Raw genomic sequence first — 57,671 nt, forward strand, 5'->3', positions numbered from 1 at the left:
GGGGCAAGCCCTGATTCGATTCTGTGTGAAACATATAAAATAGCTACATTGGTTTCCTGCCTGATCGTATTGATTAACTGAATCACCAAATCGACATTTTCATCATCCAGGCCTTCAACAGGTTCGTCCAGAATCAATAAAGGCGGATGTTTTAAAACCGCACGAACAATCAGTGCTACTCTTTGCTGGCCGATTGAAAGATCTATAAAACGTTTCTTTTTCAGGTGAGTCATTTCAATTGCTTCGAGCCATTGTGTCACAATTTGTTTTTGCAAAGTAGTAGGTTCTGTATACAATCCAATAGAATCAAAGAAACCTGATAGAATCATTTGTTCCAGCGTATGGCTTTTTTGGAACAAATCCATCATAGAAGTCGCATATAATCCGATTTGTTTTTTAATTTCCCAAACGCTTTCGCCGCTTCCTTTTTTTCTTCCAAATAAAAATAAATCCTGACCATATCCTTTCGGATTATCACCCGTAATCAAGGATAGGATAGTACTTTTTCCTGAGCCGTTAGGGCCAATTAACTGCCAGAATTCACCTTGTTTAATAGTCCAAGAAATATTGTTGAGAATTTTTCGGTCTTCATAACTTACCGAAACGTTTTGCATCCTTATCAATTCACTTTCGTGGAATGTGTTCACTTCCAGAGCTTTTGGAATGGAAGCCTTATTTAAAGTTTTAAAATGCCTTACCTCTTTTGAAATAGGGTATAAAGTAAACGAATTGTCTTTGATCCAAACTTTATTCTGTACAAAGTCCATCAAATCAACGGTACGATTTACTAATTGGATGATAGAAACAGTATCGGTAAGTTTTTCGAGAGAAATTGCCAAAGCCAGACGCGAAGCCTGATCTAAATGGTCAAAAGGATTATCGAAAATGATAAAATCCGGATTCTGGCTGATACAGTATTTCAAAAACTCTTTTTTGCGTTCGCCAGATGAAAAAGTACGCAATTGCCTGTGCGATTCCGGAGAAGCTTCAACAGATTCGTATTGGTATTCCCTTTCGATGAATTTTTCGATCGAAATATCTGAGAATAAAATTCCTTTTTGGTTATTAAAAACCGCTAATTCTTCTTTTGCTTCGCCGGAAAGCAGGGTGTCTATGAATTTCTTTTTATTAACCTGATTGGTTAAAAGAATGTCCCAATGTTGTTTTTGATGCATTATTTATTTCTTAAAAAGTATTCCTTTTCTTTAATTATTCAGATTATCGGATTACTTCATTTATTAATTGAATATTACGACAAGTATATAAATTGCCTGTAAATATTGAACTTAAAACTAAATAAAGAAGTTTTGAGTTTACAAATATACTTTATTGATCATCTGAAAACGGAAACTAATTTCATAAAAAAATCATTTTCAATGTAGAATCTTTTCATATGTATGCCAAATTTTACTTTTAATTGCTTTAAATGTAAAATGATATATAAAATTACAACCGGTTGTTTTTTATTTGTATTTTAGTAAAAAATTGTACTATTTTTTTGAATCAACTAATAATAAAAAACCGAAAAAACTGTAAAAAACTATTAACTATTATGAACATTAAACACAAAACATGCTTGAAAGTAATGTGCTTTGTATTTTTGGCAACATTAGGTTTACAAGGATTTACTGTCTCATCAGGAGGCAAAATTGATCCTAATGCTAAAAACGATACAGTAAGAAGCATCGAGTCTTACTTTAGTCCTGCAACAAAATCAAAAAAAACACCAGATTCTGAAGGATTTATTCAACGGTGGTTACTATTAGAACCAATTAATAAACCCAATCGCAGTAATACTGTCTTTACCGATAGTTACCTCAGGACCGCATTTTCTACTGAGTATTTTCCAAATCAGTTTACAGTTCTTCCTAAGAGTGGAGATAAGGTAAAAGTTGCGGATCAGGAGCTAAGATGGCATGCACTGGACAGTAAAAAATTCAATGTAAAATTATTTCGTTTCGCTTATGGATTAAAAAAAGAAATATACGGCGTTTTATTTTGGTCCGTAACAATAGTGAATAGCCCAAAGGAAATGAAAAATGTAAGAATGGCAGTAGGATCTAATTCAGCTTCAATGTGGTGGGTAAATGAAAAAGAAGCTGTACTGCTTTCAGGAGACAGACGTATGGTAATGGATGATTGTGTTTCGCCACGTTTAACACTCAACAAAGGGAAAAATATAATTCGGGGAGCAGTAATCAACGGGCCTGGTATGAGCGATTTTTGTGTTCGTTTCCTGGATGAAAAAGGGCAGCCAGTTAAGGATTTAACGATTACTCTCGAATAAATTAATCTCATTTGTATAAATTTTGAAATTATTATGAAAATAAGAAATAAAGTAATGGGTACAACTGCCCTTTTATCGATATGGCTGACTGGAACACTGAATGCACAGATAGGAAAACCATTTATACATGATCCTTCTACCATTATGGAATGTGAAGGAAAGTATTACACATTTGGCACTCGTGGAGGCGGATTAATATCTGAAGATGGCTGGACATGGAACGAAGGAGGTGTAAGGCCAGGAGGAGGAGCTGCCCCTGATGTCGTTAAAATTGGTGACCGCTATCTTATTGCCTACGGCTCAACCGGAGGTGGGCTTGGAGGCGGTCATGACGGACAAATAAATACGATGTGGAACAAGACTCTTGATCCAAATTCTCCAAACTTTAAATATTCAGAACCTATAGTGGTTGCTTCTTCCAGCAATATGGAAGATAATGATGCAATTGATCCGGGACTTCTTTTAGATCCTACGGATGGCAGATTATGGTGCTCTTACGGAACCTATTTTGGTTTTATCCGTCTTGTCGAGCTTGATCCTAAAACCGGAGCACGTGTAAAAGGCAACAAAGCGATAGATATTGCAATTGATTGTGAAGCAACTGATTTGATATACCGTGATGGATGGTATTATCTTCTTGGAACACACGGAACTTGCTGTGATGGTGCCAACTCGACTTATAATATTGTAGTGGGACGTTCTAAAAAAGTTACAGGTCCATACCTTGATAACATGGGCAGGGATATGTTAAAAGGAGGTGGTAAAATGGTAATTGCAGCAGGTGGAAGAGTTAACGGGCCAGGACACTTTGGACTTGTTGATCTTGGTGACGGAGTTCAAAAAATGTCTTGCCATTATGAAGCAGATCTGGATCAAAATGGACGCAGCGTATTGGGGATCCGTCCTTTATTATGGAAAAATGGATGGCCAGTAGCAGGAGATAATTTCAAAGAAGGGACTTATGAAATTGAATCGGAAAGAAGAGGATATGCTTTAGAATTAGCTGTAGATTTCGTTCGCATGCCAGGCAGGATGCGTCCTTGGGAGCATGACCCTAATGAGCCGGTAAAAGCTGTTCCTTCCCAGCAATTATCAGATGTAATGGATACCTGGCCGAAAGGAAATACCAATATTCGTATAGGAGATTATATGTTTCGTCCTCATCAAAAATGGACTATTACAGCAGCTCCAAATGCAGGAGGATATCTTGGAGCACCGTATTATAAAATAGTAATAGCAGGAACAGAACGTGCATTAGCAGCCACACAAGAGGGTGAATTAATAAGCGTTCCTAAATTTACAGGCGCGTCAGAACAATTATGGCGTATTGATCAATTAATTGACGGAACCTACAGGATAATGCCAAAAGTGGTTCCGAATTCTAATGAAAAATTAGCATTAGTTTCTTCTGGAGACAGTACACCAACACTTGCAAAATTTGATATGAATAGTGATAATTCTAAATGGAATTTTAGAGCACACTAAATATTTGTTCAATACAAAATGAAAGGCGTACTTAAAAATAGGTACGCCTTTCATTTTTTTGCTGATTAAGTAATTTAATTTTACTTTGTTACCATAGGTTTATTACTTCTAGACCATTCACTCCATGATCCTACGTAAAGGTGCGGAATTGGAATTCCGGCATAATCCATCGCTAATAGAGTGTGACAGGCCGTAACACCGGAACCGCAATGAACGATTACATTCTCCGGTTTCACTAAACCTAAAATTTCAGTATATTTTTTTGCCAGTTTTTCAGCAGAAAGATAAAAGCCGTTTTCGTCTAAGTTTTCGCTGAAAGGAACATTGATAGCACCAGGAATGTGACCAGCAATCAAATCTAGCGGTTCTGTAAGCCCCTCAAAACGATTTTTGTCCCTTACGTCAATGACAATATTTTCAGGGTTGTTACGGGCTTTATCTACTTCGTTAATATTGCTTAAAGCAAGTTGCCAGTCTGAAACCGGATATTTTTCAGCTGCATCAAAACTTTCTATTCCGGTGCTTAATGGAAAACCTTTATGGATTGCCACCTGATAACCTCCGTTTAAAACCTGTATTTTTTGGTGACCAACAGCTTTTAGCATCCACCAAAATCTTGACGCTGCGTTAGAACCGTTTTTATCGTCATAAACAATAACGTGACTTTGCGGTATAATACCAAGTTTAGACAGGACTTCTGAAAATTTTTCCAACGAAGGCAATGGATGTCTTCCGCCATTTGCAGGATTGCAGTCCACAGAAGCCAAATCACGGTTTAGATCTGCATAACGTGCACCTTTTAAATGTTCTTTTTTATAATTTTCCTCCATATTAAGTCCGGCTCTTGCATCAACCAATATAATTTCGGATGAATTTTCTAGCTGAAGTAATGCTTCGGGTTCGATTATAGGAGACCAATTTTGTGACATCTGAATTTGTTATAGATAATTAATCAGGTATTTTTTCGATCAGGATTTCATCACCGGATTTATCAAAATAGGTACAGGTCATTTCCATAATATCAACACGCCATTTTGCGATTCCGCATTGTCCTGAGTGATTGCAAAAAGTAATATAATCTGTCTGTCCATCCTGATGCGCTACCAGAAATTCTATAAAACGTTCTTTATTCGCTGTATTTTCAACTTTTATTTCAGCATATTTTTCTTCTGAGATGACAGAATAATTATTTACACCATAATATTCAACATGGCCATCATTAACAAACGTATCATACCCTTTTACGCCTAAAATAATTAAATCCTGTATATAATTTGGAAAATCGGCACCGCTTTTTACTTTGGCATGTGCCTCTTTTATTTGTTCGATTGTAAACATAAAATTTGATTTAAGGTTGTTATTGTTTCAAAAATACGATTAATGGTTTTATAAACTGATCAAAAGATTCAATATGTGGTAAATGTCCGGTATTGGCGATTTCTACAAGTTCCGAATTCGGAATTGCTTTTTGTGTTTTTTTACCCAATTCGACATAGTTGCCCATTTTTTTTCTCACTTCTTCCGAAACAAGCGGTTTACCTAAAGCAGTTTTATCCCTTGTTCCGATAATTAATAAAGTTGCGCTTTTGATGTTTTTAAATTCGTATAAAACCGGCTGTGTAAAAATCATATCGTACATAAGAGCAGAATTCCAGGCAACAATTTTGTAATTAGGATCAGAAGTCCAGCCAGCGCCTAATTCGGCCCACTTTTGGAAATCAGCATTCCATTTCCCATCATAATAATTCATCATTTGGTATTTTTTGATGGCTTCATAGTTTTGTTTTAATTCACTTTCGTACCACCAATCCACAGGTTTGTACGGTACGACTAATTTCCAGTCTTCTAAGCCAATCGGATTTTCCAAAACTAATTTCTCAACAGTTTCCGGATACATCAGTGTAAATCTTGTAGCTAACATTCCGCCCATAGAATGCCCTAAAACAGCTGTTTTTTTGATTCCCAAATGGTCTAAAATTTTTTTGGTGTTCTCGGCAAACTGCTGAAATGTATATTGGAAATTATCCGGTTTTGATGATTTTCCAAAACCAATCTGATCCGGCACAATAACCCTGAAGCCTTCTTTTACTAATGCTTTGATGGTAGTTTCCCAATAAGCTCCATTGAAATTTTTTCCGTGAAATAAGACAATGTTTCTATTATTGTAATTATTGGGTTTGATATCCATGTAAGCCATCTTTAAAAGCTGTCGCTGATTGCTTACTTCTAAAAAACGGACCGGAAATGGATATTCATAATTCGTTAAATTAATATCCAATCCTTTTATTTTTTCCTGCTGCGAAAAGCAAAAAAAAGGAAGTATGAGCAATATAATTTTTAGTTTTTTCATTTCAGCATGTTTTAACGGCGGTATTTATAAAATTAAAGCTTAGTATTTTAAAAGCAAAACGTAAAATCTTAAAGTTATCAGAAAATTAATTCTGTAAGAAAGATTTTTCTTTTTAAAAGCAAATGTGATAAGTAGTGAGCAGTTAAGCAGCATACAGGATGCAACAGGACAGACTCTCAACGGCTTCTAACTATATTAGGTATAACTATTTAACCAATTTAACCAATTATGAAAAAAATTACCTTAACGTTTAAGCATACGCTTAAAGTTTTTATGACTTGCGGATTAATTACTACAGCTATTAATTTAAATGCCCAGACACTGGCATTTCCGGAAGCTACAGGTTTTGGAAGATTTACCACAGGGGCAAGGGGAGCTGCAAATCCTCAAATTTATTTAGTAACCAATTTAAATGACAGCGGACCTGGGTCTTTTCGTGATGCAGTTAGTCAGGAAGGAAGGTTTGTTATTTTTAAAGTAGGGGGGATTATAAATGTAGCTTCTCCAATTGCTATTGCAAAAAACACCACTATTGCAGGCCAAACAGCAACAGGAGAGGGAATTGTGCTGTTAGGAGCAAAGGTTTCATTTACAGGAGCTAGCAATACGATTGCCCGTTATGTTCGTATTCGTTTTGGGGCAACCACTCAAAATCAGGATGCATCCGGGATATCAAATGGTGCCAATATAATTTTAGACCACATGAGTTTTACTTGGGGTACAGACGAAGTCTTTTCGGTGAATTGGGACGATAAAGGTACAAGTCCTGATAATATTACAATCCAGAATTCAATTATTGGTCAGGGAATGCACCGTCACAACCACTCAGCCGGAGGGCTAATGCAGCCATCTGAAGGGGGTAAAATCAGTCTCATTGGAAATTTGTATATCTGTAACAAAACCCGTAACAATAAAATAAAAAGAATTAATGAATTCGTAAATAACGTAGTTTACAACTGGGGTAATTATGGAAATACTTATGGACATTCCGAATCCGGAGAGGCTTACATTATGGGAGGAGATTCGGGAGGTAGATCAGATGTAAATATCATTAATAACTATTTTATTGGGGGACCGAATACGGGTACTTCAGTAACGACGCCCTTTAATAGAGGAAATGCGAATTTTAATTTATACGGTTCTGGAAATTATTTTGATAATAATAAAGATGGTGTACTAAACGGAACATTAGTTCCATACGACTTAACAGGCTATCCTACGGGAGATATATCCACTCTTTTATCAACGCCTTATGATTATCCCATGAAAAATACCACGTTGTCTGCTGAGGATGCTTACAATAAAATTGTGTCTGGTGTTGGAGCTTCGTATCCAAGACGTGATCAGGTCGATAATTTAATGATTTCAGATTTGATGTCTAAAGGAACAACTGCTACGTATGTGTATGTGCAAACTGATCTGACCAGTAAATTTGGTTTTATTAACGGAGGTGCAGGTCATGTTTATGGTGCTCCGGCTGCTTTGGATACAGATAATGACGGTATGCCGGATGCCTGGGAAGATGCTAACGGGTTAGATAAAAATACGGCTGATGCTTTGGCAGTGAGCACTACAAACGCTCCTTATCTGAATATCGAGGTGTATATTAACGGATTGACCAGCACAACGCCTTCAGATTTTATTATTCCGCCATCCAATGTGAATTTTACGAATGTGGTTTCTACTGAAGTTCCGCCATCGAGTTCTTTAAAAATCAACTGGATTGACGGTGCAACAAACGAAGACAATTATATCGTAGAGCGTTCAGATAACGGTACCGATTTTAATGTAATCGCAACTCTTGGAGCAAATGTTACAAGTTATAATGAGTCGGGTTTACTTCCAAATACGCAATATTATTATCGTGTTAAAGCAAAAAACAGCGCAGAATCATCAGTATATGAAACAGCTTCGGTAACTACACCGCCAATTCCGTCAGCTCCAGTTAAAGCATCTGCACCTAATCCGGCTACAGGACTTACTAACATTCAGCTGACAAGCGGGAATTTATTATTAAAATGGAGTGGAAGCACAAATACAACAACTTATACTGTTTATTTTGGTACAGATCCTTTAAATTTAGCTAAACTTGGTGATGTAGCTTATATTGCAACTCCATCTTATCAACTTACAGGATTAAGTCCGGCAGTAACTTATTATTGGAGAATTGATGCTTCTAATGCTAAAGGAACAATAACCGGCGATGTATGGAATTTCCGTGCGCTGACACCAGAACTTGTTGGTCATTGGCCGTTTAAAGAAACAGCCGGAGATGGTCAGCAAATAGCAGATATAACAAGTTATGCAAACGATGGCCAGTTAGATGCGGATTTCGATAATACTACTGTTCGTGTAGCAGGAAAAGAGAATAAAGCGATAGATTTTGCAACATTATTGCCAAATAAGCTTATGGTAAGCATTCCAAATCAGGATCATATATTTTTTGATAAAAATTCTTTTACTATATCATTCTGGATGAAGGCAGATGCTAGTTTAATACCGGCAGGCACAACGCTAAGTTCTTATATTTTGTGTAAAGGCTCGATGACAAAAAATGCCGTCACAGGTGCTACAGGAAAAAGATTTAATTTAGAAGTTAAAAGCAACCAGTTACGATTTGCTATAGATGATGATAAGAATAAAACAGAAATTAATACAGGAACGAATTCAGCACCTAACTATTTTAATGGAAGCTGGGTCAATGTGATTATTATGAGAGATGTTGCCGCATCTAAATTAAGAATATATACGAATGGTGTTTTTACTAATGAGAAAACTGATGCAACAGGAACAGCTGTAGGGATTGGAGAAGAAACAGATTTAGTAATTGGGAATATCGGGGCACTTGAGCTGTTTGCTAATACTACTCCGGCACCTTACAAAGGTTTATTTGATGAACTTAAAATATTTAATTATGCACTAACTGCAACACAGATAACGCAGTTGTATAATCAAACGTTATTGAGCAATGATAAGTTTACACAAAATAAAGTTAGTGGTATTGTATATCCAAATCCTGCAACAGAACAGATTTTTATCAGTATTCCAAATTATAAACAATCATATGTTACAGCAACTTTAAACGATGTAACAGGAAAAATTATTCTTAAGGAAAAAATTTCATCTGATGGGAATGGCGTTTTTAAGTTAAACATTGCAAATAAAAAAGTATCAGGACTTTATATTTTAAATGTTTCAGGAGAAAATTTAAACAGTAATTACAAAATTATGGCAGAATAAGAGCAGAATATTTGTCATAAAAAAAACCGTTACATTCATTTTGTAACGGTTTTTGTAATTTATAATGAATTGGATTTTTTTTAAAGTCCTACAAAATCATCACTTTTTGGAAAAATGCTCAATGCTTCGACAGCAATCTCTGGCGTTGGAGAAGCCAGTTTTCTAAGTTTTGTATCCATCCAGGCACCATCAACTGTAATAGTGGCACAAAGAGTATCATCTTCTCTGCGGAATTCGTGAATGATAGACCAGCGTGAAGCATCGGCCTTCATTTTGGATGTTTTGGTATGAATGAATATTTTATCCGAAAGTTTTAATTCTTTTCTGAAAACACATTCTTCCCTAAATAAAACAGGTCCAAAACTTTGTTCCTGCATTACTCTTAATGTTAAACCTAATTCGTTTAGGATTTCAATACGATGCTGTGCACCAAAATCGTAATAAGCACTGTGACGTACATGAAAATTAGGATCGAGATCTGACCAGCGAAAAGATATTTCTTTTATAAATGATGCCATTTTTTGTATTTTGTATATAAATTTAGGATACGAAATTACTAATATAATGAAACGGTTTTGTTGAAAGTTTATTACTTTGTACTTAAGAATTGTTATTTGTTGAGATTTCTATAATCGCTGATAAACTTCTGTCGGGATTAACTCTGTGAAACTTTTTGATAGCTTCCTGTGGGATGATTATTTTTCGTTTAATTTTTCTTTCGATTTCGGGTAATAGTTTATCATTTAAAAGGGTATTCATGCTTTTTTCAATATTTGGAAAATTTGGAGGACTGAGTATATTTTTCTTTTTAATATTGGCAAAATTCCCAGCATTAAAATTTGAAATTACTTCATTGGTATTTAAATTTATAAAAGTATTATTTAAAAAAATATTTGTCATTTTATCTCCAGTAATAATTACTGTTTGTTCAAATTGTAATCCAAATAACCATTCACAATAAGTAAATAGTCCAAATTGTATTTCATTTTTATATTTTTTAAATGTTCGCTTAAATATTCATGTTTTTCGGAGTAATAATTGGGATAATTTTCGCTATTAATTGTTTCATTTATTTGAGTAACTTTAAGGTTTAAAGAGTCTAAATTTTTCAAATATGCATTAATTATTCTTTCAGTTGGGTTTCCTGTTCCTGTTTCTAAAAATTTATATGCACCATAAAATAGGTCCTTTTTTTTAAAACTGTTGAATCAACAATTGGATTCCCCATCGCTTGTCTAGTTATCTTATATGGACCATCTATATTAAAAATCACCCCTATTTTCTTCTGTTCAAAATTTTGTGAATAGCTAAAATTAAAAAGTGCAATTATACTTATTAGAAAAAAGTTTTTTTTAGTTTCATTTTATTATTATTGAATCTGAATTGATAATAAATCATACCTTTTTATAAGCTGTAAGATAACTTTTAAATAGAATATTTTGACGAAGGTAATTTTTTTTAGTTATTTATATTGCTAATATTATTAACATCTACAGAAATATGAATCTTCTCATTTTACTATTCAGTTTTTCATAATTCAGAGCAAAGTAAACTCTGATCATGGACTTAACCAATTTACTTGTAAGCTTAAATATATCCTAGCCTGATAGAAGCGACATCCTTTTATGGCAGTGTTTGCTATAAAAGATATAGCATATAGCAGGAATCAGCTCCCGATATTGACAGTTAAAGTACTCATATTTCACAACTGTCAGGTTTGGAAAATGTCATGTTGGCAGATTTTTTTTGGCATGCCAATAGCAAACTGACAAATTATATTGGTTTTTTATCTTGGCACAAAGATTGACTTATGCCACATGAGTTTAAAAATTAAATCAAAAATTAAATATATAAAAAATGGGTAAAATAATCGGAATTGACTTAGGTACGACGAACTCTTGTGTTTCTGTAATGGAAGGTAACGAAGCAGTTGTTATCCCTAACGCAGAAGGAAAAAGAACTACTCCTTCTATCATCGCTTTTGTTGAAGGTGGAGAAATTAAAGTAGGGGATCCTGCAAAAAGACAAGCAGTAACGAATCCTACAAAAACGATTGCTTCTATTAAACGTTTTATGGGACACACTTTTGCTGAAACGGCTGAAGAAGCAAAAAGAGTTCCTTACAGTGTTGTAAAAGGTGACAACAATACACCACGTGTGGATATTGACGGGCGTTTATATACTGCTCAGGAGTTGTCTGCAATGACACTTCAAAAAATGAAAAAAACTGCTGAAGACTATTTAGGTCAAACAGTAACTGAAGCTGTTATTACAGTTCCTGCTTACTTTAACGATGCACAACGTCAGGCTACTAAAGAAGCCGGAGAAATTGCTGGTCTTAAAGTTATGCGTATCATCAACGAGCCAACTGCTGCTGCACTTGCTTACGGATTAGATAAAAAAGGTAAAGATCAAAAAATTGCTGTTTACGATTTAGGCGGAGGTACTTTTGATATCTCTGTTCTTGAATTAGGAGACGGTGTATTCGAAGTATTATCTACAAATGGTGATACTCACTTAGGTGGTGATGATTTTGACCAGGTTATTATTGACTGGTTAGCTGACGAATTCAAATCTGAAGAAGGTATTGATTTACGTTTAGACCCAATGTCATTACAGCGTTTGAAAGAAGCTGCTGAGAAAGCAAAAATTGAATTGTCTTCTTCTGCTGAAACTGAGGTAAACTTACCATACGTTACAGCTACTGCTTCAGGACCAAAACACTTAGTGAAAAAATTATCAAGAGCTAAATTTGAACAATTATCTGATTCTTTAGTAAAACGTTCTATGGAGCCAGTTGCTAAAGCATTGAAAGATGCAGGTTTATCTACATCTGATATCGACGAAGTAATCCTTGTTGGAGGTTCTACTCGTATGCCAAGAATCGCTGATGAAGTTGAGAAATTCTTCGGTAAAAAAGCATCTAAGGGTGTTAACCCTGATGAGGTTGTGGCTATTGGAGCTGCTATTCAGGGTGGAGTTTTATCTGGAGATGTAAAAGATGTGTTGTTACTTGACGTAACTCCATTAGCTTTAGGTATCGAAACTATGGGTGGTGTAATGACAACTCTTATCGATGCTAACACTACTATCCCAACTAAAAAATCTCAGGTATTCTCTACAGCTGCTGATTCTCAGCCATCTGTTGAAATCCATGTTTTACAAGGGGCAAGAGCAATGGCTGCTGATAACAAAACTATCGGTCGTTTCCACTTAGATGGTATTCCACCAGCACCAAGAGGAGTTCCTCAAATCGAAGTTTCTTTCGATATTGATGCTAACGGTATCATCAAAGTTTCTGCAACTGACAAAGGAACTGGAAAATCTCACGATATCCGTATCGAAGCTTCTTCTGGTTTAACAGCTGAAGAAATCGAAAAAATGAAAAAAGATGCTGAAGCTAACGCTGATGCTGACAGAATTGCAAAAGAAAGAGCTGAGAAATTGAACGAAGCTGACAGTACTATTTTCCAGACTGAATCTCAATTGAAAGAGTTAGGAGATAAAATCGCAGCTGACCACAAAACAGCTATCGAATATGCTTTAACTGAATTGAGAATGGCTCACCAGTCTCAGGATCTTGACGCAATCCAAAAAGGATTAGACAATGTAAATGCAGCATGGAAAACAGCTACAGAAGCAATGTACGCTCAGGGTGGTGATCAGGCAGGTCAACAAGCAGCTCCACAACAAGAGCAGTCTTCTGGAGATAACGTTGAAGACGTTGAATTCGAAGAGGTAAAATAATTACTGATTAATATCAGTCAATAATAAGTGCTAAGCCGCTGTAAACTAATGTTTATAGCGGTTTTTGTTTTTTATTCTTTTTTTGTTTCTTTTATTGAGGAATCTAAGTAATAAATTCATTATTACTCAAAAGGAGCTGTCCTGACTTGTGAGACAGCTCCTTTTTCATATTTTAGGTTGAAAAATATTTCTTAGCTGTATAAAATGCATTACAAAAAATTATTTTATATGCATTTTAGAAAAACAAATATTATTTAAAAATCATTGTGTCAGCTAAAAAGGCGACTTCCCCTGTTGTAATATCATGAGTTCCGCCGACAATTCCTATCTCTCCCTTTTCAATCATTTCCTTTAAGATGGGACTTCTTTCCATAATAGATTTAACGGTACGTTTCACATTGATTACCGATACGTTTTCTACAAAATCAGGATTTCCTGAATTGCGATTTTCTTTTGTCTGGGTTTCATCATCAACCGCTGGTCTTATTTTTGTTAGCAGTGCGGTTAAATTCCCCATTTCAACATGGTCGCAGGCACCTTTTACTGCCCCGCATTTTGTGTGGCCCAATACAACAATGATTTTTGACCCTGCAACCCTGCAGCCAAATTCCATGCTGCCTAAAATATCTTCATTGATGATATTTCCGGCAATACGCACACTGAAAATATCTCCAAGGCCCTGGTCAAAAATTAGTTCTGCCGAAGTTCTGCTGTCAATACAGCTCAGGATTACGGCAAAAGGATGCTGGCCGTCTGAAGTTTCATTGGCCTGCTGCAGAAGATTACGGTTTATTTTCAGGTTGCTTACAAACCTTTGGTTTCCTTCTTTTAGTAATTCTAAGGCTTTTGAAGGAGTAATCGCGGCCTGCATTTCTTTAGTTAATGTTTTCATTTTTGGTTGATTTAAGTTATGATAAATAAAATTTTTCCGGCTGTAGGGGCTGAGGAATATCTGTTTCTTTCAACAGGTCCTTGATATTTATTTCAATAGTTCTTGCAATAGCAGTTACCGCAGTATCTGTTGGGCGGTTTCTAAATGGATCCTGAAGGTGTGTGGCTGATTTTTCCAAAAGAAAAAATGTAGTGGATATTACTAACAGCAATGGAATCTCAAAATAACTTTCTATATCTCGTAACGCAATTGAAAGTGTGACAATAAAAATATAGATGAAGAAATGAAGAAAGATTCTGTAGGTTATAGGAAAAATAGTGCTCTTGATACGCTCAGCCATTCCCATATAATTTGAAAAATTAACCAAAGTGTTGTTTAATTGTACGTGAGAGAAGATTTCAAGTGATTTTTTCTCTCTCAATGCTGCTATCTGCAACGTATTTAGCTGCAGCAGTGCTAGTGGTTTATTGCTCTGTTTTTTTATTTCGGTTATATCTTCTTTAGTGATAAAACCCTCCAGATTTTCTATAGGGTCCAATCCACGCAGGTTTTGTCCAAGGCTGTAACACCATGCTATATGCCTAAATGCAATTTCTTTGATTTCTTCCTGGCTTTCTATTGAAACGAAAGATTGCAGCTGTAATACTAAACTTCGGCTGTCATTGACTATGCTTCCCCAGATTTTTCGGGCTTCCCACCAGCGGTCATAAGACTGGTTTAGCTTAAATGATAAAAGAACAGAAATAGCTGTCCCTATAAAAGCAGGAATGGTTATGGGCATTACAGGTATGAGATTTTCGAATTTGGCAGTAAGGAAATGAACCAATACTGCAATAATCATTACAAATAAAATTTCATATTTAACTTTGGAGAAAAGGTAAGAGACTGGTATTTTAGTATTTATCAGCATAAAATTGTTTATAGTGGTTTGGTTTAAAAATAACAAAACTATTTCAAATGATAGTAATACTATCTCAAATAATTGTTAAATAATTTCATGGGATATAGATACTATCAAGTAATAAATCTTTATTACATTTGCTAAAACAGTTATTAATATGGAATTTCAGGTAAAATTTGACATAAACGAAAAGATCTTCTTGAGAAATCCCGAAAGCAGTGAGGTAGGGAGGCTAATGGTAAAAAAGGCCATTGACCTTATTTTTGAGCTGGGTTTTGAACAGTTTACTTTCAAAAAGCTATCTATAGAAATAAATAGCACAGAGGCAACTATTTACAGGTACTTTGAAAACAAGCACAGGCTTCTGCTTTACATCCTTAATTGGTATTGGTCATATATGGAATTTTTAGTGATGTTCAAATTAGAAAACGTCACAGATAAAAAGGAAAGATTAAAAATAATTGTGAATCTTTTGACTCAGGAACCAACAGAGAGTATCAATCAATTTGACTACAACAAAAAGCTGCTTAATCAAATCGTAATTGCAGAAAGCAGTAAAGTATATTTGGTAAAAGAAGTTGCAGAAATCAATAAGAATGAGGTGTTTAAACCATATAAAGATCTCTGTGGGAAAATAGCTGAGGTAATTTCTGAATATAACCCAAAATATAAATACCCGCGCTCTTTAAGTACAACGCTGATTGAAACTTCGCATCATCAGCAATATTTTAGTATTAATTTACCTAAACTTACTGATGTGTCATCAAAAAATAATTTGGGTTTTACCAGCCATTTTATTGAAGATTTTTTGTTTAAAATTTTAGATTAGTGATTTTATAGCTTACTTATTTTAAAGACTTTTTTGTAGGGCACAAAACCGGATTTGACAAAACAGATCCGGTTTTTTATGATTTAATTTTATGAAACAACGTGAATTATTGTTTTACTAAAAAAGTATTTATTTTTTATAAAGTGTTTTTTTTGAATTGCCAACAATATCTTCATATCAAACTGACAATTGTCATTTCTTATACCGATTCTTTTTCGTAATATTACTATTGTAAAATTTCATGAATGAGAAAGATAAAATACAAACAGGGACGAAAGCTGCAACATATTACTTTAGAGTATACTGGGACTCACAAAGATCATGAAACAGAGATGCAACTTTTTGTATATGACGATTCAGATATTATTGAATATGAAAAGTTTACCGTTTTAGCCCTAAATTCCTGCTTTGATTATACTAAAAATAACTGGCTCAATATTCATGGATTAAACGATATTGATCTTATTAAAACAATCGGCGATCATTTTAAGCTGGACGATTTTTTACTTGCCGATATTTTAAATACTACAAAACGAACAAAACTTGAAGAACAGCGTGATGTTTTATTTTTTAACATTAAATCGCTTTTGCCTTCAGAATATTCAGATGGACTTAAAGTAGAACAGCTTAGTTTTATTCTAAAAGACGGAATGCTCATTTCGTTTCAGGAAAAACGAAGCGACTTCTTTACACATATCCGGGAACGTATTCGCACACATGCTGGAATTGTAAGAACCAAAAAGGTAGATTATCTGCTTTATTTGTTATTGGATGCCGTAATGGAAAATTTTTATATTACGATAGAAGATGAAGAGAATAATATCGAAGAACTAATAGATTTAACCAAAAAAGGGGCAGATCCGGTTATTTTAGAGAAAATCGAAAACCATCGTGATAATTTTAATTTTTTGAAACGCTCTATTTTACCGCTTCGGGATTCTTTGTATTATCTGAAAACAATTAAAGATGATGATGAAACGAATGGTCTTATTCAAAAAGAGACTTTTAATTTCTTTGTAAGACTGCATCAAAAAAGCCTTGAACTTTTGGAACAGATAGAATCGGATATGAGCTCTTTGGAAAGCGCCTCAAATTTTTATTTTTCGGAACAAAGCCGTAAAATGAATGAAATCATGAAAACCCTCACCATCATTTCGGCAGTTTTTATTCCGCTTACTTTTATTGTTGGGGTATATGGGATGAACTTTGATAATATGCCCGAATTACATGCCCAAAACGGTTACTTTATTGTTATGGGAATCATGTTTTTACTAGTTATCGCCCTGATTATCTATTTTAAGAAAAGACGTTGGTTTTAAAGATTCAGTATTAAAATAATTCGAATACATTAGATTCAAAATATAAATTATGAGTAAAGCCATATACATTGCCACAAGCGACCAGAACAGCGGAAAATCAATCATAACACTCGGCCTGATGAGTATTTTAATTGGGAAAACGGCTAAAGTGGGCTATTTCAGACCCATTATTGAAGATTTTGTTGATGGAGAACAGGACAATCACATTGAAACCGTTCTTTCGTATTTTAATCTTGATATCAAATTTGAAGACGCTTATGCTATTACAAAGAGCAAACTGATCAAGAAAAAAAATAAAGGAAAAATTGGAGAAGTCCTGGATCTGATCATTGAAAAATATAAAAAACTCGAAGAACGTTTTGACTTTGTTTTGGTTGAAGGAACCAGTTTTACGGGTGAAGGAACTTCTATAGAATTAGATCTGAATGTTTTAATTGCCAAGAACCTTGGAATTCCTACGATTATAATTGGCTCGGGAGTTGGTAAAACATTAGAAGAATTACTAGATAGCTTATATCTGGTTTATGATTCTTTTAAAGTAAAAGAAGTTGAGGTTTTATCAGTATTTGCTAATAAAGTGCAGCCTGAAAATATTGAACTGGTTACCAAGAGTCTCCAGAAAACACTCCCATCGAACGTTCTGATCAATACGATTCCGTTGATTTCAAGTTTGAACAATCCAACAATGCAGGAAATTGTCAATGAGCTGGATGCTAAGGTTTTATTTGGGGAAAACTATCTTAATAATGAAATTGGTCATTTTAGCGTTGGTGCTATGCAGTTGCATAATTATCTTGTTCATCTGCATGATAATGCCCTTGTTATTACGCCAGGAGATCGTTCTGATATTATTTTGGGTGCGCTGCAGGCCAATGAATCAGCAAATTACCCTACTATTTCGGGAATTATCCTGACCGGAAACATCCTTCCGGAAGAAAGTATTTTAAAATTAATTGAAGGACTTTCTGCAATCGTTCCTATTATTGCGGTTGATGGCGGAACGTATCATATTACAAATAAAATTGGTGCGATTCGATCTGAAATTTACGCAAACAACACCCATAAAATTGAAACCTCCATTACAACATTCGAAAAATATGTTGACAATGATGCTTTATCCGAAAGATTAATCACTTTTGTGCCTGAAGGAATGACACCAAAAATGTTTCAGTACAATATGGTTAAAAGAGCGAAACAGCATCGTAAACACATTGTACTTCCGGAAGGGAATGATGACAGGATTATTATTGCCGCTTCAAGATTATTGGATATGGATGTTGTTGATATTTCAGTCATCGGAGATAAAAAACAAATTGAAAACAAAGTAACAGAACTAGGTTTAACGTTTGATTTTTCGAAAGTAAAGATCATAAATCCAATAGAATCTGAGTTTTATGAAGAGTATGCCAATACGTACTATGAGCTTAGAAAAGCCAAAAATGTGAGTATCACAATGGCAAGGGACCTAATGGAAGATGTTTCGTATTTTGGAACGATGATGGTTTATAAAGGACATGCTGACGGAATGGTCTCAGGAGCGGCGCATACGACTCAGCACACCATTTTACCGGCATTGCAATTCATTAAAACGAAACCAAATTCATCTGTAGTTTCATCAGTATTTTTTATGTGTTTGGAAGACAGGGTTTCAGTTTTTGGAGATTGTGCCATCAATCCTAATCCAACCGCTGAACAATTGGCAGAAATTGCAATTTCATCAGCAGATTCAAGTTCAGCTTTCGGAATTGAACCCAAAATTGCGATGCTTTCGTACTCTTCAGGTTCGTCAGGAAAAGGCGATGAAGTAGAGAAAGTTCGTACTGCGACCGAAATTGTAAAACAAAAACGTCCTGATTTAAAAATTGAAGGGCCAATTCAGTATGACGCTGCTGTGGATCGTGCAGTAGGAAAAAGTAAAATGCCGGATTCAGAAGTAGCAGGACAGGCGAGTGTACTTATTTTTCCGGATTTAAATACTGGAAATAATACGTATAAAGCGGTTCAAAGAGAAACCGGGGCTTTGGCAATTGGACCAATGCTTCAGGGATTAAACAAACCTGTAAACGATTTGAGCCGTGGCTGTACTGTTGATGATATTATAAATACAGTGGTTATTACGGCAATTCAGGCGCAGGGATTGTAATTTTAAGTTAAAAGTTAGAAGTAAACTGTTATACGTTTTTTACGTTTTGCAATAAATAGATATAGAATCAAAAAAAAAATGAAAATATTAATAATAAACTCAGGAAGTTCATCAATTAAGTATCAGTTAATGGTTATGCCGGAAAACGAAGTAATTTGTTCAGGGATGATTGACAGGATTGGACTTGAAACTTCTAATATCAGTTTTAAAACTGCTGAAAATGCAATACAAGAAATAGTATCAGTACCAACACATAAAGTCGGGTTGCAAAAGGTTGCCGAAATGCTGTTGGATACTGAAAAAGGAGTGATTAAATCGACTTCAGAAATTTCTGCCGTTGGACATCGCGTTGTACATGGGGGAAGTTATTTTTCGGATACAACTATTATAACTGATGAGGTGAAAGAAAAAATAAAAGAGCTTTCTGAATTGGCGCCCCTGCACAATCCAGCTCATTTGGTTGGAATAAATGTTGCTGAAGAAATCTTTTCAGAAGCCAGTCAGGTAGCTGTTTTTGATACAGCTTTTCATCAGACGATTCCGGTTGAGGCTTATAAATATGCAATTCCGAATTATCTTTTAACAGAGAATAAAGTGCGTGTTTATGGTTTTCACGGCACAAGCCACAAGTATGTTTCTGAAAAAGCCGTCGACTATTTAGAGAGCAATTCCAAAATAATTACCATTCATTTAGGCAATGGCTGTAGTATGGCTGCGATAAAAGATGGCAAAAGTATCGATACTACAATGGGTTTTTCACCAGCCAATGGTTTGATAATGGGAACCCGTGCCGGTGATATTGATCAGTCGGTTATTTTTTATCTGATAAAAAACCTGGGCTACACAGCTGATGAAGTGAATGCCATTTTACTAAAACAAAGCGGAATGCTTGGGCTGACGGGTTACAGTGATTTGCGTGATATTGAATCAGAAGCTGAAAAAGGAAATAAAGACTGCCAATTGGCTTTATTAATGAATGCATATCGAATTAAAAAAACAATCGGGGCTTACACAGCAGTATTAAATGGTTTAGATGCCATTGTTTTTACAGCCGGAATTGGCGAAAACTCTTCACATATCCGAAAACTGGTTTGTGCTGATATGGATTATTTCGGAATTGAAATTGACGACGAAAAAAATCAAATCCGTTCCAGGGAAATAAGAGAAATCAATAAAGCTAATTCAAGAGCAAAGATTTTGGTAGTTCCTACAGATGAGGAATTTGAAATTGCCAGTCAGGTATATCATTTAATACAGAATTAGCTACGATTTTAAAATGACAAATTTTATGACAGTATTGTAAATTAAATATATAAAGCTCCTCTATACCGGGAGCTTTTTTATGCTCAAAATTTAAATATTTGTGAGTATATTTGAGGTTAAATCTGAATATTTTGAAATCGATACTCTTAAAATTACTGTTCTTCTTTTTCATTACCGCTCAAATTCAATCGCAAGAATTACTTCCATTCGTAGAAAATTATACTAAATCCAATTATCAGGGTGACAATCAGATCTGGAATGTCGTTCAGGGTAAAGATAACGCTATGTATTTTGCCAATAATCATTATTTATTGCGATATGATGGTGTTATCTGGGAAAAATATACGCTGCCAAACAAAACAATCATTCGTTCTATAATGATTGAGGGTGATAAAATTTATTCAGGTTCTTATAAGGAATTTGGTTACTGGTACAGAAAGGAAGGCAAGATGCATTATGTTTCCATTACTAAAAATCTGCGTTTATTCGACGAAAAGGATAATGAAGAAATCTGGAAAATTTTCAAATTTAATGGTTCGATATATTTTCAATCTTTCAACGATGTTTTTATTTATAATGGAAAACAGATCAGAAGAATCAGATTTCCATTTTTGATTTCTTACTGTTTTGTAGTTGATAAGAATCTGTATGTGGCTTCGGTAGAAAAAGGTGTTTTTAAAATGGACGACAGCAAAATTGCTAATCCAAAAGGTTGGGATGCTCTTAAGAACTGTGTTGTTCATGCAATGGAAAAATATCATAAGAAGACCTATATTTTTACTCAGAAAAAAGGAATTTTTATAGTTGAAAACGGAGTTTTAAAGCCCTGGAATAATTCATTTAATGAAGTTTTAAAAACGGCTACAATTAACGTAGCCAAGTTTATAAAAAATGATAAATTAGTTTTGGGTACAGGCAACAAAGGTGTTTTTATTTATGATTTTAAAACTGACAGCTATAAAAATATTGATCGGAACAATGTATTGATGAATAATTCTGTCTTAAGTATTGGATTTGATAAGGAAAATGATTTATGGCTAGGTCTGGATAACGGTATAGCACACGTTGAAGTAAATTCTCCAGTATCAATTTTTTATGACAATTCAGGAATTTTAGGTTCGGTATATTCCGTTGCAACTACCAATAAAGGCTATTTAATAGCTTCTAATCATGGTGTTTTTGAATTTGATTCCGGTAAATTTAAAATGATCCCAAACACTCAGGGACAAGCATGGAATATTACTAAAAATGGCAATAAATATATCATAGGCCATAATGACGGTACTTTTTGTTATGAAAACGGTTCTTTAGTTAAAACAAATAATGTAAGCGGTGGCTGGAATTTATCGAAAAGCAGCATTAATAATACATGCTTTCAATCGACATATAGTGGGATTATGGCATACGATGATATTTCAAAACTGGCTGAATACAAAAAAATTGATGGTATTTCAAAACCAATAAAATATGTGTCCCAAAACAAAAAAAATGAAATTTTTGCTGCTGATAATTACCGGGGTTTATATCGTGTTTTGTATAGCGATAAGTACCAGACCCGGAAGGTTGAAAATATTACACAAAAGAGTAACATAGAAAATGATTTTGGGGTAAAAATTTTTGAATTTAGAAACGAAATTCTTTTTCTAATCAATAATTTATGGTACACCTACAATTCGATTACCAATAAACTTGAGGAAAACGAATTGTTTAATGACAATTTTAAAAATATTTCAGATGTTGTAGCAATCGATGAAAATCATTTTATGGTCCTTCAGGATGGAATTTTATATCATATTTATGCTTCCGGAAATAAATTTGTGTGGAATATCATTCAAGAAAAATATTATAAAGGAAAGCTGATTAATGACAATTTGAGAATTTTCAAGACTCAAAACCATTATTTGCTTAATCTTGATGACGGATTTATTTCCCTTCAGTTAAAATATAGTAACAATCAAAATACGAATCTCAAAATTGAAGCTTTTAATGAAGGAGTCCTGCTTCCAGAGGATTCTAAAATTAAATATAATACAGAAGTTAAAATTAATGTTATATCAGGAATTTATGGTGCAAGCAAGCCTAATTTGTTTTACACAATAAATAACAGCAAGGATTTTTTTCCTATTTATGAAGGACATATTTTAATTAACAACTTAAGCAGCGGATTTCATTCTGTTAGTGTTTATAAACATGACGGTGTTCACTATGACAAGATTTGCAATTTTGATTTTAAAGTAGCTCAGCCATGGTATTTTTCTGTGTGGATGATTCTTCTGTATTTATTATTAGTGAGTGCAATGTTGTTTTTGTATTACAAATGGAATAAGCTTCGCTATATTCAAAAATTGAAATTACAGGCTGAAGAATTAAAACACCAGCGTGAAATTCTGGAAATGGAATTAAAAGCTGAAAACGAATTGAATATTCAGGAATACGAGAAACATATCCTTGAACTTGAACTTCAAACCAAATCGTCTGAAGTAGCTGGAAAATCGTTGTCAATAGCCAAACAAAGTGAAATGATTGAAAACATTCAGAGTATCTTAGATTCAGAGAAAGATTTTAATAAGCTTAGGAGTGAGATTAAAAAAGCGATCAAGATCAATGAAGTCAATAAACACGAATGGGAAACCTTTGAAACCAATCTGAATCAGATTCACAACGAATTTATAACTACTCTTTCAAAGAAGTTCCCTAAACTTACTCCAAAAGATATTAAACTATGTGTATATCTTAAAATGAACCTTTCTTCAAAAGAAATAGCACCGTTAATGAATATTTCGTTTAGAGGTGTTGAACTACATAGATATCGCTTAAGAAAGAAATTAAATCTTACTCAGGAAGAAAATCTTTCGAAATTTTTACTAAATATCTAATTTGTGCTATTGAATTTTGAATATATTTTATTTTTTTATTATGCTTTTTGTCTTATTCCAATACATCATTACTACATCATAGTGTTATATATAAAAAACTTACGTAAATAATAAAATGTTTATTATTAGGTGTTTAAGTGTTTTTTTTAGCATATTGATGTAGCTGTGTAGTGGTAGAGATTGATGTACTACAACGTTGTAATTGTTTAACTTGGCTCTACTAACTTAAACGATTAGAAACTCTATGAAAAATTTTATTTTTAGCTTTTTTGTCTTATTGCTTTTGCCTGCATATATGTCAGGGCAAACAATTACAGGAAAAGTAGTAGATAGTAGTGGAATGGGAGTTCCTGGAGCTATAATTTCGGCTTCGGAATCAAAAGCATCTGCTGAGACTGATTTTGATGGTAATTTTACCATAAATGCCAAAGAAGGCGAAGTCATTAAAATCTCAATGCTTGGTTTTGAAGCTGTGTCTGTACCTGCAACTACAGTTCCAATGGAAATAAAACTGAAAGAATCCGAAGATACTGCCTTAAAAGAAGTAGTAGTAATAGGATATGGAACCAGAAAGAAAATTGATAATACTTCTGCTGTAACCTCAATTAAATCTGAGGAAATTACCAAGATGAAAGTAATTAATGCATCACAGGCCATACAAGGTAAAGCTGCCGGTGTACAAGTTTCAACTTCTGATGCACCTGGAAGTACACCTTCAGTTTTAATCAGGGGAGCCGGTACAGCATTAGGAGGAAGAAATCCTTTATATGTTGTGGATGGTATGCCAACTGAGAATATCAATAATATTAATGCTAATGATATTACATCTTATGAAGTTCTTAAAGATGCTTCCTCATTAGCTATTTATGGAACCCGAGGTGCTAATGGTGTAATTATGATTACAACAAAATCAGGAAAGGGTAAACTTACTGTAGATGTTGAAAGTTTTGCAGGTTTTAGGAGTCCATTGAAAAAAGTAAAAATGGCAAATAGCGAGGAGTTTGTTCGTTATAGTAATGTTGCTTATAGTAACGCTTATCCACAAGGAAGGTTTTCTGCCAATCAGCCTTATGATACCAATTGGTTTGATGAAATTACCAGAACAGGATTTTATACCCAAAACAATATTTCTATTTCAGGTTCTTCAGAAAATATAAAATATTTTTTTAGTGCTGGTAATTACGAAGAAAAAGGAATTTTAAAAGGATCTGATTATGGCCGCACCACTTTCAGAAGTAATAATGAGTTCAGGATTTCAGATAAACTTAACATTACTCAAAACTTTAGTGTGAGTAGCATAAAAAACAGACCAGTTCCTTTGAGTGCTTTTACTAATGCTTACAGACAGTCTCCATTGGTTCCTGTACGTTATGAAAACGGAAAATATGGTGTACCGTTTGTTTTAAATGGAGTTGTAGCCCCAACCGGAGAATCTTTTAACAATGTTGGTAATGCCGTATCGCAGTTAGATTATACAAATGAGCAGCAAAATAGCGTTATTTTACAGGGAGGGTTGAAATTAGATTATGAAATTTTAAAATCATTAAAATTTACATCGCAATTTAATGGAGAATTTTATACCTACAAACAGTATAACTATGTTGATAATTTAGCTTTATGGCTCGCGGCAGATCCTGGAAGAGTAGCATCAGGCTACGATACAAAAAGTTTAAATACAAATACTTTAACAAGAGGCAGAGATCAATATTTTAATTGGAATTTGTCCAACTACTTAACTTATAATAAAGTTTTTGCAGAAATTCATGATGTTGAAGTTACTGCAGGTATTGAATCGAATGTACAGGGTACAAGAGAGAAATTGACAATTGACAGAAAAAATGTAAATTCAAATGCTGATTATTGGTCTCTAAAAGATATTAATGTTGCAAGTACAGTGACGGGATATAAAGATGAAGCTTTAAATCAAAGAAGGCTTGCCTCATATTTTGCCCGTTTTCAGTACAAATTGATGGACAAATATTTGCTTACCGGAACTGTTAGACGAGACGGATCATCTCAATTTGCGGATGATAAACGTTGGGGAACATTTCCATCGGTTGGTTTAGGCTGGATTGTATCAAAAGAAAGCTTTTTAAGTAATATAGAGCCGATTAACTTATTGAAAATAAGAGGTTCGTGGGGTAGACTAGGAAATCAAAATGTACCGTTGAATACGCAGACTTTTACTTCCGGCGTAGATGTACCAGGGCTTGGTTCAGGTACCACGATCAATTCGCAGGTTGATCCTAATTTATCATGGGAAATTGTAGAAGAACTTTCAGCTGGTTTTGATTTTGAGTTATTCAGCAATAAATTGAAAGGTTCATTTGATTTATATGATAAGAAAACAACCAACACAATTTTAAATGTAAAACCTTACGGGACATCAGGAATTACACTTGCAACACCGGCACATGTTGGAGAGGTATCAAATAAAGGTTATGAAATTGCATTACGTTGGGATGATAAAATAAACGATAATTTAAGTTATTGGGTTGGAGGAAACTTTTCTCATAACAAAAATGAACTGTCGAGTCTTAAAAATGTTCAGATATCACCAATTATTGGTGGAAGTTTAGGAAATGGACAGAATACAAAAATACTTGATAATACTTCAGTAGGACAGCCTTTAGGAAGTTTTTATATGTATGAATTTGCCGGAATTGATCCCGCAAACGGTAACATGCTCTATTATACGGCAAGTGGTGATAAAGTAATTCAGACAGCATTGAATGAGAGAACTGATAAAAAGTATGTTGGTTCGCTTTTACCTACTTCTACCTATGGAATTACTTTAGGTTTAAATTATAAAAATGTTGATTTTTCTGTTGATGGTTATGGAACAGGAGGAGCAAAAGTATATAATGGTAAAAAGGCACAGCGTTTTGGAGGTGAAAATATTGAAGCTTCAGTAGCAAATGATTTTTGGACACCAACCAATACGACAGCTTCCAATCCAAAACCTTCAAATGTAACACCTTATGTTTCTACTTTTTTCTTAGAATCAGCAGATTTTTTTAGAATCAATAACATTACTCTAGGATATAAGCTACCATTAAAAGATGATCAGTTTTTTAGCTTTTGCCGAATTTATATCAATGCTATCAATCCGTTTATTTCTCAAAAATTCTCAGGTTTTTCGCCCGATATAACAAGCGATGGAAAATTAGTAGAAGGTACTCAGGGAGTTGAATTAGACGCTTATCCATCATTGAGGTCATTTATAATAGGTGCTAATTTTAAATTTTAATATCATGAAAAAAATATATATATCAATGTTTGTGCTATCCGGATTATTTTTTTCTGGATGTGCAGATGAATTTTTAGAAGTAAACCCTACTGAATCTGTACCGGCTGATGTTGAACTGATAAATAATGATGAAGGGGCTAAAGGACTTGTAACAGCAATTTATAATCAATTTTTAGGTTGGGAAATGTCATCTTTTGCCTGGAATGCTGTTACCAGTATCATTTCAGATGATGCAGACAAAGGCTCTGATCCGGGAGATGCGGGTACTGATAAGGATATAATTGACAATTTAACCTATAATGCTTCAACTCCCTCATTTCAATCTATATGGGATGCTAATTATGCAGGAATAAACAGATGTAATCAGGCTTTGGATCTCCTTCCTAAACTTGATAAAGCAACATCGGCTCTAAAAACAAGGCTAGAGGGAGAAACAAAATTTATGAGAGCTTTTATGTATTTTACTTTGGTAAAAGGATATGGGGCTGTTCCAATTATTGATCATTTGCCACTTCCAGCATCAGAAGAAGACAGGATCATGCAGCTCACCCGCAAGTCTCCTGCAGAAGTTTATGCTTTTATTGAAAAGGATTTAAATGATGCTATAATGAATTTGCCAGATAAATCAGCTTATGGGGCAGATGATAAAACAAGAGTTTCCAAGGGGTCTGCTTATGCTTTGCTGGCAAAAGTAAACCTATACCAGAAAAACTGGCAAAAAGTAATTGACAATTGTGATAAAGTAACCGGATATGATTTAGTTGACGATTATGCTTATCAATTCAAAAAAGAAGGGGAATTTGGTATTGAATCTATTTTTGAAATCAACGGAATTGGTTCAACTTCAAGTCCTGGTTTCGGAATCGGAAACTATTCAGTTTCTCAGGCGCCACGTGGATCCGGAGGCTGGGGCTGGGGTTTTAATACGCCAACTCAGGGTTTAGCAGATGCATATGAACCGGGAGATGTAAGAAAAGCAGCTACTATTATTTTCAGGGGATCGGTTTTGTATGACGGAACAGAAGTACCGGAGTCAGTTGCAAATCCGATGTACAACTATAAAGCGTACTCATCAGATTTTTCTAATCAGGAATTTACAGATACGAATCTTAGATATTTAAGATACGCAGAAGTATTACTAATGAAAGCGGAAGCTTTAAATGAACTGGGACAGACTTCCCTTGCTATTCCTCTATTAAATAAGGTGAGACTCAGAGCAAATTTAGGAGAAACGCCTGCATTAACACAAACTGATGTAAGAAAAGCAATCTGGAAAGAAAGAAGAGTCGAACTGGCTTTCGAACATGACAGATGGTTTGATCTTATCAGAACCGGTCAGGCTAAAGATGCGATGGCTGCAGATGGAAAAACTTTTATAGTTGGAAAACATGAATTATGGCCTATTCCAACGTCTTTTCTTAGAGAAGCAGGAACACTTTCTCAGCAAAACCCTGGAGGTTATTAATTAAATTTTCAGAATCACTCCTGTCTTAACCTTAAAGGGTTAGGAGTGATTATATAACAATTTCAAAATTTTTATAATGATTAGAATTTCAGTTTTATTTTTAGCGTTTACTTTTTTCAGTTGTGGATCGAATCCTGATAAATCAAAAGAAAATGTACAAGAAAATACTTCTGACACTGTTAGGTTAACTGATGAGCAGCTTTTGGATGCCGTTCAAAAACAAACATTCAAATATTTCTGGGATTATGCTGAGCCGAATTCAGGATTAGCACGGGAGCGTTACCATCCAGACGGAAATTATCCTGAAAACGATTCAAATATTGTGACCACAGGCGGTTCCGGATTTGGACTAATGGCTATTGTTTCAGGGATATCTCAAGGTTATATTACCAAAGAGCAAGGTGTCGAAAGACTGAACAAAATTGCAGATTTTCTAGGTAAAGCAGATCGTTTTCACGGAGCCTGGTCTCACTGGATTGATGGAAATACAGGAAAAGTAAAACCTTTTGGAACCAAAGATAATGGAGGCGACCTGGTTGAAACTTCATTTTTAGCTGCAGGGATGATCACTGTTCGTGAATATCTTAAAGATGGTTCTGAAAAAGAAAAAGCAGTTGCTCAAAAATACGATGCTCTTTGGAAAGGGATTGACTGGAAATGGTACACTAATAATAAAAATGTGTTGTACTGGCACTGGTCGCCAAACTATAATTGGGAGATGAATTTTCCTCTGGAGGGTTACAATGAATGCCTTATCACTTATGTGCTGGCAGCCTCTTCACAAACCCATTCCATTGATGCAAAAGCATATCATGAAGGCTGGGCTAGAAGCGGTGGAATCGTTTCATCGAAAAAAAAATATAATCTTCCTTTAATCTTAAAGCATAACGGTGCTGAAGAGTTTGGAGGGCCATTATTCTGGGCTCATTATTCTTATGTTGGTTTAGATCCAAATCAATTAAGTGATCAATATGCTAATTATTGGGATTTAAATGTAAATCAGACCAAAATAAATTATGAGTATTGTATCGAAAATCCCAATAAGGTTGCTGGGTATGGAACTGATTATTGGGGACTTACAGCATCCTATTCCAGAAATCCAGACGGTTCTGTTGGTTACAATGCTCATATGCCAAGTAACGATCAGGGGGTTATTTCGCCTACAGCAGCAATAAGCTCTATTGTTTATACTCCAAAAGAATCAATTGCTTTTATAAGAAATCTGTATGAAAATCATAAAGATCAGACCTGGGGTAATGCTGGCTTTTATGATGCACTGAGTTTAGGAAACAAATGGGTTGCAAAACGTTATTTGGCAATTGACCAGGGACCAGAAGTTGTAATGATCGAAAATTACAGAACCGGGCTTTTATGGAAGTTATTCATGAATGCACCAGAAACTAGAAAAGGTTTACAGAAATTAGGTTTTCATTCAACGAAATACGGTTTTTAGTAAATCAGCGTAAAAAAATATAAATACCACATTTATAAAATCGCCATTGTTCTGAACCAAAATAAGAATAAACAATGGCGATTACATAAAAGAAGAACATTATCTAATATGAAATGAGCATTACAGTAAATTGGTTTCAAACACCAATGGAAATATGCGAATTACATATGACAGATAAAAATCAATAAATATCTTCATATGAAAAAGAAATTAATCATACTCTTTTTAGGCTGTACTGTTTTGGGTTATGCCCAAAAAAAGAATACTAAAAATGCATTAAAAATTAAACCAAAGTCGGAGTTTGTGGCAGAGTTAATGTCAAAAATGACTTTAGAAGAAAAGATAGGTCAGTTAAACTTACCAACTTCAGGCGACATTACAACAGGACAGGGAAACAGTTCGAATGTTGCAAAAAATATCGCCGAAGGTAAAGTAGGTGGTTTGTTCAATATAAAATCGGTTCAGAAAATTAAAGAAGTTCAGAAAATTGCGGTCGAAAAAAGCCGATTGAAAATTCCGCTGCTTTTTGGTATGGATGTGATTCACGGTTACGAAACAACATTCCCGATTCCGCTTGGTTTATCCTGTACCTGGGATATGAAGCTAATCGAGAGAAGCGCGCAGATTGCTGCGCAGGAAGCAAGTGCTGATGGTATCAACTGGACATTTTCTCCTATGGTTGACATTTCGCGGGATCCTCGTTGGGGAAGGATTTCCGAAGGTTCAGGAGAAGATCCGTATTTAGGGAGCCAGATTGCAAAAGCAATGGTGAACGGATACCAGCAGCACGATCTTTCTAAAAACAATTCCATTTTAGCCTGCGTTAAACATTTTGCTTTATACGGCGCTCCGGAAGCAGGTCGTGATTACAATACGGTTGATATGAGTCATATCCGAATGTTTAATGATTATTTTCCGCCTTACAAAGCGGCGATTGATGCCGGAGTAGGCTCGGTTATGGCATCTTTCAACGAAGTTGATGGAATTCCGGCAACTGGAAACAAATGGTTAATGACAGATGTTTTGAGAAAACAATGGGGGTTCAAAGGATTTGTAGTAACAGATTATACCGGTATTCCTGAAATGATCGAACACGGTATGGGAAATCTTCAGGATGTTTCTGCCTTAGCATTAAATGCCGGAGTTGAAATGGATATGGTTGGAGAAGGTTTTTTAGGAACTTTGAAAAAATCTTTAGATGAAGGAAAAGTAAAAATTGAAACAATAGACAATGCTGTAAGATTAATTTTAGAAGCCAAATACGATTTAGGATTATTCCACGATCCGTATAAATATTGCGACCCGAAAAGAGCCAAAACAGAAATCTTTACGACAGCTAGCCGAAAAGAAGCCCGTGAGATTGCAGCACAGTCATTGGTTTTATTAAAAAATCAAAATCAGGTTTTGCCTCTTAAAAAATCAGGAACTATTGCCCTTATCGGACCATTGGCAGATGCCAGAAACAATATGTCAGGGACCTGGAGTGTGGCAACAGTTGGTGAGAAATGTATCTCATTGCTGCAGGGAATTCAGGATGTAGGCGGAAAATCGGTAAAAGTACTTTACGCTAAAGGAAGCAATTTAGATTATGATGAGACCTTCGAAACCAATGCCACTATGTTTGGCAAAACCTTAAATCGTGATCCTCGTCCTAAAGAAGAATTAATTGCAGAAGCTTTAAAAGTGGCGGAGCAATCCGATGTAATTGTGGCTGCTTTAGGAGAATCTGCCGAAATGAGCGGAGAATCCAGCAGTCGTACCAATTTAGAAATTCCGCAGGCGCAGAAAGATTTGCTGAATGCTTTGCTAAAAACCGGAAAACCTGTCGTATTGGTTTTGTTTGACGGACGTCCTTTGGTCTTAAATGATGAAAACGCAACGGTTCCGGCAATTTTAAATGTTTGGTTTGCCGGAAGTGAAGCAGGTCATGCTATTGCAGATGTTTTATTTGGAGATGTAAATCCTTCCGGAAAATTGACTACAACTTTCCCAAGAAGCGTGGGTCAGGTACCAATTTATTACGCACACAAAAACACAGGAAGACCACTTTCTAATACAGAAGGAAAGTTTGAGAAGTTCAGATCAAATTATATTGACGAAAGAAATGAACCTTTATTCGCATTCGGATTTGGGTTAAGCTACACTACTTTCGAATATTCAAATCTGAAAATTTCTGCTGATAAAATGAATTTTAGCGAAAAACTAAAAGTAACGGTTGATGTAACAAATACCGGCGATTTTGACGGAAAAGAAACGGTTCAGTTATACATTAGGGATTTGGTTGGTTCGGTAACAAGACCGGTTAAAGAACTAAAAGGTTTCCAAAAAATAACACTTAAAAAAGGAGAAAAACAAACAGTAAGTTTTGACATTACTGTTGAGGATTTAAAATTTTATAACTCTGATCTACAATTCGTAGCAGAGCCCGGACAGTTTGATGTTTTCGTAGGAGGAAATTCGGCTGCAGACAAGAAAGTTAGTTTTGAGTTAACTAAATAGTTGGTTTGTTATTAGTAATTGCCCTTCGTACTGGTTATACGAAGGGCTTTTTTTTAAATTTAAATGAAACACAAATAGTTTAAGTCTGTCATTCTGTAGGAATCTAGAAACATTGTTCCCTAAAAACTGAAATTTACATGAAAAGACAAGATTGCCATTTTTCAATTGCATTCGTCTGTTTATAAAATACAAAATGATGAAAATAATTTATTCAATTCTATCTTTACTGTTGCTGATTGGTTTTAATTTTAAGACATCTGCACAAAATAAACCTGGTAAAACAGAATGGTTTGATCCTGCCAGGTCTGCAACAACCTATTGTAACCCAATAAATATTGGTTATAATTATACAACACACAATCACAACGGAATTCCGGAATCCCGTCGTTCCAGTGCTGATCCGGTAATTATTACATACAAAGGCGATTATTATTTATTTGCAACGAATCAGGCGGGTTTCTTTTGGAGTAAAGACATGTCCGACTGGAATTTTGTTTACGGAAGTTTCCAGAGACAGCCGGGCGATGATGATCAGTGCGCTCCGGCAGCATGGGTGGTAAATGACACTTTGTTTTACGTAGGTTCTACCTGGAAAAGAGATCATCCTGTTTGGAAAACAGCCGATCCAAAATCGGGAAGATGGACACGTCACGTAGATAAAGCAATGTTGCCAACCTGGGATCCTGCGATTTTTCAGGATGATGATAAAAAGGTATACATGTATTACGGTTCAAGCGGAAAACTACCTCTCGTAGGCGTTGAGGTTGATTATAAAACATGGCTTCCCAAAGGTAATCAGGCTGATTATGCAACATTATACAAAGCGACAGAGGTTGAAGATATTCAAAAACCGTATGGTCAGATTAAAGAAGTGGCAATTCTTGATCCATCAGCTCATGGCTGGGAACGTTTTGGCCCTAACAACGACATGGAACCTGCACCCTGGGGAAATTTTATTGAAGGGGCGTGGATGACCAAACACAACGGAAAATATTATATGCAATATGGCGCACCGGCCACTGAATTTAAAGGCTATGCCAATGGCGTTCACGTAGGGGATCATCCGTTAGGGCCTTTTACATATCAAAAACACAATCCAATGTCGTATAAACCGGGCGGATTTGTAATTGGTGCCGGACACGGAAATACCTTTGCAGACAATTACGGAAATTACTGGAATACCGGAACCTGTAAAATCTCCATAAAAGACCGTTTTGAGCGCCGTATCGACATGTTTCCTGCCGGATTTGATAAAGATGATGTGATGTATTCAATCACAGCGTATGGAGATTTCCCGATAGTGCTTCCAACTAGTCAGCGTGATCAGACAAAAGGCGCTTCATCAGGATGGATGCTGCTTTCGTACAAAAAGCCTGTAACGGTTTCCTCTTCGGAAGAATGTATGGAAGTCGAAACGCACCGAATGGACAATGGCGGAAAAAAAGTCTATGAGAAGTTCTGTTACGGACCTGAAAATTTAACGGATGAAAACATCCAGACCTATTGGTCGGCTAAAACCAGTAATTCTGGAGAATGGCTTCAAATGGATTTAGGAAGACCAATGGAAATAACGGCTTTGCAGATTAATTACGCAGATCATAAAGCAACGCAGTTCAATAAAGCAATGGATATTTATTATCAATATAAAATCTTCATGTCGGATGATGCTGTAAACTGGACTTTGGTTGTAGATAAATCCAAAAATGATAAAGATGCGCCTCATGATTATGTTGAACTCACAAAATCAATTAAGGCACGTTACATTAAAATGGAAAACATTCACAACGCTTCCGGATTGTTTGCTATTTCAGATTTCAGGGTTTTTGGTGATGGATTAGCAGCAAAACCCAAAGCGGTTGCTTCTTTTAAAGTAAACAGAAACAAATCAGATTCAAGAAATGCGATGATTTCATGGAAAAAACAAAATGATGCAATTGGATATAACATTTATTACGGAATTGCTCCAGATAAGTTATACAACAGCATTATGGTTTATGGAGATAGTTCATATGACTTCAGAGGTTTGGATAAAGACACAAAATATTATTTTACCATTGAAGCCTTTAATGAAAACGGAATTGGTTCAAAAAATAAGATTATCGAAGTGAAATAATCTTTATTTAATGAATTTATAAAAGCTCTGACTGCAAATTTAAGAATTTGTAAATCAGAATTTTTTTTGTGAAAAGGCTGAGAAGAAAATCTGACAGGTTTAGATAAATTTTGTTTCTTTGTGAAAGAAGTAACAAATAAAATCATCCCAAAATACATAGTATAAACATGAAAAAAACTCTTCTGCCTGTTTTGATTTTAAGCGGTTTGATGGCTTTTGCCCAATCAAACGAAGAAAAGAACATTAAACTATTTTACAAAAAAGCCTTAACCGATTCTAAATGTTATACCTGGTTAGAGTATTTGTCCAACGATATCGGAGCTCGTCTGTCAGGTTCTCAAAATGCCCAATTGGCGGTTAATTATACCAAAACACAATTAGAAAGTTTAGGCCTTGACAAAGTATATTTGCAGGAAGTGATGGTGCCGCATTGGGTGCGTGGCGAAAAAGAAACCGCTTTTATATTAGACGGAAAAGTAAAAAAAACAGTGCCAATTTGTGCTTTGGGAGATTCTGTTGCAACTCCAAAAACAGGATTAACTGCTGAAGTGATCGAAGTACAGGGAATCGAAGAATTAAAAACGTTAGGCGATAAAGTAAAAGGCAAAATTGTGTTTTTTAACAGACCAATGAATCCTGAAAACATAGAAACCTTTATATCTTACGGGGCTTGTGTCGATCAAAGATTTGCCGGTGCAAAAGAAGCAGCTAAACTTGGGGCAGTAGGAACTATTGTTCGTTCGATGAATTTGCGTTTAGATGATTTTCCGCATACAGGAGTTCAGAGTTATGGCGATTTGCCAAAGGAACAATATATTCCGACAGCGGCAATCAGTACCAATGGGGCTGAATTATTAAGTGCTACTTTAAAAAGTAATCCTGCTTTAAAATTTTATTTCAAACAATCCTGTGAAACCTTGCCGGATGTGTTGTCGTACAACGTAATTGGAGAATTGACAGGAACGGTAACTCCTGAAAATATCATGGTTGTGGGCGGGCATTTGGATTCCTGGGATTTAGCAGACGGATCTCACGATGATGGGGCAGGAGTGGTACAAAGTATGGAAGTGGTTCGTATTCTTAAAAGTTTCAATTATAAACCTAAAAATACGATTCGTGTCGTATTATTTATGAACGAAGAAAACGGCGGAAAAGGCGGCGCCAAATACGAAGAAGTTTCAAAGCAAAAGAACGAAAACCATATTTTTGCTTTAGAAAGCGATTCTGGCGGATTCACACCAAGAGGTTTTTCAATTGAAGCTGATGATGCCAATTTGAAAAAGATACAAGGCTTTAAAGATTATTTTGAGCCTTACTTAGTGCATAGTTTCACCATTGGTCACGCAGGTTCAGACATTAGTCATTTAAAATCAAAAGCAATTGTTAAAGCAGGTTTAAAACCGGATTCACAACGTTATTTTGATTACCACCATGCTGCAAACGATAAATTTGATGCCATCAACAAAAGAGAACTGGAACTGGGTGCAGCGACTATGACTACGTTGCTTTATTTGATTGATCAGAGTGGGATTGTTCTTCCTGGGGCTAATTGATTTTAGTAATGAACTAGTTATTACATCTTATCTAATGCTCGTTTGCATGCAAACGAGAATCAGTTGTAATTGCTTACATATGGAGAGGACGGTAATGAAAAGTAAAAAATCTGCTAAATATTTAATATAAACAAATGAATAACAAAGAACAAATTGAAATTCCGTTAAGCAAAACCAAAATGATTTTTGCTTTTACAGGTTCACTTATTTTTGTCGGACTTGGAATTTGGTTTTTAGTAAATCAATCAAAAATTGGCACTCCAATTTTATACAATCAGAGAACGATTTTTGGAATTGCTTCTATTCTATTCTTTGGACTTGTGGTGATTACAATTTTACGCAAGTTTTTAGACCAAAAAGCTGGACTAATGATTAATCCAAAAGGAATTGTTGACAACTCAAGTGGTCTTTCAGTAGGAATGATTCTTTGGACAGATATTCAGGAAATCACTGTTTTACAAGTCAGGAATCAAAAATTTTTGGTGATTATAGTTAAAAATCCACAGGAATATATAGATAAAATGTCTAACTCAATAAAAAGAAACGTAATGAAGATAAACTACAAGTCTTACGGTTCACCCATTAGTATTTCTGCAAACGCTTTGCAAACGGATTTTAACAAATTACATAAATTAATTTTAGAAAAAATGAGTCACTATAAATCGTAAGAGAAAAATAAATTAAGAAATTGAATTTTATTCAATAGCGGTTTTCAATTAATCTTAATAATAATAATGCAATTTTTACTGTTTCTGCATTCACCATAAATTCAAATACCTTCTTATTTATATTTGTAATAATCACTATTTCATCGCAACAACATAATACAAATACCCAATAGGAATATTACTCAACAACAACAAAATCTTAACCGCTACATCTTTCCGTTCCTCATATAATTTTACAAAACGGTCAACCAGATGAAACACCATGATTCCGTTTAGGAGCAAAGCCGAGATAACAAACGGAAAAGCAAATACCAGAACATTTGAGTTTTTGTTGGTAAACATATAAAACGCAAATAAAACAGTACTAATTATAAATGTCCCAATTACCAATTCAATAGTCTGGGTTTCTTCTGAAAGTTTTTTATGGATCGTTTGCATAATTTTAAATATTAAAAATATGTTGAATAGTTTTAACAGGTACTAAAAGCATATTTGAAAAATTGAGGTAATAAAACGGATGTGCTTTTTTGCCTCTTCTGTATTGTTCAAGAAAATACTTGATTTGTTTGGGGTAGAAGGGAGTTCCTGAAAAGATGACTAAAAACAAATACAAACTTCTCTTTCCGTTTCCCAAAAGGTAATACTGCATCCCGATTTCATCAACAACTGAAATTCCGGTATTGGTCAGAACATGAATGACATCATGATCTTCTAATTTCGGCTGCATATCAAAATGATTTTCATTCAGAAACTTTCCTAATCCAAATCCTAAAGTGCCTTCCGGATAGTTCAGTAACGTTACTTTGTCAACTTCCCAGGGTTTGTTTCTTTTAAGGAATTTTTGATAAGGCACTTTTGTACATTCATAAAGTTTTTCGATTAGTTTATCTTTCATGATTTTTATTTTTAAAAGTTCTTTGAATTTCAAAGTTTATGTATAAAGTTAATTTTATGCTTGATTAAAAAGTAGTGATTTTAGGTTTAGTCTCTGGGCAGCTTTTCGTAGGGTAAAGTTTGAATTTGGTACTACATAAAACACCTTAAGTTTAAGTAAGAGTAAGACCACTTAAATGAAGCCCGTATTATAGGCAGTGGTTTCTGCTTTCAATTATGTTCCATGTTGCTCAACATTCACTACTTTACCATGTATAAATTCAATTTCAAGCACGTCTGGGTCCATGGTGAAAAAACCGGGTCTAAACCCTAAATAGTAACTCCAATTGTTCGATTCTCTAGTATTATCTTCATTACCGAGTAATTGTTGTACTTCAGTTTTCGTCTTACCAATGAGCATTTCGCTATCGATAATGTCTTCTGAAAGCTCGTAACGCTTTTCTTTATCGTTAAACCATTTTTCTTTGTCAAAGTCATGATCTGGATGGTAACTCATACTCAAAACCCAAAGTATGATAAGACTAGCATAAATTACTGGTGTCGAGACAATTGTTGCTGTCCACGTAACAAGTTTTCGTGTCTTATCCACCTTTATAAATTTTTTTAGTAGCCATCTCCAAAAGAAAAATGTCGGAATGCCCAGTAGGAGCAAAATGAAATAAACTTCAATGCTCATTCCAAAAAATGTTGGTATATAAAGTAGTGTATTCATTTTAGCTTTTCCTATTATCAGTTATAATTTTCTTTATTTTCTCGCCTCTAATTAAAAGTACTTTGAAATACAAAGTAAATAATAAAAAAAATAGCTGCCAAATAAAATTATAGTTATTTTCACTATAGAATAATACTCATTTTTTTTAATAAAAAGTTAAACGTTGTTATTTATATTTGTCCGAAATATAAATTGGGATTAGTAAGTAAATTGAGAATTAAAATATGAAGAAATTATTTGTTGCAGTATTGTTATTTTTTTCTGTGATTGGAGTTAAAGCACAGGTTGTAGGTCTTGAAGTGGGAGATATAGCTCCAGAAATTGATCTTCCGGATGCAAAAGGAGAAAAGGTAGCCCTTTCATCTTTAAGAGGAGGACTAGTATTAGTTGACTTTTGGGCTTCATGGTGCGGTCCTTGTATCAAAGAGCAGCCTGAATTATTAAAATTATACAATACATATTCCGGGAAATTAGATATTTACGGCGTTTCCTTAGATACAAAAAAGCCAGTTTGGACAGGAGTGATAACCAAACTAAAACTTCCATGGACACAGGTAAGTGATTTAAAATACTGGAGTTCTGCAGCAGCAACAGATTATATGGTACAAGCGTTGCCATTCAATGTTTTAGTAGATAAAAACGGAATTATTCTGGCTAAAAATATCCATGGTAATAAGCTAAATGAACTGGTAAATGAATTGTTGACGAAATAATTACTTGTAGAAATTGTGCAGATTAGTTTGAATAAATTGATCTGCACAAATTTAATTTTCCTTAATATATTTTGCTACATCCACCATAGGTGCAACCCAAATATCTTTTTTTCTTTTCTTTAAATATTCCAGTAATTTTCGGTGTTCTTCCAAATCGATATTCAAAGGATGTTCACCGCCTACACCGTGAAACAGAAAAACGATAAAAGAACCTTTTTTCTCCGCTTCTTCAACCTGAGCAATCATTTGTTCAGCCGTACTTCCGTTTTCGAAAAAGGAATTCACATTAGAAAAATCAACTTCTTTTTTGTTTAAATAACCGGGTGAAACGCCTCTTGCAGCAACAAAATCATTCTTTAAAAAATTGTAATACAAAGTATCTTTAATCGTGAAATCGCCACACGGATAAGCAAACGTACGCTCGTTTTTACCGTCAATAGCTTTTAGCAAAGTGTTTGTAACCCGGGTTTCGTTAACTGCCCTTGCAACAGTGTATTTCGACAAATCAGTTTCAGATGTTACAAATTCCCTTCCCGGCATATTTCCGTTGCATGGATGGTTTAAAGTATGATTCCCAAGTTCATGTCCTTGTTTGGCAGCGGCTCTCCATTCTTCGATTCTCTGGGAAACAACAGGCGAGGAACCTATCAGATAGAAAGTTCCTTTAAACTGATACGAATTAAGCATCGGGATAACTTTGTCAAGATGAATATTTAACGCATCATCATACGTTAGTACAACAGCACATTTTTTACCATTCCAGTTTCTGTTTTGTTCCTGGGCAAAAATGACGACTGAAAACAGAAAAAAAATCATAGAAACTTTTATGTTTTCGAAGTTTCTGTTTAATAGTTTATAAAAAATTATGGTCATGTCAGTATAGTTATTTAATAGTTTTCAATAGTTCTGATCTGAAATATATGAAAAAACTTAAGAAAAATATAAAAAAACAGGGTTTAATTTCTTCGGTTTTTGGAAGATTACTTCAAATAGAAAATAGCTATCTTTACACTCATTTATTATTTATTTCATGGAAGAAAATAAACATGTAACGATATATGATATTGCTAAAAAATTAAATTTGGCAACTTCAACAATTTCCAGGGCTTTACAGGACCATCATACGATTAGTGATAAAACAATAAAAAAAGTAAAAAAGACTGCAGAAGAAATGGGGTTTGTACCCAATACTTTAGCAGCTGGCTTACGCGGCAATAAAACCAAAACCATAGGCGTTTTAATTCCGACAGTTACCCAGCCTTTTTTATCTTCATTAATCAGCGGTATCGAAATTGCGGCTCAAAAAGCGGGTTATACCGTAATCATTATGCAGTCGCATGATTCTTCTGAAGAAGAAGTCAATATGGCTAAGTCTTTGTACAGCAATCGTGTAAGCGGTGTTATTTGTTCATTGGCTATGGAAACCAGGGATACTTCACATTTTTTGCAATTTTCGAACAATAATATTCCCTTAGTGTTTGTGGACAGGGTTCCAAAAGATTTTAATACTTTCAGGGTTATTATCGATAATTATTCTGCGGGTTATAAAGCGACCAAGCATCTCATAGAACAAGGCTGCCTCCGTATTGCGCATTTAACAGCAGGATCTGAATTTGGTAATTTATATAATGAAAGAAGAAGAGGTTACATTGAAGCTTTAAAAGATCATAATTTGCCTGTGGATGAAGAACTGATTGTGAATTTAAAATCAGTTACTTATGAAGAAGGAGTAATGGCAAGTAATAAATTGTTTGATTTAAATCCAATTCCCGATGGTATATTTGCGGCTGGGGATATTATTGCAGTAAGTGCTGTCCAGACGGCCAAAAAGAGGGGGATTAAAGTTCCGGAAGATATTGCTGTTATTGGCTTTAACAATGACCCTATTTCTCAAATTATTGATCCGCCTTTATCAACGATAACGCATCCTGCTGAAAAAATGGGCAAGGCAGCGGCTGATATTATTATTAAAAATCTAAAAAAAGCAAAGGGCGATGAGGTTAAGGAAATTACTTTTTTAAATACTGAGGTTTTGGCAAGGGAGTCTTCGGCTAGGAGGTAGTTATCGGGAATTTATTTTTGAGGAAATATTATTTTCAAACAATTCCAATGCTTTTCAGGTTCTTCAGAAATTATATGTGCAATATGTGTTGAATCAAAAATTTTTACTTTATTTCTTAACGCAAATTCTGTAGCAGGGGTTGTAAAGCCATTGTGGCTAAAAACTATTAAATGCACCGCATTATGTCGTATGGTTAAATAATCCAGCTCATCAAATCTTATAAATAACGAATCTCCTACAAGTTTTCTTATAACAGGTGTGTCGATTGAAGTTGTAAAATATTTGGTTTGAACCAATAAGTAAATTTTTTCATTAAATACTAAATTCGCAACATTATCTTTCAAATCGGAGAAGTAACTTCCTAAAATATCAATTCCTTTATCGCCTGATGATTTGGTTGATATACATTGAATACCTAAATCTTCAAGGAAAGCCTTACAAAATAATTCATAAGCTACACCTTTATTATATTGTAATTCAATTGAATTAATGAAAGAAATTACTTCACTATATTTAATATCAACCGCAGAATTATTGTGTTTTTTTTGAATGTAAAATCCATCAACTTCATCAAAAAGTTCAATTTTATTAAAATTGTTATTAATTAATAATGTTGATTGTAGAGTTCTTATAAGCTTCTCATAAGAGTTAGTATTTGGATCTCCTAATTCATCTAAAAGTAAATCTCGGTCTATTATTAATTGAGTACTGTGGTATATTTTTTCAACAATTAAATCATCAACACGCTTTTTACCATCCCATGATGTAGATATAATTATATTGATTATTGACTTAACTTCAAGAATAGTCATTATGAATTGATACTTTTAATCTGCTTTGAAGTTTTTTCCTCAATAGAATTTAATTTCGTAACTAAGTCAGTTGCCCAATCAGCCATATTTGGAAATGATGAAATTTGTTTTAAAATATCATCTAATATTTTATTCCACTGTTCTTTATCTGAAATATCAGTTTTTTTCATTTTAGACATCAAGGTGATTTCGTCATTCAAGATCTCATTCTTAATCTCATTAAATTCTTCGGAGGAAGATGTTTCTTTTACTATTTCAAAAATTATATCACGAAATTGTTTTGTATTTAAGCTATTTCGAAGAGCTTGCTTAATTAATGCAGGTATATCTTCTAAAATTTCAATATAATATTCTTCATCATTTTCAATAAATTCATTGGTTTCAGGATCTAAGCCTATAATTGAACGAATCTTTGAATTTTTATCAAAAGCCTCAAGATATCCCCAATTCTCCTCTGGGATAGGTTCTGAAACCTCTGAAATCTTATTGAATATTAGATACCTGACTATTGATTCCCTTACTTCTTTTACTCCAATACCTAATTCATTTGAAATCTGTTTATAAATCTCTGTTGGTCTACTAATATCCTTGATATCATTATAAAGAGCTAACAAGTGTTTAGCTTTAGAAATAGGACTCCATTCTTTTACAACTGTGACATTAGCAATACCTTGAGTGATTCTCACTTGTTTCCTAAAATCTTCTATGGATTCATTTTCTTCTTGTTCAGCTATGAGAACAGGAATTACTGTGTCTTTGGTATAGTCTTTAACAGCACCTGACTTTAAACATGCTAATCTCGTATTCCCTTCAATAGCAACATATTCAAAAGAACCTTCGTTTTTTAGGATGTCTGAATATTCATGTGTTTCAATTTTTTGAATAACTATTCTATTTACCCATTTGATATCTTCTTGTAAACTTCGTAATAATTCTTTAGAAGATTTAGATTCAAGCATTTCTTTTACAAGTTGACTTTGGGTAATGTTTTTTGCTTTAACGAAACGTGGATTAAATTGGTCAATCATTATTGCACTTAATGCAACGTCAACTGGTTTAAGTATCATAATAAAGGAATTTAAGAGTTGTAAATGTATAAAATGTTTTGCATAAACAATTACAAAAATTGGACAAGAACTTGCTGGTAAGAATTTTTTATTATGTTGTATTACTAGATTAAAACTAAAAGATAATTTTTCTTGTATAACTGAAACTTACAATTTTTTTATCTTATTAAAAATAACAATTATTTCAATTTAGAATCAATTTTAGAAATCTTAAAATTCTTAGATTTAATTATCCTTCCATTATCAGTAATCATCACCGAGCTGTAATCTGGAAATTTTTGAAGTAACAGCATACCTTCGTCTTTACCCAAAACCATTATAGAAGTGCTTAATCCATTTGCAGTTTCGGCATTGGGACCAAAAACAGTAACACTGCACAAACCAGTTGCCGGATATCCTGTTGCCGGATTGATGATGTGTGAATATCGTTTACCATTAAAAACTACATATTTTTCATAATTGCCTGATGTGGTTACAGCACCGTTATTCAAAGGAAAAACAGCCAAAATTTTTTCAGGTTTAAATGGGTTCGTAATTCCGATTTTCCAGTCTTCTCCGTTGGGTTGCTTTCCCCAGGTGCTCATGTCACCGGATCCGTTAATGATTCCGGCTTTTATGCCTTTATCGATCATCATGCTCCGGCATTTATCTGTTGCGTATCCCTCTCCCAAAGCACCAAAGCCAATTTTCATTCCTTTTAGTTTAAGGAAAATGGTTGAGTTTACACTGTCTAAAACAATATTTTTATAACCCACTTTCTCTACTGATTTTTTGATCGCTTCCGCCGAAGGCATTTCGGTCATGGATCCGTCAAATTTCCAAACACGGTCTAGGGCAGCAAAACTCACATCAAATGCTCCATTGGTTTTTTTAGATAACTCGATTGCTCTCTGCGTCAATTCAAAAACCTCCTGATCTACTTTTACGGGTTTGATTCCGGCATTTTGATTCACTTCTGAAACTTGTGAGTCCGGTTTCCAGTCTGAAATAAGGTTTTCAATGCGGCTGATTTCTGCTATAACTTCATTAATATTTTGTTCTGCTGTCAGAGAATCATGAGCGACAATGCTAATATCAAAACGGCCACCCATTAGCAAAGTCGTTCTTTTACGCAACACCTGCGAATTCCCCGAAATACTTAATGTAAGGATAAAAAGAAGCAATATTTTATAATGACATGATTTCATTTGATATAAAAATTATTAATAACAATCAGTTAATAATTGTCCGTTTTTCTTATAATCGTAAAGATTTTTAATGCTGTTCACTAAACATATTTCATTCAGAATTTCTTCAACGTCTTTTTGCATGGCTAGAGAACCGCAAATCATGATGAAGCCGCCTTGCTTTAATAAATCAACAAAAAAGGCTGCATCACGTTTTATTAAATCCATTACGTAAATATGTTCGGCTTCACGCGAAAGAGCCAGATGAAAATTCGTAAGTTTTTGTTTGCGAATCATTTCATCTGCAAACTTTTTATAACCTGAAACGGTTTCAGTTTCAATTCTGAAGCCAGAGTATAAAAGAGTTTCCGTTTTTTTCTTGTTTTGCTCGATCATTCCAAGAAAAGGAGCAATTCCGGTTCCGTTAGAGATCAGGGCTACTTTTGGAGCTTTGTCTGGAAAATGAAAAGCTTTATTGTTTATGATTCGGGCTTTGAGGGTATTTCCTATTTCAAGATTATTTAAAAATCCAGAACCTAATCCGTGAGGATGCAGTTTGACAACCAACTGAATGTTTCCCGAGTGATTTCCGATAGAGTAGAGGCGTTCGCGCGAATTATTGGCAGGATAAATAGCCAGTAGATCTCCTGAGCTGAATTTTGTGCGCATATTGGCACGTAAGGTTAAGATAAAAGTATGTTCGGTCTCAGAAATTTCAGTTTTGTCTAAAACCATTAGTTTTTGCAGTCCTTTGGGAACATGATTGTATAAAGATGGAGTAACAGCTAACGGAATTCCGGTTTTTTTGCTCCACAATTTTACCCAGTTTACAAACTCAACAGCCGATTTATCATTAACGGTCTGCAGTTCCAGAAAACGTTCTGCCCAGTTTTGGTTTTCTAAAAGCTGATCGATTTCGACTGCAAACTGGCAAAAATCAGGATAGGATTCTGAACCAAAGCCTACTACTGAAAAATTGATTTTTTGGTGTTGATGCTGCTTGTGCAAAAGCAATTTAAACTGCGTTCCGTTTGATGGGGCATCACCTAAACCGTGTGTTGAAGAAAATATAATAATATGCTCTGCTTTTGGATAAACAGAAAATTTGTTCAATTCCGATATAAAAGCTTTGTGTCCCTGATCGGTTAATTGCTTCAGAATTGCATTGGCAAACCTGAAAGTACTTCCGTTTTCAGAACCTACTAAAAGGACGATACTGCTTTCATTGGCTTTAAATTTATTTTTTATTCGGCTTGATCGTCGTTTTAAAGTAATTGCAAATCCCGAATAAATAAAGAAAAGGATATTGACACAGGCTAAAGCCAAAATGATAGCCCATACTGCATTTATTCTTCCTGTATGAAGATCAAGACTCAACGCAGATAACTGAACGGTATTAGGGAAGCGTTTTTCTGAAACAACAGCTCCCGTAATCTGATTTACTTCGATTTCACGGTCTTTTAATTCAATGATGTAATACTCCTCCGGATCATCCGTAAAAGGGAATTCTATTTTTTTTATATCAGAAAGAAAGGTATTTTTGAATATGGAAGTTTTTTTCGCTTCTTCTGATAGTTTCGTTTTTACTGGCTTTGCCTTTTCATCACCCATAAAAAAGTTGAATCTTTCAAGTGACAAATAGGTTCCCGTAAGTGCAATAATCAAAATCGGAATCAAAGCCAGTCGTCCTAAAACGACATGGTAGTACTGTGCAAAATATTCTTTAATGACTTTAGAAAAGAAATTTCGGATTCCGCGCTGTCTTTTTAAGACAAGTACGAAACCCGAAATTGATATAAGTAATAGGCAAAAAGAGATTACACCCACAAAAAAACGCCCTGTTTCATGGAAAAACAAAGAGCGGTGAAGGCTTGTAATCCATTGAATGAATTCACTTTTTTTCTCAGGTTTTCCTAATATTTTACTGGTTTTCGGATTAATATAAGCATTGATGTCATCTCCGTTCGCATCAATTGCCTGCAGGGTTACAAACTGATTATAATCGATATTAATTTCTGTAATTTCCGGGTACGCTTTTTTTAGCACTGGCAGTGTTTGCCCTAAAGTTATCTGGTTAAAATTGGCTGCTTTGTAAGGCAGTGTTTTTTCCTGGGCTGCATCAATCGCCAGAATAATTCCGGTTACCGAAGCCAAAATTAAAAAAACAGAAGAAAATAGCGCCAGGGAAAGGTGTGCGTAACGCCAGAAAGATAGAGTCATTGCGTGTTTAGAAAAGTAATTCGGATTATATTTTGTTCAGCCTTACGTATCTGATGTAACCTTTGCCCTCTGTTTTTGCTGCAAGTCCTTCAGTGGTAAGCGGGATTTCAAGATCGTTTACGTAATATTTCTGATCTTCAACGGCCGATTCAAAACGTAATTTATAACCTTTGTTGATTTTGGAATCTTCAATTTCTATAGAAGTAATGCTACGGTCTCCACCCGTAACAGAAGCACCGGTTTTGGCGCTTATATCTTCAGTTTTTTTAGTATGAAATTTGTTCCATTCTTTCAATGATTTATACCATTTTTTATCGTCACCCATTACATAAAGCGTTTTTTCATACTCTCCTTTGGCATTGATAAGCGAAACTACGATGTAAGCCCCTTCACCCATGTAGTTTGACATTTGAAGCATACATTTATATTTTGAGGCCTGTGCATTTATAGTAAAAGAAACAAAACATACAAGGGCGCCAGTAAGAGCAGTTTTAATAATAGATTTCATTTGAAATTGATTTGTTTTTTATTGGAAATTTGAAAAAATTGAAATTGTATTAGGTTACTTTAAAAATTCAACCGAAATATTACTTTTTGCAAGTGACTCATTTTCCTTTGCCAGGGCATAGGCACTTTCGTCAAATTCAGTGATAATTTCTTTTTTAGCACCAATAGACAAAAGATATTTCAGTATTGTATCATCTTTGGCAACCATTGCAGCTTTATGCAAAGCTGTTAAACCGTCTTTGTTTTTGGCATTGATGTCGATGTTTAAATCAGCTATTTTTTTCAGCAGGGCTAAATCATTTTTGATAACAGCTAAATGGTATAATGTATTTCCGTCTTTTTGAGGAGTGGCTAAATTTAATCCCTTATCCTGTAGTAATTTTGCCTTGGCTGCAAAAGGATCTTGTTTTGCATTAGCACCTTCCTGACCACGTCCCGTCATTTGCGGGCGATACGACTGAACCAGATAGACGCCTAAATTATTACCGTCTTTATCTTTTACATTTACATCTGCACCTTTGGCTAACAGCAAACTTACAGCTTCTGGAGTTCCATATTTTAATGCATTTGTCAAAGCAGATTCGCCTTTTAAATTTTGAAGGTTTACATTTTTTGCTATAGGAAGCAAAAGTTCCAAAGCCGAAGTTTCTCTTGCAGAAGCAGCAGCCATTAATGGCGTATTACCTTCTTTATCTGCTTTGTTCGGATCAACACCTTTACTTATGAAATAGTTGATAATTTCTGTCTGGTTTGGTTTACCTGCCAAAAGATGTAAAACATTTTGTCCTGATTTATTAAGAAGTGCAGTCGGCTTAATTTTTACTTCTTCAACCAGATATTTGTAAGTTTCGATTGTATTGGTCTCTCTTCGGCTTCCCTGTGCAGCTGTAAAAAGTGCATCATCATTTGGCTTAACCCCTTTTTCTAGAAGTTTTTTCAAAAGCGCAATATTTCCGGATCTGGCAGCATATGTGAAAGCTGTATTACCATCATTATCGACATCTTTTAAGGACATTCCTTTTGTAGCAAAATATTCAGCAGCTTTTAATTCTTTATCAGATGAAATAGCCAATAATAATAGGTTAGCACCATTTTGATATTTTTTCTTAGGGTCTATTCCAGCTTTAAAAAAAGCCTCATAAATTTCAGGATTGCTTTGGCCGCTGCTGGCTGCTGCCGTTACAGGGAATGCACCGTGGCTGTCTTCTAAGTTCACATCAGATCCTTTAGCAATCAGATATTTTACAATTTCAGCATTTCCTTTTCCTGAAGCCCAGTGAAGGTAAATTCGGTTATCATGTGTTGGCTTATTTATTTCATTCCCTGGCTGTTCCAATAAGAATTTTATAGTTTCTGTTGAAGCATCATTATTAATTGCCATTACAACCGCATCAAAAGCATTTGATGTTGAGGCAGAGGGGTTGTTTCCCTTTGCTATTTCTGCCCTTACAGCTTCAACATTGGGAGCTGTTTTCCAAAAAGATTGTTCTAATAATATGTTTTTTTGCTGGGCATTTACGAATGCCGAAGCTACTAAGGCTAAAGAAACAAAAAGGTTAGTTTTCATAAATTCTGTAGAATTCTTTATTAATAGATTTGAAGTATTTGATTCATTTATCACCAAAAGGTTTAAATCGAGTTGAAATTAAATTATTTAGAATAAATAAAAATAAGGCAAATATAAAAATAAATACTATAATAGCAATGTTTATTTTGGGTCATGAAAAGTTTTTTAAGTTAATTCTAATCACTCCAGATTTATACTTATTGATTTTATTTTTTCACTAAGCAAAAATTATATAAGCAATAACATAAATTTTATAATTTTTTGTAGTGTAAATTTTAGATTTTTGAGTTTAATTAAAATTTAAATACCAATTAAAAATGAAAAATACAAACTACATCATGAGTCTTTCGATGGCAGTATTGACATTAATCAGCTGCTCGAATGATGATAAAGCTTTGAGTGACCCGGGGACACCAACAAATCCTGTTGAAAATAATTCGCCCAACACATCCTATACACCTGCATTTGAAGGTCAAACCAGAATTGACGGGCTTCAGACTAATACAGAGTATGAAGCAAAAATTATCACTTCGGGGTTAACAAGTCCATGGGGTGTCAAAAGTCTTCCTGATGGCAGGCTTTTAGTTACTGAAAAAACAAAAGGGACTTTACGAATAGTGAAAGTGACCGGGGAAGTAAGTGCGGCAATTACAGGTTTACCGGCTGTAAATCCGTCAAATCAGGGAGGTTTATTAGGCTTATGTCTTGATCCTGATTTTGCATCCAACCGAATGATTTACTGGGTATTTGCTCAAGCAGGGACAGGAGGAAATAGAACTGCAGTTGCCAAGGGAAAATTATCAAATGATGAAAAAACAATCGAAGGGGCTACAGTAATTTATCGTGCAAATCCGGCAAATCCAAGTGATCTTCATTATGGCGGACGTATTCTTTTTGATAAAACCGGAAACCTTATCGTTAGTACAGGAGAGCGTTCTGTTTTAGAAACCAGACCATTGGCTCAGTCAGTTACGGCTGCTTTAGGAAAAGTAATCCGCATAACTAAAGACGGACAGCCAGCATCAGGTAATCCAAACTTTAATCAGGCAGGAGCTTTACCAGAATTGTATAGTATAGGACACAGAAATCCGCAGGGACTGGCACTTCATCCAGATACCGGTGAAATATGGCTGAGCGAGCATGGACCCCGAGGAGGTGATGAAATCAATCGTTTAAAGGCGGGTTCAAACTACGGATGGCCTGTTATTACTTACGGAATTGAGTATGGCGGACAAAAGATAGGTGAAGGAATTCAGAAAAAAGAAGGTATGGAACAGCCTGTTTATTACTGGGATCCTGTTGTGTCGCCTAGCGGAATGACATTTTATAAAGGTAATCGGGTGCCAGAATGGGAGAACAACTTATTTATAGGTGCATTAAGCGGTCAGCACATTATACGTCTTGCCATTAAAGACAATCGGGTTATTGGAGAAGAAAGACTTCTGGTTAGCGAAGGTCAGCGATTTAGAGATATTACCCAGGGAAATGACGGAGCTTTATATGCAGTAACTGATGGCGGAAGACTGTATAAAATCGATAAAAAATAAGCAATTTCAGTAATGCTTTAACTGAAAATAGCAATAGCCGGAAGACACAATCTTCCGGCTTTTTTTAGAACCTTATTAAGAAAAAAATAACAGAATGAAATTCAATTCTAATGTTATTTTAATGTTGGCCATAAAATTTCGTCCTAACTTGCGCCCCATTAAGAAAAGGAAAATGTTGAACAGAATTAAAAATAGTGTCTTTTGTAAATGCCTTCAGGCGTTGTTAATCGGCTATTTTTTAATCAGCAGCATCAATGTATCAAATAGTTTTGGAAGAATTATAGCTGATAATGCAGAAACTGGTACCGTGAAAGGTATGACTTGTAATTTTCTTAAGAAAATATTCAAATGTGACGGAATTCCAGAAGAACTGGATGACTACGAAACAAAAGAAACGAAGGCTACTAAAATTGCAAAAGGTGTTCCTTCATTAGATTATTTAATTCCATTGAATACCTCATTATTTGTATTGTATTTTCAAATTAGTTCAAACAGAAAAAATTATATTGATAACCATATATTCTCATTTGGTTTTCATGGTAAAATTCATTTACCACCTCCCCGGTTTATAGTATAAATACTTAATTTTGTATGTGTTAGGGTAATCTGGCATCTTTACTATGGTTTTTACCGTATGTTACATTTATTAATATTGTATTTATTATATAAATTCATGACACCATTAAAACGTTTTTACAATCTACTTCATCTTGACAAGCGCGATGTATATCAAATCATTTTTTATGCTGCTTTTGCCGGATTAGTCAACCTTTCACTGCCTTTAGGGATTCAGGCAATTATTAATTTTATCCAGAGCGGACAGCTAAGTGTTTCCTGGATTGTACTTGTAATTTTGGTTACAATTGGAGTTGGTTTCGGAGGAATCCTGACCATCTTACAGCTTCGAATAGTAGAAAACCTGCAGCAACGAATTTTTGTACGTTCTTCATTTGAGTTTGCGTACAAGATGCCTTTGATTAAATTTAAGGAAATGTATTCAGAATATGCCCCGGAAAAAGCCAATCGCTTTTTTGATACTTTAACGGTGCAAAAAGGAACTGCAAAGCTTTTACTGGATTTTTGTACTGCTTTTTTACAGGTTGGTCTCGGAATCATATTATTGGTTTTGTACCATTCTTTCTTTACCGTAATCGGTCTTTTGTTTATCGTAATTTTATATGTCATTTTTAAATTTTCATATAAAGACGGACTTGAAACGAGTCTTAACGAATCAAAATTTAAGTATAAAGTAGCGGCCTGGCTTCAGGAAATTGCACGTAATCGTGATAGTTTTCGTAAAAAAGGAGGTTTTGAGTATGCGCTGGAAAGAAACGATGGTTATGTAAGCAAGTACCTGAATTATCGTGAAAAGCATTTTCAGGTTATGAAAAAACAATACATTCAGCTGATTATTTTTAAAGTTATTGTTACGGCTGCCCTTTTGTCTATTGGTGGTTTCCTGGTAATTCACCATCAAATGAACATCGGGCAGTTTGTGGCAGCTGAAATTGTTATTGTTTTATTGATTAATTCGGTTGAGAAAATTATTTTCGGACTGGAATCTTTCTATGATGTACTGACATCATTAGAAAAAATTGGACAAGTAACCGATATGGAAACGTCTTGTATTCCGGAAACATCTGCAGTAACTGAAACAGGAATAAACATCGAAACTGAAAGTATAGGTTACAATTATCCGGAGCACAATAAAAAATCGCTTAAAAATATCAACCTGAAAATAAATCAGGGCGAAAAGATCATTTTAAGAGGAACAAACGGCGCCGGAAAAAGTACTTTATTGCGTTTATTGTCAGGTTTGCTTGAGCCGGAAAGCGGTGCGATGTATGTAACGGATAATTATATGAACCGTCTTAACGAGGATACTTACAGGGCACAGGCGGGAACTTATTTGCAGGGAGATACACTTTTTGCCGGAACCATCAGAGAAAATATTCTTTTCGGGAATGATACACTTAATAATGACGATCTTAAATGGGCTTTAGATAACGTAGGGCTTACGCCGGATATTAAAACATTCCCTAACGGGCTCGAACATCAGGTACATCCGGGAGGTAATGAACTTTCGGCTTCAGATATCCAGAAAATTCTTTTGGCACGAAGCATTGTTCATAAACCTAATATATTATTCCTTGAAGATCCGGTTGATAAAATGGACGAATTGACCTCAGGTAAAATTATCGATTTTTTACTTTCTGAACAAAATGAGTGGACGGTAATTGTAACTTCCAAAAATGATATCTGGAAGAACAAATGTAACCGTATGATAACGATCGATGACGGAAAAATAATTAACGACATAAAGCTTTAATCATGCTCAATATATCTAAAGATAATAACGTACTGATAACTCCGGGCAAATACCAGTCTATTACAAGCGTTGCCCGCAGACCACATTATAAAATCCTAAACAGGGTTATCGTAGGATTTTTGATTTTTCTGATTGCATGTCTTTTTCTGCCATGGACACAAAATATCTCCGGAAGTGGTTCTGTTACGACCTTAAAACCAGATCAAAGACCGCAAACGGTTCACAACGCCATTGCCGGAAGAATCGAAAAATGGTATGTGCAGGAAGGTGATTATGTGAAAAAAGGCGATACAATTGTTTTTATTTCTGAAGTAAAAGAAGACTATCTGGATCCAAATCTTGTTGGGAACACAAAACAGCAGGTAGATGCTAAGAAAATGGCGGTTGAATCCTATGGAGATAAGGTAAATTCACTTGATGTCCAGGCACAGTCGCTTAGTACTGAAAGGGAGTTAAAATTACAGCAGGCACAGAATAAAATAAAACAAGCCCAGCTGAAAATCAAGAGCGATAGTATGGATCTTGAAGCGATAAAAACGCAGTTAAGAATCGCTAAAACCCAATTTGACCGTTCGACAGCGCTTCATAAAGAAGGTTTAAAGCCACTTACAGATGTGGAGCAGAAAAGACTGAAACTTCAGGAATCTGAGGCATATATCGTTACACAGCAAAATAAGCTTTTGAGCAGTAAAAATGAATTAATTAATGCCAAAGTCGAAATAAACAGAATCACAGCTGAGTACACTGAGAAAATTTCAAAATCAAAAAGTGATAAGTTTACGGCTTTAAGTACGCAATACGATACTGAAGCCCAAGTAAACAAACTGGAAAACCAATATGTGAATTACAAGCTTAGAAATGGTTTGTACTACATTACAGCACCACAAAGCGGATATGTAAACCGTGCTTTACTGGCCGGTTTAGGAGAAACAATCAAAGAAGGGACACCAATTGTCAGCATTATGCCGGCAAGTTATGATATTGCGGTAGAAACCTATGTTGATCCTATCGATCTTCCGTTGGTGCACCGCGGCGCAAAAGTACGTGTGTGGTTTGACGGATGGCCGAGAATCGTATTTTCGGGCTGGCCTGGGTTATCTTATGGAACTTATGGCGGAAAAATTGTCGCAATCGAAAATTTTATCAGTTCTAATGGAAAATACAGGGTTCTGGTTTCACCTGACGGCCCTGATAATAAATGGCCAAAAGAATTGAGTATAGGGGCAGGTGCACAGAGTATTGCATTACTGGAAACCGTTTCAGTAGGGTACGAAATATGGCGTAATCTGAATGGTTTTCCTCCAAATTATTATAAAGCAGACGAAAAAGAGGCGAAGGATGACAAAGACAAAAAATAAATTGAGACATGCTGCAGCACTGTTTTCTTTCTTGTTTTTATTCGGCTTTCCTAATTTATACAGCCAGGATTTTAATAAAGAAGAACTGAGTTACAGCGAGTTTTTAGGATATGTAAAAAAATATCATCCGCTGGTAAAGCAGGCCAATCTTGAGATTAGCACAGCTCAGGCTGCATTGATGCTGGCTCGTGGGGGATTCGATCCTAAAATCGAAGTCGATTACAATAAAAAAGAATTTAAAGGGACAGAGTATTATTCGCTATTAAACAGCAGTTTTAAAATTCCAACCTGGTACGGAATCGAAATCAAAGCCGGTTTTGACCAGACAGACGGACAATACTATAATCCGCAGAACCGTACTCCTGAAGCCGGTCTGACTTCTTTAGGAATCAATGTTGCCTTAGGACAGGGGATGTTCATCAACCAAAGAATGGCAGATGTACGCGAAGGAAAACTGCAGGTAAAACTGAGTGATGCGCAGCGAAAACTAAGGGCAATCGAGGTTTTATACAAAGCCAGCGAAGCCTATTTTGAATGGAGGAAAAGTTATAATGAAGCTGAGTTATATAAACGATATCTTGGCTTTGCAAGCACGCGTTTTCAGGGTGTGAAAAAACTGATTGAACTTGGCGATGCGCCATCAATTGATAGTGTAGAAGCCGGAATTACTGTTAGAAACCGTGAATTAAACTTAGAAAACGGAAATTTAAAATTAGCGAAAGCAAAATTGTACCTGTCGAATTATTTATGGATCGAAAATGTACCTGTTGAACTGGATGATAGTGTTAAACCGGAAGAAAATTTAATTAAAACGCTTGAAGAAACGCTGAGAACAGATGCCATGATGGTTGATGTTGAAACGCTGGATTCTCATCCAAAAATACAGGCTCTGGAAACCAAAATGTCAATTCTTGAAGTTGGAAGACAGTTAAAAGCGAATTCATTGCTTCCAAAATTAAATGTGGGCTATAACTATATTTCTGAACCTTCCTACTTCAATTCTTTCAACGCCGATGATTATAAGTTCAATGTTGATTTTAGTATTCCGATTTTTTTGAGAAAGGAACGTGGAAGCCTGAAACTGGCAAAACTGAAAATTCAGGATTTAAAATATGATATAGATCAGCAGCGACTGGAACTTAAAAATAAAATTAAAGCACAGCAGACTGAAATTGCTTCTTTGAAAAGGCAGAAAGGTGTAATTGATAATCTGGTAAAAGATTACATGACAATGCTGAATTCGGAAGAAAAACTGTTTTCCTTCGGTGAAAGTTCTATATTTCTGATTAATTCCAGAGAAAATAATCTGGTGAGTGCCAAACTATCACAAATTAGCATTGAAAATCAGTTTTACATTTCAAATGCCGAATTGTTTAAAATACTTGCAAATCCTGATTGATATTTTTTTTCTTTTCCATGCCACTTATTTATTCAGGTAAAATAAGTGGTTTTTTATTTCATGACTATTTAGTTCAACAGTTCAGAAGTTGTTGTTCTAATGCAATGTTCGGTTCCCAGATAAAGCGGATTTCCATGTTTTTCTGACCAGAATCCTTCCAGTACATCTTTGGTGATACAGCGGTAAACGGCAACTCCTTTGTATGTTTTTTTATCTTCACCTTTATAACTGAAATTAATTACCAGGATATTATCTTTAAAAAAACCGGAACCTTTTTGTTCATGATTACCGATCATCCATTTGGCTTTAATCCGGTTGTTTTCATCAAGACAAAGTGTCAGTATGCCTTTGTAAGTCATTTCATCAGAACCGTCCTGATTGCTTCCGGAAACGGAATAACTGCCAATTAAATCTTGTATTATCATTACTTGTTTAGGTTATAAAAGAAATAGGCAAATATATTAAAAATAACATTTTGACTTCATTATAGCCATTCTCCCGAAGCATTATAATCATTTGGCAAATAAGTAAGATACTGAACCATTCTAGGTGTTTTCCCTTTGTTTGCTGTTGCGCAATGTGGTAAAGCGTTGTTCCATATTATAAAATCGCCTGCATTGCCTGCAACAGGTTTTGGTCGTAATGTTTCGACAGCTTTTTCCCGCGGATTTTCATCAGGACCAAGATCATCCAGCCATTGATTTATTTGATTGTGGAAACCCGGAACACAATGAAATGCACCATCATCAGGTCCGCAATCAGTTAGATAAAGCAGTCCCTGAAGCCCGAATGTGAGTGGTTTTTTTAAACTGGTATCCCAATGAAGCGGGCTTCCTAAAAAAGTAAACTGATCGTTTTCAGGCGGATTAAAGCTTACTTTGTCAATTGTTTTATAAATGTTGTTTGTTTTGTAAAGCTGCTCATAGGCTTTTTTTATTATAGGAGAAAATCGGTTTTTATTTAGGGTTTCGTGGTCAGAAAAATTAAGCATCAGTCCTTTCTGATCCTTATGTCTCACATACCAGGTTTCTTTTTTATCAGGATCCATTTGTAGATATTCCCAGATAGCTGTTTGTGTAGCTTCGCAGTCTTCTTTTGAAATAGCATTTTTTACCACTACATAACCATTTTTATCCCAGAACTGAAGATCTTCTTCAGTAAGTACATTTTCTGTTAAATCTCCTATTTCAGTCGTAATGTCCTTTTTTCTTCCATTAACCCAGGATTTGAAATCTTCAAAATCAGGCTTTTGGTTGTATAAAAATTGTAAAGTATCCTCCATGCTTATACCCAGCTGAAATAAAGTTTTAATTTCATTGTTCCAGGTGTAGTTATCCTTTTTTTCAATAGAAAAATGATTAGGATTTACTGAGCGTTTCCATAAATTTTCAAGAATGGTCCAGTGCATATGTGTTAGTTTTGAGGTTATTAAAAAATGAAATCCACTCAAAAATAATTATTTTGATTAAAAATACCTGTTTTTAATTCGATGTAATACAAATGCAAATTTTTTTTGAGAAATTTTTTAATAAAATGATATATCTGAAATTGTAGTTTTTTCTCTTTTTTATTGTAATTTTTTAAATTATTGATAATTTTAGTGCTCATTATGCTTTTTAATTTAATATAAACTAATCTTGAAGAATTTTTTTATAACATTGGTTTTATTAATGGGATTTTACGTACCAGTTTCTTCACAGGAAACTCAGGTAAAATTTCTTGATATTTCAGATGGTCTATCCAATAACTCGGTTGTGACCATATTTCAGGATACAGATGGCTATATGTGGTTTGGAACCTATGACGGACTAAACCGATATGACGGCTATAATTTTAAGGTATTCCGTAACCGGATCAATGACAAAAAGTCGCTGTTTTTTAATACGATTTATAACATTGAAGGAGATTCTAAAAATAATATTTGGATTGGCGGTGCAAATGGTGTCTGTGTTTACAATAAAACCAGTGCTGCGTTTCATCCTGTTAAACATATTTCACTAAATAAAAAGCCTGAAATTGTTAAAGATATAATTCATCAGGTAAAAACTATTTCTAAAAACAATGTTTTAGTTGCCTCGCAAAACTTAGGCTTACTTGTATTTGAAAACGGTTCTTTTGTCGGAAATAGTGTTCCGCTTCTGATGTCAGGAAACAGAAATGTACTTCATAATTATGATGCGGTAGCTATTCAAAATGATACAAAAAACAATCGGTGCTGGGTATATGTCAGGAATGTTGGGCTTTGTGTATATAACAATGATTCAAAACGGCTAAAAGTTATTTTTCCGTTTGCTGTAGAAGTAAAAACACTGGAACTGGCTTTAGATGGAAACCTTTGGTTTGGAACAGATGAGGGTCTTTTTCTATTTAACACAAAATCAGGGTCTTTTTCTGAGAATTATTTCTCCGGCAGATGTACAGTTTCTGACATTCTTATCGATAAGAAAAAAGAAATGTGGGTGACTACAGATGGGAATGGTATTTATAAAGTTACAGGAAAAGAAAAAAAAGCAGTTTTGTACAGTTCTGTAAAAGAAAACAAACTCTTAAAAAGTAATTCTGTCTGGAGCATTTACGAAGATAAAGCAGGAAATAAATGGATTGGCACTTTGCGTGGCGGAATCAGTATGCTCAGCAATTCGGCAGTGTATTTTAAAACAATCCGGTACAATGCCAATGATCCTGCAGAGAATTTTATATTATCATTCTGCGAAGACGAAAAAAACAATTTATGGGTTGGAACAGACGGTGCAGGACTGAAATACTGGGACCGCAGGACAAATACCTATATTAATTATGGAAATAAGCTTTCGAGTAAATTTATAACAGGTATTGTAAGGGATAATAACAACGAAATCTGGCTTTCTACATGGGCGGGCGGTGTAAACAGGATTAATCCGAAAAATAACACAGTAACACAGTTTCCATGTTACAATCCTGTTACGAAACAAGTAGAAAAAAATATTTGGTTTGTTTATAAAGATT

The 57,671-nt window shown here is 34.8% G+C and carries 44 protein-coding genes (2 of these 44 running past the window's edge); 24 read left to right on the plus strand and 20 right to left on the minus strand.

Annotated elements, in window-relative coordinates:
* Positions 1-1,175, minus strand: the 5' portion of a protein-coding gene (locus K8B81_RS08385) for an ATP-binding cassette domain-containing protein (RefSeq protein WP_223680802.1). Its footprint begins 58 nt before the window's first position; the window shows 1,175 of its 1,233 coding nt (coding positions 1-1,175); it begins with the start codon at positions 1,173-1,175; its stop codon lies beyond the left edge, outside the window.
* 377 nt (positions 1,176-1,552) lie between these two features.
* On the opposite strand from K8B81_RS08385, the gene K8B81_RS08390 reads away from it, so the two are divergent.
* Positions 1,553-2,287: a hypothetical protein gene (locus tag K8B81_RS08390; protein ID WP_223680804.1), complete on the plus strand. Its 735-nt coding sequence runs from the start codon at positions 1,553-1,555 to the stop codon at positions 2,285-2,287.
* A gap of 33 nt (positions 2,288-2,320) precedes the next feature.
* Positions 2,321-3,772 (plus strand): family 43 glycosylhydrolase, encoded by a 1,452-nt coding sequence (locus K8B81_RS08395; protein ID WP_223680806.1) that lies wholly within the window; start codon positions 2,321-2,323, stop codon positions 3,770-3,772.
* 80 nt (positions 3,773-3,852) lie between these two features.
* Here K8B81_RS08395 and K8B81_RS08400 read toward each other — a convergent pair whose 3' ends face one another.
* The 3 genes from K8B81_RS08400 to K8B81_RS08410 are packed head-to-tail and all read right to left on the minus strand — an operon-like array spanning position 3,853 to position 6,122.
* The gene (locus tag K8B81_RS08400) at positions 3,853-4,701 is read right to left on the minus strand and encodes a sulfurtransferase (RefSeq protein WP_223680808.1); all 849 of its coding nucleotides are present in this window, start codon (positions 4,699-4,701) and stop codon (positions 3,853-3,855) included.
* A gap of 19 nt (positions 4,702-4,720) precedes the next feature.
* Positions 4,721-5,110: a DUF1398 domain-containing protein gene (locus tag K8B81_RS08405; protein ID WP_223680810.1), complete on the minus strand. Its 390-nt coding sequence runs from the start codon at positions 5,108-5,110 to the stop codon at positions 4,721-4,723.
* Positions 5,111-5,129: 19 nt separating this feature from the next.
* Positions 5,130-6,122, minus strand: a complete 993-nt coding sequence (locus K8B81_RS08410; protein ID WP_223680812.1) for an alpha/beta fold hydrolase — start codon at positions 6,120-6,122, stop codon at positions 5,130-5,132.
* A 228-nt stretch (positions 6,123-6,350) separates the two neighbouring features.
* On the opposite strand from K8B81_RS08410, the gene K8B81_RS08415 reads away from it, so the two are divergent.
* Positions 6,351-9,362: a LamG-like jellyroll fold domain-containing protein gene (locus K8B81_RS08415; protein WP_223680814.1), complete on the plus strand. Its 3,012-nt coding sequence runs from the start codon at positions 6,351-6,353 to the stop codon at positions 9,360-9,362.
* An 80-nt stretch (positions 9,363-9,442) separates the two neighbouring features.
* On the opposite strand, the gene K8B81_RS08420 is transcribed toward K8B81_RS08415, so the two are convergent.
* A complete protein-coding gene (locus K8B81_RS08420; protein WP_163394670.1) occupies positions 9,443-9,880 on the minus strand; it encodes an acyl-CoA thioesterase in 438 nt (145 codons plus the stop codon).
* Positions 9,881-9,962: 82 nt separating this feature from the next.
* Positions 9,963-10,262 (minus strand): hypothetical protein, encoded by a 300-nt coding sequence (locus K8B81_RS08425; RefSeq protein ID WP_223680816.1) that lies wholly within the window; start codon positions 10,260-10,262, stop codon positions 9,963-9,965.
* 957 nt (positions 10,263-11,219) lie between these two features.
* On the opposite strand from K8B81_RS08425, the gene dnaK reads away from it, so the two are divergent.
* Positions 11,220-13,109 (plus strand): molecular chaperone DnaK, encoded by a 1,890-nt coding sequence (dnaK, locus tag K8B81_RS08430; RefSeq protein ID WP_223680818.1) that lies wholly within the window; start codon positions 11,220-11,222, stop codon positions 13,107-13,109.
* 250 nt (positions 13,110-13,359) lie between these two features.
* Here the strand turns inward: dnaK and K8B81_RS08435 are convergent, their stop codons facing one another.
* Both K8B81_RS08435 and K8B81_RS08440 read right to left on the minus strand, forming a co-directional pair.
* Positions 13,360-14,001, minus strand: coding sequence for a carbonic anhydrase family protein (locus tag K8B81_RS08435; RefSeq protein ID WP_223680820.1), 642 nt, complete (start codon positions 13,999-14,001; stop codon positions 13,360-13,362).
* 16 nt (positions 14,002-14,017) lie between these two features.
* Positions 14,018-14,911: a bestrophin family protein gene (locus tag K8B81_RS08440; RefSeq protein ID WP_223680822.1), complete on the minus strand. Its 894-nt coding sequence runs from the start codon at positions 14,909-14,911 to the stop codon at positions 14,018-14,020.
* 148 nt (positions 14,912-15,059) lie between these two features.
* Between K8B81_RS08440 and K8B81_RS08445 the strand changes: the two genes are divergently transcribed.
* The 12 genes from K8B81_RS08445 (at position 15,060) to K8B81_RS08500 (ending at position 36,333) form a co-directional block, all read left to right on the plus strand.
* Positions 15,060-15,731, plus strand: coding sequence for a TetR/AcrR family transcriptional regulator (locus K8B81_RS08445; RefSeq protein ID WP_223680824.1), 672 nt, complete (start codon positions 15,060-15,062; stop codon positions 15,729-15,731).
* 245 nt (positions 15,732-15,976) lie between these two features.
* Positions 15,977-17,050: a magnesium/cobalt transporter CorA gene (corA, locus tag K8B81_RS08450; protein ID WP_223680826.1), complete on the plus strand. Its 1,074-nt coding sequence runs from the start codon at positions 15,977-15,979 to the stop codon at positions 17,048-17,050.
* Between the two features lie 49 nt (positions 17,051-17,099).
* Entirely contained in the window at positions 17,100-19,193 is a 2,094-nt protein-coding gene (gene pta / locus K8B81_RS08455; RefSeq protein WP_025572635.1) for a phosphate acetyltransferase, read from the plus strand.
* Positions 19,194-19,271: 78 nt separating this feature from the next.
* Positions 19,272-20,456 carry an acetate/propionate family kinase gene (locus K8B81_RS08460; RefSeq protein ID WP_223680828.1) on the plus strand — a complete coding sequence of 395 codons (1,185 nt, stop codon included), beginning with the start codon at positions 19,272-19,274 and terminating at the stop codon, positions 20,454-20,456.
* Positions 20,457-20,587: 131 nt separating this feature from the next.
* The gene (locus K8B81_RS08465) at positions 20,588-23,332 is read left to right on the plus strand and encodes a helix-turn-helix and ligand-binding sensor domain-containing protein (protein WP_223680830.1); all 2,745 of its coding nucleotides are present in this window, start codon (positions 20,588-20,590) and stop codon (positions 23,330-23,332) included.
* 244 nt (positions 23,333-23,576) lie between these two features.
* Positions 23,577-26,582 (plus strand): SusC/RagA family TonB-linked outer membrane protein, encoded by a 3,006-nt coding sequence (locus K8B81_RS08470; protein ID WP_223680832.1) that lies wholly within the window; start codon positions 23,577-23,579, stop codon positions 26,580-26,582.
* A 4-nt stretch (positions 26,583-26,586) separates the two neighbouring features.
* On the plus strand, positions 26,587-28,047 hold the full coding sequence (locus K8B81_RS08475; protein WP_025572091.1) for a RagB/SusD family nutrient uptake outer membrane protein: 1,461 nt from the start codon (positions 26,587-26,589) through the stop codon (positions 28,045-28,047).
* A gap of 76 nt (positions 28,048-28,123) precedes the next feature.
* A complete protein-coding gene (locus K8B81_RS08480; protein WP_223680834.1) occupies positions 28,124-29,500 on the plus strand; it encodes a glucoamylase family protein in 1,377 nt (458 codons plus the stop codon).
* 198 nt (positions 29,501-29,698) lie between these two features.
* Positions 29,699-31,999: a beta-glucosidase BglX gene (bglX, locus tag K8B81_RS08485; RefSeq protein ID WP_223680836.1), complete on the plus strand. Its 2,301-nt coding sequence runs from the start codon at positions 29,699-29,701 to the stop codon at positions 31,997-31,999.
* Positions 32,000-32,192: 193 nt separating this feature from the next.
* Positions 32,193-34,112 (plus strand): discoidin domain-containing protein, encoded by a 1,920-nt coding sequence (locus K8B81_RS08490; RefSeq protein ID WP_223680838.1) that lies wholly within the window; start codon positions 32,193-32,195, stop codon positions 34,110-34,112.
* Between the two features lie 167 nt (positions 34,113-34,279).
* On the plus strand, positions 34,280-35,665 hold the full coding sequence (locus tag K8B81_RS08495) for a M20/M25/M40 family metallo-hydrolase (RefSeq protein WP_223680840.1): 1,386 nt from the start codon (positions 34,280-34,282) through the stop codon (positions 35,663-35,665).
* Positions 35,666-35,799: 134 nt separating this feature from the next.
* The gene (locus K8B81_RS08500) at positions 35,800-36,333 is read left to right on the plus strand and encodes an STM3941 family protein (protein WP_223680842.1); all 534 of its coding nucleotides are present in this window, start codon (positions 35,800-35,802) and stop codon (positions 36,331-36,333) included.
* 135 nt (positions 36,334-36,468) lie between these two features.
* Here K8B81_RS08500 and K8B81_RS08505 read toward each other — a convergent pair whose 3' ends face one another.
* The 3 genes from K8B81_RS08505 to K8B81_RS08515 form a co-directional block, all read right to left on the minus strand.
* Positions 36,469-36,771: a hypothetical protein gene (locus K8B81_RS08505; RefSeq protein ID WP_025572103.1), complete on the minus strand. Its 303-nt coding sequence runs from the start codon at positions 36,769-36,771 to the stop codon at positions 36,469-36,471.
* Positions 36,772-36,775: 4 nt separating this feature from the next.
* Entirely contained in the window at positions 36,776-37,228 is a 453-nt protein-coding gene (locus K8B81_RS08510) for a hypothetical protein (RefSeq protein WP_025572104.1), read from the minus strand.
* A 213-nt stretch (positions 37,229-37,441) separates the two neighbouring features.
* On the minus strand, positions 37,442-37,939 hold the full coding sequence (locus tag K8B81_RS08515) for a hypothetical protein (RefSeq protein WP_223680844.1): 498 nt from the start codon (positions 37,937-37,939) through the stop codon (positions 37,442-37,444).
* A gap of 224 nt (positions 37,940-38,163) precedes the next feature.
* On the opposite strand from K8B81_RS08515, the gene K8B81_RS08520 reads away from it, so the two are divergent.
* Complete coding sequence (locus tag K8B81_RS08520) at positions 38,164-38,652, plus strand: TlpA family protein disulfide reductase (protein WP_223680846.1); 489 nt, start codon at positions 38,164-38,166, stop codon at positions 38,650-38,652.
* Between the two features lie 51 nt (positions 38,653-38,703).
* Here K8B81_RS08520 and K8B81_RS08525 read toward each other — a convergent pair whose 3' ends face one another.
* Entirely contained in the window at positions 38,704-39,525 is an 822-nt protein-coding gene (locus K8B81_RS08525; protein WP_223680848.1) for a polysaccharide deacetylase family protein, read from the minus strand.
* 157 nt (positions 39,526-39,682) lie between these two features.
* On the opposite strand from K8B81_RS08525, the gene K8B81_RS08530 reads away from it, so the two are divergent.
* A complete protein-coding gene (locus K8B81_RS08530) occupies positions 39,683-40,714 on the plus strand; it encodes a LacI family DNA-binding transcriptional regulator (RefSeq protein ID WP_223680849.1) in 1,032 nt (343 codons plus the stop codon).
* 11 nt (positions 40,715-40,725) lie between these two features.
* Here K8B81_RS08530 and K8B81_RS08535 read toward each other — a convergent pair whose 3' ends face one another.
* The 6 genes from K8B81_RS08535 to K8B81_RS08560 all read right to left on the minus strand — a co-directional run bounded on the left by K8B81_RS08535 (position 40,726) and on the right by K8B81_RS08560 (position 48,053).
* A complete protein-coding gene (locus tag K8B81_RS08535; RefSeq protein ID WP_223680851.1) occupies positions 40,726-41,526 on the minus strand; it encodes a restriction endonuclease in 801 nt (266 codons plus the stop codon).
* Positions 41,526-42,593 carry a magnesium transporter CorA family protein gene (locus tag K8B81_RS08540; RefSeq protein ID WP_223680853.1) on the minus strand — a complete coding sequence of 356 codons (1,068 nt, stop codon included), beginning with the start codon at positions 42,591-42,593 and terminating at the stop codon, positions 41,526-41,528. The genes K8B81_RS08535 and K8B81_RS08540 overlap by 1 nt, the downstream gene beginning before the upstream one ends.
* Before the next feature lie 179 nt (positions 42,594-42,772).
* On the minus strand, positions 42,773-43,780 hold the full coding sequence (locus K8B81_RS08545; protein ID WP_223680855.1) for an FAD:protein FMN transferase: 1,008 nt from the start codon (positions 43,778-43,780) through the stop codon (positions 42,773-42,775).
* A 15-nt stretch (positions 43,781-43,795) separates the two neighbouring features.
* Positions 43,796-45,979, minus strand: coding sequence for a PepSY domain-containing protein (locus K8B81_RS08550; RefSeq protein WP_223680857.1), 2,184 nt, complete (start codon positions 45,977-45,979; stop codon positions 43,796-43,798).
* A 25-nt stretch (positions 45,980-46,004) separates the two neighbouring features.
* Entirely contained in the window at positions 46,005-46,487 is a 483-nt protein-coding gene (locus K8B81_RS08555; RefSeq protein ID WP_025571382.1) for a DUF2271 domain-containing protein, read from the minus strand.
* A 54-nt stretch (positions 46,488-46,541) separates the two neighbouring features.
* Positions 46,542-48,053, minus strand: coding sequence for an ankyrin repeat domain-containing protein (locus K8B81_RS08560; RefSeq protein WP_223680858.1), 1,512 nt, complete (start codon positions 48,051-48,053; stop codon positions 46,542-46,544).
* A gap of 317 nt (positions 48,054-48,370) precedes the next feature.
* On the opposite strand from K8B81_RS08560, the gene K8B81_RS08565 reads away from it, so the two are divergent.
* The 5 genes from K8B81_RS08565 (at position 48,371) to K8B81_RS08585 (ending at position 54,686) form a co-directional block, all read left to right on the plus strand.
* On the plus strand, positions 48,371-49,600 hold the full coding sequence (locus K8B81_RS08565) for a PQQ-dependent sugar dehydrogenase (RefSeq protein ID WP_223680860.1): 1,230 nt from the start codon (positions 48,371-48,373) through the stop codon (positions 49,598-49,600).
* Between the two features lie 94 nt (positions 49,601-49,694).
* The gene (locus K8B81_RS08570) at positions 49,695-50,177 is read left to right on the plus strand and encodes a hypothetical protein (protein ID WP_223680862.1); all 483 of its coding nucleotides are present in this window, start codon (positions 49,695-49,697) and stop codon (positions 50,175-50,177) included.
* A 96-nt stretch (positions 50,178-50,273) separates the two neighbouring features.
* Entirely contained in the window at positions 50,274-51,929 is a 1,656-nt protein-coding gene (locus K8B81_RS08575) for a peptidase domain-containing ABC transporter (RefSeq protein ID WP_025572396.1), read from the plus strand.
* A gap of 2 nt (positions 51,930-51,931) precedes the next feature.
* Positions 51,932-53,287, plus strand: a complete 1,356-nt coding sequence (locus K8B81_RS08580) for an HlyD family secretion protein (protein WP_223680864.1) — start codon at positions 51,932-51,934, stop codon at positions 53,285-53,287.
* Positions 53,268-54,686, plus strand: coding sequence for a TolC family protein (locus tag K8B81_RS08585; RefSeq protein ID WP_223680866.1), 1,419 nt, complete (start codon positions 53,268-53,270; stop codon positions 54,684-54,686). The genes K8B81_RS08580 and K8B81_RS08585 overlap by 20 nt, the downstream gene beginning before the upstream one ends.
* A gap of 68 nt (positions 54,687-54,754) precedes the next feature.
* Here K8B81_RS08585 and K8B81_RS08590 read toward each other — a convergent pair whose 3' ends face one another.
* On the minus strand, positions 54,755-55,111 hold the full coding sequence (locus K8B81_RS08590; RefSeq protein WP_223680869.1) for a hypothetical protein: 357 nt from the start codon (positions 55,109-55,111) through the stop codon (positions 54,755-54,757).
* A 59-nt stretch (positions 55,112-55,170) separates the two neighbouring features.
* Entirely contained in the window at positions 55,171-56,094 is a 924-nt protein-coding gene (locus tag K8B81_RS08595) for a phytanoyl-CoA dioxygenase family protein (protein WP_223680871.1), read from the minus strand.
* Between the two features lie 229 nt (positions 56,095-56,323).
* Here K8B81_RS08595 and K8B81_RS08600 point away from each other — a divergent pair, with 229 nt between their 5' ends.
* Positions 56,324-57,671, plus strand: partial view of a two-component regulator propeller domain-containing protein gene (locus K8B81_RS08600; protein ID WP_223680873.1) — the 5' portion only. Its footprint extends 2,690 nt past the window's final position; only the first 1,348 of its 4,038 coding nucleotides appear in the window; the start codon lies at positions 56,324-56,326; its stop codon lies beyond the right edge, outside the window.

The organism is Flavobacterium hibisci (assembly GCF_020026925.1).
Classification (GTDB): domain Bacteria; phylum Bacteroidota; class Bacteroidia; order Flavobacteriales; family Flavobacteriaceae; genus Flavobacterium; species Flavobacterium hibisci.

Bases quoted from the DNA above. Each gene is read 5' to 3' on its own strand.
- K8B81_RS08390 (WP_223680804.1), top strand. From the start codon at position 1,553: ATGAACATTAAACACAAAACATGCTTGAAAGTAATGTGCTTTGTATTT.
- K8B81_RS08395 (WP_223680806.1), top strand. From the start codon at position 2,321: ATGAAAATAAGAAATAAAGTAATGGGTACAACTGCCCTTTTATCGATA.
- K8B81_RS08400 (WP_223680808.1), bottom strand. From the start codon at position 4,701: ATGTCACAAAATTGGTCTCCTATAATCGAACCCGAAGCATTACTTCAG.
- K8B81_RS08405 (WP_223680810.1), bottom strand. From the start codon at position 5,110: ATGTTTACAATCGAACAAATAAAAGAGGCACATGCCAAAGTAAAAAGC.
- K8B81_RS08410 (WP_223680812.1), bottom strand. From the start codon at position 6,122: ATGAAAAAACTAAAAATTATATTGCTCATACTTCCTTTTTTTTGCTTT.
- K8B81_RS08415 (WP_223680814.1), top strand. From the start codon at position 6,351: ATGAAAAAAATTACCTTAACGTTTAAGCATACGCTTAAAGTTTTTATG.
- K8B81_RS08420 (WP_163394670.1), bottom strand. From the start codon at position 9,880: ATGGCATCATTTATAAAAGAAATATCTTTTCGCTGGTCAGATCTCGAT.
- K8B81_RS08425 (WP_223680816.1), bottom strand. From the start codon at position 10,262: ATGACAAATATTTTTTTAAATAATACTTTTATAAATTTAAATACCAAT.
- dnaK (WP_223680818.1), top strand. From the start codon at position 11,220: ATGGGTAAAATAATCGGAATTGACTTAGGTACGACGAACTCTTGTGTT.
- K8B81_RS08435 (WP_223680820.1), bottom strand. From the start codon at position 14,001: ATGAAAACATTAACTAAAGAAATGCAGGCCGCGATTACTCCTTCAAAA.
- K8B81_RS08440 (WP_223680822.1), bottom strand. From the start codon at position 14,911: ATGCTGATAAATACTAAAATACCAGTCTCTTACCTTTTCTCCAAAGTT.
- K8B81_RS08445 (WP_223680824.1), top strand. From the start codon at position 15,060: ATGGAATTTCAGGTAAAATTTGACATAAACGAAAAGATCTTCTTGAGA.
- corA (WP_223680826.1), top strand. From the start codon at position 15,977: ATGAGAAAGATAAAATACAAACAGGGACGAAAGCTGCAACATATTACT.
- pta (WP_025572635.1), top strand. From the start codon at position 17,100: ATGAGTAAAGCCATATACATTGCCACAAGCGACCAGAACAGCGGAAAA.
- K8B81_RS08460 (WP_223680828.1), top strand. From the start codon at position 19,272: ATGAAAATATTAATAATAAACTCAGGAAGTTCATCAATTAAGTATCAG.
- K8B81_RS08470 (WP_223680832.1), top strand. From the start codon at position 23,577: ATGAAAAATTTTATTTTTAGCTTTTTTGTCTTATTGCTTTTGCCTGCA.
- K8B81_RS08475 (WP_025572091.1), top strand. From the start codon at position 26,587: ATGAAAAAAATATATATATCAATGTTTGTGCTATCCGGATTATTTTTT.
- K8B81_RS08480 (WP_223680834.1), top strand. From the start codon at position 28,124: ATGATTAGAATTTCAGTTTTATTTTTAGCGTTTACTTTTTTCAGTTGT.
- bglX (WP_223680836.1), top strand. From the start codon at position 29,699: ATGAAAAAGAAATTAATCATACTCTTTTTAGGCTGTACTGTTTTGGGT.
- K8B81_RS08490 (WP_223680838.1), top strand. From the start codon at position 32,193: ATGATGAAAATAATTTATTCAATTCTATCTTTACTGTTGCTGATTGGT.
- K8B81_RS08495 (WP_223680840.1), top strand. From the start codon at position 34,280: ATGAAAAAAACTCTTCTGCCTGTTTTGATTTTAAGCGGTTTGATGGCT.
- K8B81_RS08500 (WP_223680842.1), top strand. From the start codon at position 35,800: ATGAATAACAAAGAACAAATTGAAATTCCGTTAAGCAAAACCAAAATG.
- K8B81_RS08505 (WP_025572103.1), bottom strand. From the start codon at position 36,771: ATGCAAACGATCCATAAAAAACTTTCAGAAGAAACCCAGACTATTGAA.
- K8B81_RS08510 (WP_025572104.1), bottom strand. From the start codon at position 37,228: ATGAAAGATAAACTAATCGAAAAACTTTATGAATGTACAAAAGTGCCT.
- K8B81_RS08515 (WP_223680844.1), bottom strand. From the start codon at position 37,939: ATGAATACACTACTTTATATACCAACATTTTTTGGAATGAGCATTGAA.
- K8B81_RS08520 (WP_223680846.1), top strand. From the start codon at position 38,164: ATGAAGAAATTATTTGTTGCAGTATTGTTATTTTTTTCTGTGATTGGA.
- K8B81_RS08525 (WP_223680848.1), bottom strand. From the start codon at position 39,525: ATGACCATAATTTTTTATAAACTATTAAACAGAAACTTCGAAAACATA.
- K8B81_RS08530 (WP_223680849.1), top strand. From the start codon at position 39,683: ATGGAAGAAAATAAACATGTAACGATATATGATATTGCTAAAAAATTA.
- K8B81_RS08535 (WP_223680851.1), bottom strand. From the start codon at position 41,526: ATGACTATTCTTGAAGTTAAGTCAATAATCAATATAATTATATCTACA.
- K8B81_RS08540 (WP_223680853.1), bottom strand. From the start codon at position 42,593: ATGATACTTAAACCAGTTGACGTTGCATTAAGTGCAATAATGATTGAC.
- K8B81_RS08545 (WP_223680855.1), bottom strand. From the start codon at position 43,780: ATGAAATCATGTCATTATAAAATATTGCTTCTTTTTATCCTTACATTA.
- K8B81_RS08550 (WP_223680857.1), bottom strand. From the start codon at position 45,979: ATGACTCTATCTTTCTGGCGTTACGCACACCTTTCCCTGGCGCTATTT.
- K8B81_RS08555 (WP_025571382.1), bottom strand. From the start codon at position 46,487: ATGAAATCTATTATTAAAACTGCTCTTACTGGCGCCCTTGTATGTTTT.
- K8B81_RS08560 (WP_223680858.1), bottom strand. From the start codon at position 48,053: ATGAAAACTAACCTTTTTGTTTCTTTAGCCTTAGTAGCTTCGGCATTC.
- K8B81_RS08565 (WP_223680860.1), top strand. From the start codon at position 48,371: ATGAAAAATACAAACTACATCATGAGTCTTTCGATGGCAGTATTGACA.
- K8B81_RS08570 (WP_223680862.1), top strand. From the start codon at position 49,695: ATGAAATTCAATTCTAATGTTATTTTAATGTTGGCCATAAAATTTCGT.
- K8B81_RS08575 (WP_025572396.1), top strand. From the start codon at position 50,274: ATGACACCATTAAAACGTTTTTACAATCTACTTCATCTTGACAAGCGC.
- K8B81_RS08580 (WP_223680864.1), top strand. From the start codon at position 51,932: ATGCTCAATATATCTAAAGATAATAACGTACTGATAACTCCGGGCAAA.
- K8B81_RS08585 (WP_223680866.1), top strand. From the start codon at position 53,268: ATGACAAAGACAAAAAATAAATTGAGACATGCTGCAGCACTGTTTTCT.
- K8B81_RS08590 (WP_223680869.1), bottom strand. From the start codon at position 55,111: ATGATAATACAAGATTTAATTGGCAGTTATTCCGTTTCCGGAAGCAAT.
- K8B81_RS08595 (WP_223680871.1), bottom strand. From the start codon at position 56,094: ATGCACTGGACCATTCTTGAAAATTTATGGAAACGCTCAGTAAATCCT.